Genomic DNA, 57,671 nt, shown 5'->3' with positions numbered 1-57,671 from the left:
CGCCCTCCAACGTGCGTGGGTGGGATTGTAGTTGACTTCTTAGTAAATCTGCGGCTGCTTTGTATTTGGATAGACCAGTTTCTGCATAGAGCAAAAATAGCAGCTTACCATTATTAATATGGTCGATATTATATTCTTCCAAATGATAACCCCGAATCGTACCATCCTCTTGTACAAAATAATCGATGTTATCCTTAATATATTGTAGGTATTCCGAACGTCCTGTTTTGTTCCATAACCAACGGAATCCGTTCAGAACAACACCATAATCATATGACCACTTACCATGATAAACTTTATCCTCATATAGACGTGGCGTGCGTTCCATGATAGTTTTAGCTAGTTTTTCTGACCATGCCTCAGTCATTGCCTTAGTCATTGCGGAGGTCAACTCCTTTTCATAATTATTTAGATTAACCGCCTTCTTCTTACAGATAAAAGATAGTCAAAAGGTAGAGATAGAGTATGGGAATTCATTTAGTCCAATCTCTTCTAACTCTACCTAATGTTCTATCTACTATTTCTACTCTTGTTGGACCTCGCTTAAACTTTTTTGCTATCGTTTCATCTCTTCAGCATTATTTATGAATCGCTCTATAGGCTTCCTCATATTCTTGAATAATTTGCGCACCACCTGACTTTTTCCACTTTTCTACACTTTCTTTAAATGCTGCTACATCTGCTTTACCAAGAATATATTTATAGGTCGCATCTGTAATTTCTTTTTGTAGCTCAGAGCCTTGTGTGTTATAAGTCTCAGACTCTAGCGAATAAGCTGGGTTTAACACTGCATACTTCGCATTGTCTTGAATTAACTTATCTGATTGTTGCTTTAATGGGTCAGCTGAATGAATGCCATAGCCATATTCCTTGGGTCTTGAAGACGAGAATGGCTGTACCTCTTGCTGCCACAACGTATTGTCAATAATCGTCACTGCCTTATCTGCATCAATACTATAATGCACGCCTTCAATTCCGTTGGTCATCAGACGATACGCATCTTCATCCATAAGATCATTTACAAATTTAAGCACTTGTTTTAGCTCTGCTTCATCCTTCACTTCTGATCTTGGAAATGCAAGCAAGCCACCAATCCCATTGTTTGCAGCCCAAATTGCTCTATCTTTTTCATTACCAGTAGAAGTAATGTCATTCACTAGAACAAGCTCCATATTGTCTTGAATTCCTTTTGCCATATTCAATAGGTTTTTAGCATCCACTAATGCACCTACATAAATTCCCGCTTTGCCCTGTGCAAAGTTTTGCTGTTGATCTGTTTTAGCTGTTACTGCAAAATCCTTATTAATGTAACCGTTATCATAAGCTTGCTTCATAAAGTCCATCGTTTTAATATAAGCTTCTGTATCAAACTCTGGGGTCATTTTCCCATTTTCATCGACATGCCAATTGTTAGGTGTTCCAAAATAAGAGCTTAACGTTTTAAATGCGCCATAAATTAGGTCACTACGATCCATAAAACCAGTTGTATCATTAGCATTGTTTCCATCTGGGTCTTGCTCTGTAAACGCCTTAGCGACGGCCATCAGCTCATCTGTCGTTTTGGGTACTGGCAAATTGAGCTTATCTAACCAGTCCTTACGAATAATCACACCATTACGTGCTAAATCCTTTTGAAAAGGTATGCCATATAGCTTGCCACCAATGTAAGCAGATTTGCGTGTATCTTCTGAAATATTGGCGAGATTCGGGAACTCATTTAAATATGATTCCACTTCCCAAAACATCCCAGATTTCAATGCATTACGAACGGAAGAGTTGCTTAGTGCCGTTAGAGTTACAATATCTGCTAAGCTGTTTGAAGCAAGCGAAGTATTAATCCTTTCTTCCTTAGAGGCATCAGGTATCCAAGAAAATTGGATTTTTGTATTTGTTTTCTCCTCTAGCTTTTTTAGGATTGTATCTGTTGGAGGTGATGCAGTATGAAGCACATTTAGCCAAGTGATTGTTGGCCGCTCATTGGTTTCTGCTCCCGCCTTTTGGCCTGCTTCCTTTTTGCCTCCACCACAAGCAGTTAACAATAATGTGCTACATAATACAAATATACTTAGCTTTTTCCCCATACTTTTCATACTAATTGACTCCCTTTCATTTCAATTTTTAGTTTTAATAAATTTAATAAACGCCATCTTCACCAAACTTTTTAGCAAGTTTATTTGAACCTATTACTAGAATTAGACCAACTAAACCTTTAAACAAACCAACTGTAGTACTAAAGCTAAGTTGTCCATTTTTTAAGCCAGCCGTATAAATATACGTATCAAAAATTTCAGCAACCTCACGGTTTAAGGAATTTAATAAAAGATACATATGTTCAAAGCCTAAATCGAGTGTACTTCCAATTTTCAAAATTAATAATGTAATAATAACGGGGCGAATGGCTGGTAAAGTCACATGCCACGTTTTTCTGAGTCGTCCTGCTCCATCCATTTCAGCCGCTTCATACAATTGAGGATCTACAACCGTAATCGCTGCCAAATAAATAATGGTGGACCAGCCTAGCTCCTTCCAAATGATTTGCATAATATAGACGGTTCTAAGCCATTCTGGTGAAGTCAAAAAGCTGATTTTAGGTAAGCCAATACTCGAAAGCATCTCATTAAATACACCACCATCTACCGTTAGGAATACATAGGAAATCGAAACGATAATGACCCATGACATGAAATGAGGTATGTAGATGATGGTTTGAATTGCATTTTTAAAGAAGCGATGTCTGACCTCGTTGAGCATAAGCGATAAAATAATGGGTAACGGGAAAAAAATTAAAATATTCATTGCAAATAGGATTAATGTATTGCGAAGCAGCAGCACAAACGTTGGCTCTGAAAACAAACGAATAAAATGCTTAAAGCCTACAAACTCACTGCCAGCAATCCCTAAAAAGGGCTGATAATCCTGAAACGAAATGACAAGTCCACCCATTGGTAAATATTTAAAAATAACAAAATAAATAAAACCCGGCAAAACCATTAAATACAACAATTTATTTCTTTTTATTCCTTGCCACTTTTGGAGCTTTTCTGTTCTTTTTTTTGCCTTTAAGTCGACTTTAGCAACTAATTCTGTAACTGTTGAACCCTCCAAATTCTTAAGCCTCCTTCATCCATTCCTGATTACATTATCAGCGTACGAGAAGGGACGCATTACGTATATAATCATTATATGATAGCGGTTACAAAGCCTTATGTTACAAGGGTTTATAACAAATTCAACACGCTTAATGATCATATCAAAGATAATGATTATTCCCTCTTATCCCACAATTATCCAGCCTTGAAAATCATATAAGGATTTGATTATATACGGAACATAGTCCTGCTGATACATTAAAAATGTAAACGATTTCAAGGAGGTAGCTTATTCATGGCTCATGCACTAAGAAAAAAAGAACCACTTAGCAGTCGAATTTTTACAATCGTGAATCATACTTTACTTGTACTCATTGCGTTGGTTTGTTTATTACCTTTTGTAAATATCATCGCAAGCTCCTTTGCTTCAACCCAAGAGGTTGTTGCTAAAAAGTTCATTTTGTTCCCAACTACATTTTCACTTGATGCTTACCGCTATATTTTGTCAACACCTACTATATTTCGAGGACTTTCCGTTTCGATTGGAGTAACTATAATTGGGACGATCGTAAGTATGGCATTAACTGCACTTATGGCTTATGGATTATCTCGTAAGTACTTATTAGGAAGAAACTCTATTAATTTTATCGTTGTGTTCTCTATGCTATTTAGTGGTGGTATGATTCCTACGTTTCTTGTTGTAAAAAGCACAGGGTTAATCGATTCCTATTGGTCTCTCATATTACCCGTCGCGATTAATGCATTTAATATGATTATTATGCGTAACTTCTTCCAAGCGTTGCCTGAAAGCCTTGAGGAATCTGCGAAAATAGATGGATGTACAGATTTTGGTGTTTTCTTTAAAATTATGCTCCCGCTTGCGTTACCATCAATCGCTACCATTTCGCTGTTTTATGCCGTCTCCTATTGGAACACATATATGCACGCGATTTTATACATTACCGATTCACTTAAGTGGCCAATTCAAGTATTGTTAAGACAAATTGTTATCGTATCCAGCGGAATGCAAGCGGAAGCCACCTCTGTTGATGTGATCCCACCTGCACAAACCGTAAAGATGGCAGTTATCGTAATTGCCACGATCCCGATGCTGATTGCGTATCCGTTTGTTCAAAAACACTTTACAAAGGGTGCATTGCTTGGTGCTGTGAAGGGCTAAATAAATATAAGATTTTGTATTGTAAAAGCAATCTCAGTTCACTATTGAGATTGCTTTTGTTTTCTATACATACCAGGTGTAATTTGCTCCTTTTTACGAAAAGAACGAATAAAATTTTGCGAGTTCTGATATTGAAGTCGCTCTGCAATTTCTTTAATCGTCATATCCCCTTGAACAAGCCACTTCTTAGCAATTTCCAGCCGATAGCTCACTAAATAATCACTAAAGGTTGTCCCATATTCCTTTTTAAAAATACTGCTTAAATAATTTGGATTATAATGTAATCGCTCCCCAATCATTTCTAATGACAATTCCTGATCGTATTCAGAGCGAATGATCGTTGCTATTTTTTCAGACAAGCATTTGAACTGCTCATTCGTCTTTTCCTTCATACTTTGCACCATTGGAATAATGACTTGCTCTGTTAACATACGCTCGATTTCCTCAGGGTTACGTATGCCTAACAAGCGATGATACAAAGCATCATTATCATGGCGCATTAACACTTCCATTCCTAGTAACTGCTCTAGCTGAATCAAATTGTTGACAAACCGAACAAGCATAACCTCAAAATTCATCGAGCTTTTATTTTTATCTCTCATTTTTTCTAACAGTGTTGGTATTAGCTCACAGGCTTGCTGTTCATCCCCTAGACGTATTGCATCAAAAATACGCGACTCTATTTCTTTTGGATAATATAAAACAACAGGACCCGTCACAATCGCACTAATGTCCTCATAGAAAATAATTGATTCCTTACCTAGATTAAGCCGATAACGTAAAGCCTGCTTGCCCATTTCACAAGCTTCCTTACAAGCGCGTAAATTTGTATAAAAGGAACTAATCCCGATGCTAATCGATAAATTTAAATATTCCTTGGCGCTTTCAATTAATAGCTGGGCATCCTCCAAAATTTGCTTACGACTTTCTTCTTCTTCACCGTCAAAAAATAAAATAGTAGCTTGCGTATAATCATTTAAAATAATAGGTAGCATTCTTCGGTCACCCTGAATCTTTTCCTCAACAAGCTTATTAACAGCAAGTAGCAATACATCGCGATCTGAGCTTGCCCACTCGCCATACGAATCTAGCTGAATGAGCATCACTGCATATTTTTTTTGATCCCAATGCTCATATCCAAAACGCGGCATTTTATAGGCAATTTCCTTAGATGACATCCGATTCCTAAATAAGTTTAAAATAAATTGGGTTTCCAATTGTGGCATCTCCGCTTCAATCATATGCTCAAGGCTTTCCTTTTCCGTCACAATATGATCAATCGAAGAAAGAATCCATTCTATTTCATTTTTAGTTGAAGTTGCAGCTACAAGATTATGAGGTAAACTCGACTTTATTTTTTGAATTGGTTTTGTAAAATGAATCGCCGTAAAATAAGCAATGATAACGACCAGTAACGTAACGAGCAAGCCCATAATTACGAGCCCATATCTTGTCACTTGTAAAGCTTCTGTAATTTCATGTGGGTTCAATAACGTAATATAAATCCAATGATTATAAGCTGACTTTGCGTATAAAATTTGTGCGGATTGCTCTTTATATTTCAAGGTTATTATTCCTGAATGATTTTCGGTTAAATCCTGCTCCAATAGAGAGGGAATCATTGCCCCAATATTTAGGGTGTCAGCAGGCGTAGTCTCATAAAGGAGTTGTCCTTGTTGATCTAAAATAAAAACATCTGAATTTTCATCACTTCGAATCATTTGGTCTAACGTTTGTTTGGAAATATCCGATAAAGCAATCGCTTGTTTTTTGAACGAAAAAGCAGGTAACACATTAACAAATCGAATCCCTGTCTTACTTTTTGTCCAAAACAGTCCTCGATCTTTTTGTTTGATATAATTGTGATATAAAGCCTCTTTGTCATTCTCTGTTAAGTGAGTTAGTTTCCCATCAGATATTTTCCAATTTTTTTCTAAGCTAATTAAAGTATATTGTGTTTGTTCTAGCCCCATCGTAGCAATATAATTTAATTGCGTATTTACGTTGCGATAAGCGCTAAAATCCTGCTCTGTTATTGGGTTGTTGACAACCTCTTGAAACGAGCTTGTTGTACTATAAGTATTAAAGGCGTATTCTATCGTTCTAATTTTTTGCTCGAGGTTATTTTTAATTTGTGTAATATAGCTTTGCTTCGTGCTAGCCACCTTTTCAATCACTGAATTAGAGGTACTAATGTAAATGTAGCTTCCTAGTGTCGCCACTAGCCCTATTCCCAATATTGTGATTGGAATAAAGATTTTATAAAACATCATTCCTTTTCTCATCCTCATCCCCCTTTAAAATATGTAATCATTCCCAATTATAGCGCTTTCAATTTTAAGTTTGCAATGATTTTTTTAACGTGTGCATTTTAAAATTTACTTGATTTAACTGTGTTTTAGCATTACAATGAAATCGTTAACATTTAGATTGCTAAAGGAGATTAATTATGGTTACCATCAAAGACATTGCTCGGGTAGCCGGTGTGTCGCATACGACAGTCTCAAGAGCATTAAACGGGAATCCGCTAATTAAGAAGGACACGCGTGATCGTATCGCCAAAATCGCTGAGGAATTAAATTATGTGCCAAACTACAGTGCTAAAAGCTTAGTCACCAAAAAGTCCTATACGATTGGTCTTTTCTTTTCCAGTATCGAGCAAGGAACAACCGCAAGCTTTCTCGTGGATGTCATTAAGGGCATCAACCATGTGCTAGATGAAAACTACAATTTATCCGTTAACGGAATCGATAGTATTCATAACCTGGATACCATCGTCCCCCAACGCTTTGATGGCATTCTTGTGATGAGTCAAAGTGATGCCGATAACGATTTCATTTACCATGTAAAACGCTGCGGAATTCCGATGGTTGTAGTTAATCGTCAGCTTGAGGATTATAACATTATGAATGTGACCGCAAATGATCGGGATGGAGTTAAGGAAGCAATGAGTTATGCCATTTCGCAAGGTCATACGCGATGTGCAATCATTGAAGGCAAAGTTGGCTTTAAATCTTCGATTGAACGGAAGCAAGGGTTTATGGATGGACTAATGTACCATCAAATTCCGTTAAATCCAGCCTACTTTGTGTCAGGAGATTATAGCATGGAAAGCGGAAAGGTCGCGATGCAGCAGCTATTATCCCTTCACTCCCCGCCTACACTTGTATTTTGCAGTAATGATGATATGGCAATTGGGGCAATGAAGGCTTGTTATGGTAACGGCATCTCAGTTCCTCAGCAAATCTCCATTATTGGGTTTGATGACATTATGTTTGCACCCTATTGCAATCCAGCCTTAACTACGATTCGCAAGCCAATCATCGACATCAGCGAGCTTGGCACTAAAAAACTCATTGAATTAATGAGCGATTCACGTACAATTCCTACTCAGCTATTTGTTAAAACTTCACTTCGGATTCGGGAGACGGTTGCACAGCTATAGCGTTTACGTTTGGCTTAGTCAACCGTTTATATTTAATCAAAAATGTTAACGTGTGCATTAACTTGATTTTTATAATTATGAACTAAGTTATGACTATAAAAAATGGCTCAACTAAAGAATCGGTACTTGACAATAAGCCAACGAAGCGAAGGAGCAGGGAGATGGTGGAGAAGCGAACGCGTCCGCCTTTAAGGTCACAATTTCATCATTTCAACACATGCTATAAAGAAATTGGGACCTTAACAGCGGTTGAAGCCACTCCCTGCTACGTAGCCTCTTACTTCATAGATTGTCTAGTACTGATTATTGCTTTGAGCCATAAAAGGAGACAAAGTTGATGGCTAAATCATTATCTAGAAGCACTTTTCCTCATCTTCCTCAATTTCCAGAGCGTGTGATCCAATTTGGTGAAGGTAATTTTATGCGTGCATTTGTGGATTGGCAGCTTCATCAAATGAATAAGCAAAATTTATTCAATGGCAGTGCTGTATTAGTTCAGCCGATTGAACGTGGATTAGCCGATATGCTGGCGGAGCAAGACCAGCTTTATACGATTTTGCTTAAAGGTATTGAAAATGGTGATACCGTTGACAGTCATGAAATTATAACAAGTGTAAGCCGCTGTTTAAATCCATATACAGATTATGACGCATTTTTAGCTTTAGCTGAGCAAGATGAGCTAGAGTTTATTACATCGAACACAACGGAAGCAGGAATTACCTATGATCCAACAGACCAGCTTAATGATACTCCACCACGTAGTTTTCCAGCGAAGCTCACAGCTTTGCTTCATACACGTTATAAGCTAGGTAAAGCCGGATTTACGATTATACCTTGTGAGCTTATTGACCGCAACGGTGAAAAGCTAAAAGAAATTGTATTAAAATACGCGGAGGTTTGGCAGCTTGGAGAAGGTTTTGTGACTTGGCTGGAGCAAGAAAACACATTTTGCTGTAGCTTGGTAGATCGTATCGTCCCTGGCTATCCAAGAGATACTGCCACTGAGGTGGAAGCACAGCTAGGGTATCATGACAAGCTGATGGTGATGGCAGAGCCCTTCTTATTTTGGGTGATTGAAGGTCCTTCCTCCCTTAAAGCGCAATTGCCACTAGCAGAAGCAGGTTTAAATGTTGTTGTTACAGACGACATGACACCTTATCGTGAGCGTAAGGTTCATTTGCTTAATGGTCCACATACCGCCATGGTTCCCCTAGCTCTACTAGCAGGGCTTCAAACGGTGGAGGATGTAATGAAGGATGATACGTTTTCTTTATTTGTACAAAGGCTGATCGAAGAAGAGCTTATTCCTATGCTGGATTTACCACAAGAGCAATTACAAGCTTACGCCAAAGCTGTACAGGAACGTTTTTGCAATCCTTTTGTTCGTCATGAGCTAACTTCAATCTCTTTAAATAGTATTTCTAAATTCAAAGCTCGTTTACTACCCATCCTTTTGCGATATGAAGCTACAAAAAAACAACTACCATCCCTGCTTACACTCGCATTTGCAGCACTTTTGCTCAGCTATCGTGGAGACGTAATCTCAAGGCAAGATGGAGATGATGTGATCGCTATTTTTGATGAGGCTTGGGGTAATCCATCCCCGATACAGGCATTACTTTCTAATTCGACACTGTGGGGAATGGATCTTACTACTTTACCGAACCTAGTCACAAGTATTGAAGCTCACATCACGAATCTGGTGCAATTAGGCAGTCGAAAGGTATTACAACAACAACTTCAAGTGGAGGTGTAAACATGCGGCAATTCATAAAAATGAACGAAAGAGATAATGTAGCTGTTGCCCTCTCCCCTATTTCAGCAGGCACAAGGGTTGTGGTAGATGAGGTTACAATTACAGCGCTCCAAGATATTCCTCAAGGTCACAAATTTGCATTAGAGCCCATTAAGGCTGAGGCATCAGTGATAAAATACGGATATCCTATTGGACATGCAACGGAACTAATTGCACAAGGTGAATGGGTGCATACGCACAACGTAAAAACAAACCTTGCAGGTGAAGAGCAATATGAATATGTGCCAGAGCTCCACCCTGTAAAGTATCCAAAAAGAGACTTGTTCTTTCAAGGCTATCGTCGAGCAAATGGCAAGGTAGGTATTCGTAATGATTTATACATTGTACCTACGGTTGGCTGTGTAAACGGTGTTGCCGAGCTAATGCTTCAACAATTCAAGCAAAAGTATACCGATTTAGGTAGCTTTGACAATATTACGATCCTCAAGCACCCTTACGGTTGCTCACAGCTTGGTGATGACCACCAAATGACGCGCAGCATTTTGCTTGACGCTGTTCATCATCCTAATGCAGGGGGCGTACTCGTATTTGGATTAGGCTGTGAAAATAATATCGTCGCAGAGTTTAAAGAAGTGCTTGGTGAATTTGACGAGAGCAGGGTGAAATTTTTAGTTGCTCAAGAGGTTGGGAACGAGGTCGAGGCAGGGCTTGAGCTATTAGATGAAATTTATGAGGCAGCAATCAATGATAAGCGTGAGCCTGTTCCATTATGTGAGCTTAATGTTGGTTTAAAGTGTGGTGGATCAGACGGCTTTTCAGGCATAACTGCAAATCCATTATTAGGTGCATTTTCAGATTTCCTCATCTCTCAAGGCGGAACAACCGTATTAACGGAAGTCCCAGAAATGTTTGGCGCAGAAAAAATGCTTATGGCACGTGCAGAAAATAAAGAGGTATTTGAGCAAATCGTCGCACTCATTAACAATTTTAAACAATACTTTTTATCTTACGGCGAACCTGTATATGAAAACCCCTCCCCTGGTAACAAGGCTGGCGGAATCAGCACGTTAGAAGATAAATCATTAGGTTGTACACAAAAAGCAGGAACTGCACCTGTTGTTGACGTATTGCAATATGGAGAGAAATTGCGCAAAAAAGGATTAAGCCTATTGCAGGCACCAGGCAATGATCTCGTAGCTTCCTCAGCTTTAGCGGCAAGCGATTGCCATCTTGTATTGTTTACGACAGGTCGCGGCACTCCATTTGGTAGCTTTGTTCCGACAATAAAAGTAGCGACGAACAATCAAATTTACAATAACAAGCAGCATTGGATGGATTTTAATGCCGGAACCTTACTAGAAACGCCGATGGAGGAGGTGCTTGAACAGTTTATCGAATATATTATCGAGGTAGCTAGCGGAAAACCAACCCGCAATGAACAAAATGACGTGCGTGAGCTTGCGATTTTTAAAACAGGTGTGACGCTGTAGGTTATTTTTAAAAAGGAAACTGCAATTTTATTTCATAGGGAGACGATATTCATGTTTTTGAACGATGACTTTTTGTTAACCACAGATACAGCTAAAGTGTTATTCCACGATTATGCTAAAAAAATGCCAATTATCGATTACCATTGTCACCTTGATCCAAAAGAGATTTATGAGGACAAAAATTTTGCTAACATTACCGAGGCTTGGCTAGCTGGCGATCATTATAAATGGCGTCTTATGCGGGCAAATGGTGTGCCTGAGTCTCATATTACAGGGGATGCTCCAGATTACGACAAGTTTGTTGCATGGGCGGGAACAATTCCCTATACGCTGGGCAATCCATTATATAGCTGGACACATCTGGAGCTTCGCCGCTTCTTTGGCGTTGACACCCTATTAAATGAAAACACCGCACCTCAAATCTGGGAGCAGGTAAATCAAAAGTTAGCAACAAAGGAGTTTACGCGTCGTAGTCTTATTCGTGCATCTGGCGTTAAAATCATTTGTACAACCGATGACCCTATCGATGATTTACGTTATCATCAGCTTTTGCAGCAGGAGGAGGATGCCTTTACGGTATTACCCACCTTCCGTCCTGATAAAGCCTTGAATATTGATGCACCTGCCTTCACTTCCTGGATTCAATCCTTAGAGCAAGCGTCTAAGCAAACGATTACATCCTATTCGAGGTTATTATCTGCGCTTGAGCAACGTGTTGATTTCTTTCATAGTATGGGTTGCCGTCTGTCCGACCATGCCTTAGATGTATTGCAATATCAAGCAGGATCAGCCGATGAAGTTGAGCAAATTTTCAGCAAAAAATTAGCGGGTCAAGACCTCACACCTCAAGAAATTGCAACTTACCGCACAGAATTATTGACAGCACTCATTGGTTTTTATGAACAAAAAGGCTGGACAATGCAGCTACATATCCATGCGCTTCGTAACAACAATACACCGATGCTCCAGACATTAGGACCAGATACAGGTTTTGACGGTATCAATGATTTACCGCTTGCGATCTCGTTATCTAAGCTTTTAGACCGTGCTGAAAGCGAGCAAGGCTTGCCGCAAACTATTCTGTATTCGTTAAATTCAAAAGACTATCCGACACTACTCACATTAATGGGTTGTCATCAACGGGATAGCAAAGCCAAAATCCAGCTTGGTTCTGGTTGGTGGTTTAACGATACTCGCAAAGGAATGCGCGAGCAATTAACAATGTTTGCGGAGCAGAGTACATTACACCATTTTGTTGGTATGTTAACTGACTCCCGTAGCTTTTTATCTTACACCAGACATGAATATTTCCGCCGCGTATTATGTGAGTTAATTGGTGAATGGACTGAACGGGGAGAAGTTCCGAATGATACAGCGATGTTAGGTTCGATGGTCGAACATATTGCTTATAAAAACGCAGCAAGCTATTTCGGATTTCCGCAAAAATAAAATAGGATGAGTAAGATGGGAGATGGGGAAGTTCTGCTTCATTTTTCTCATTTCCCCTCTCCATTATTTAAAATTTATTTGGATAGAGAGGCTCAATTTTGAAAACAGTGCTTGACCGCTAGCTCAAACTAGCGAAGAGACAGAGAGATTTGAAGGTTGTCTCTTAAAATCAAATTCCCTTCGTAAATAGACTTCAATAAAAAGGTCTCAACTTAGGATTAGTGGCTGACAGGAAGCCATCATAATGGTCATAACACATATAATGGAGAAAGGAAGGTTTAGTAGAATGCAACCTACATTGTTTATCGCTGGAGACTCTACCGCGGCAATTAAGGGGGGAGCTGAAAAACCAATGGCTGGATGGGGAGAGTTTTTGCAGCCTTATTTTGGTTGTCAGCTTCGTGTTGAAAATCACGCGATTAACGGAAGAAGTACAAAATCCTTTTTAGCAGAAAATCGACTGGATTATATTGAAAAATGTATGAAACCGGGTGACTATCTCTTTATTCAGTTTGGTCATAACGATCAAAAAAAGGAGGACCCGACACGTTATACCCACCCTTATACTCAATATAGTCAAAATTTACTTCATTTTATAGAGGCTGCACACCGCCATCACGCCATCCCTGTCCTTCTAACTTCTGTAAGTCGACGCAAATATAATGAGGCTGGAGAGCTTGATCCAGAGGCAGTAGGTGAATATCCAAAGGTGGCTAGGGAAGTTGCGGTTGCTACGAATACAGCCTTATTAGATATTTTTACTGCTTCGCAACAGCTTTATTGCCAATTAGGTAAAGTCGCTAATAAGCAATTGTTTATGCATTTAGGTCCTCTTCAACATCCCAATTATCCTGGTGGGATTACAGATAATACACATTTTTCATTGGATGGTGCAAGACAAATTGCTAAGCTTGTAATCACTGCGATTATGCAAAATGACCAACTTGTGGATTTACAACAGTATATACAACAGGAGCTGATTAACGTATGAGCGAAATCAAATCCTTTTCCCCTCCATCTAACCCGTCTAGGCTTCAGCTTGGAGTAAGAGCACATGATTTGAAATGCAATAATATAAGTGAATTAATTCACAAATTAAGTGATTTTTCACTACAACATATTCAGTTCGCTGCTGCTAAGTCGTTTCCACAAGAAGTGCCCTCTCCCCTAGCGTTAAATACTGAACTAGCACAACGATATGGTGAGGCTTTTAAGCAAGCAGGTTTGGAAATCGAGGTTTTAGGTTGTTATGTTAACATTGTCCATCCAGACAAGAACAAGCAAAAAGAAGCAATAGATGCATTCAAATTGAATATTCAGCTCTGTTCTACATTGGGTGCAACAATGGTCGGCACCGAAACAGGAAGTATTGGAAAAGGCTACTGTGAAGAGAACTTTACAGCGGAAGCCTTTACTGCTGTGATTAAGGCTGTTAAGCAAATGGTTAAAGAAGCAGAAAAGCATAATGTGATGGTAGGCATTGAGCCTGGCGTCAATCATCCTTTATATACCGCAGAGCTGGCACATGAGCTGGTGCATAAACTGAATTCAGAACACCTTAAAATCATTTTAGACTGCGCAAATTTAATAACACCTAGCAATTATGTAGAGCAAGCGTCATTGTTTGAAAAAGCTATAGCGTTATTAGATCCAGCAATAGCTATCATTCATTTAAAAGACTTTATTGTTAAAGATGGCAAAGTTATTTTTGTTCCTGTTGGAGAAGGGTTGCTAAACTTTGACCCAGTACTCAAATACATGAAATATAAAAAGCCCAACCTAGTTGGACTCATTGAAAGTACACCTGAAGCTTCATTAGCAGACAGTATCAATTTTCTTCAAGAGAGATATGAAGCATTGTGAATTTTAGTCAATGTGGTTGGTAGTGATAGGCAGTCTAAAGTAAAAATGATACGCTCTCAAAAAGCAAAAGTATTAACATGTGTTGGACTGTTGAACAAGCCTTTGGGCTGCCTTACGCTATCAACCACATTTTTAATAACGTTTATAACTACTTCAAACAAACTTTTTGTTTTCCAGACTGATCAATAAAGATATAATGCTCATTTACATTAGGCTTAATAAACACTTCGAGCATCTCGCCAAACCCTCGCGCAAGCTTCATTGTAGGTAATTCTTCCTTATGTACCCAAAATACCTCCCCTTCTTCCCCACCTTCTATCAATTGGCCTTCAAAGCTAGTAGCCGTAAATAAAAATACAATATATCTATAACGTTCCTCCACCTGCGGAGAATCACTATACCAATTTTTCACGCCTACCATTGTTAGATCAGAAATTTTGAGTCCTGTTTCCTCGTAGATTTCCCGAATCGTAGAATCAACGATAGATTCTCCTTCCTCTAAATGACCTCCTGGGAAAGCAATACCTGTCCAGCTGCCTTTAATACGATTTTGTACAAGCACTTTACCTGTAACGGGATCTTCAATCATACACATATTTGTTAGCTCTGTCCGTTCCATTCCATGCAACTTCTTTCTAAATTTGATCTTTTTACATTAAGGGATTATAGCATAATTTTTTGTTGTATAGTAAAGTCGCATAGTAAAATGGATACAAATAAATAAAGAAAAATGACTATGTTAGAATAGCCATTTTCTTTAAGTTTAAACTACTTCTTTATTCAAATAAGCTTCTTCCGTTTGTCTCGATAACCTCTTTATACCAATCAAAGCTATCCTTCTTTATTCTTTCTAAGGTTCCATTTCCATCATTATCTCGATCCACATAAATAAATCCATAACGCTTGCGCATTTCACCCGTACCCGCACTAACGATATCAATTGGTCCCCAATAAGCATAACCTAAAATTTCACAGCCATCTAAAATAGCTTCCTGAATCTCGATTAAGTGCTTCTTCACATAATCTACTCGATATGGATCATGTATCTTTCCATCTTCACTAATTTCATCTATACCACCATACCCATTTTCAACAATAAATAGTGGCTTTTCATACCGATCATACAACTCATTACATACATAACGTAAACCCTTAGGATCAATGGTCCAGCCATAATTAGTTTTCTCTAGATAAGGATTGTCAATTCCCCTGCTTCCCCCAGTGGAACTTAAGATTGGCATGCCTGCTTTATGAGTAGAACTTAAATAGTAGCTAAATGCAAGGAAAGCACAAGTATGATCACGAATTAATTCAAGCTCACCCGGACGTATATTAAGCTTAATGTTATTTTCATCCCAGATTCGATAAGCATAAGCTGGGTAATGCCCTCGAAGCATCACGTCAGAATAAAATAACGATCTTCTTCGAAACTCATAGGCCTCAAATACGTCATCAGGGTGACATGTATTCGGATAAAAGGCACTTAACGATAGCATACATCCAACTTGATTCTGAGGCATAATTTCTTTGCCTAATCTTACAGCATGAGCGTTAGCCACTAATAAGTTGTGACTAGCTTGATATAGACGTTGTAAACGATCAGGTCCTTCCTCAATACGACAAGCCCCCGTTGCAAATGGTATTTTATGCATATTATTAACCTCGTTAAAGGTCATCCAATATTTAACTTTCTCTTTGTAACGGTTAAAGATCACTTCACAGTAACGATTAAAGAAGGTAATTAATTTTTCATTTTCCCAGCCACCATATTCATTTGCTAAATGTAGTGGTGTTTCATAATGTGAAATGGTGATCATCGGTTGAATACCATGGTGCAATAATTCATCAAATAAATCATCGTAAAACTGCAAGCCTGCTTCGTTTGGTGCATCCTCATCTCCCTTAGGGAAAATACGTGACCAAGCAATAGAAGTACGGAATAACGTAAAGCCCATCTCAGCAAATAAAGCAACATCCTCTTTATAACGATGATAAAAATCAATTGCCTCATGACTAGCATAAAATTTAGTAGGGTCAACAGCCATATCAGAAACACCTGAAATAATACCACCCCTTGAAACATCTGCGATGGATGGTCCTTTGCCATCAACATTCCATGCCCCTTCAGCTTGATTAGCTGCAATTGCTCCTCCCCACAAAAAGTTTTCAGGAAATACTTTATCGAGCTTGCTCATATGATTACCTCCCACATTTTATCATCATGCTATTACTATTTTTTCTATCCTACAATTGTGAAAATAGGCTCGCCTTTTACAACATCATCCTCTTTAGTAACGACTACATCTAAAAAGTCAGAGGTGTTAGAAACAATAACTGGTGTCGTAATTTCATATCCTTCTGCGATAATTTTCTCAAGATCAAATTCTGCTATTAAATCCCCTGCCTTAACGATATCGCCTTCTTTAACTTTTGGATTAAAGTATTTGCCCTTAAGCTTAACCGTATCTACACCGACATGAATCAGCAGCTCCGCACCATTTTCAGCAACAATACTATAAGCATGACCAGTACGAATTACCATCGCAATCTTTCCAGCAACAGGGGAATATACCTTTCCTTCATTCGGAATAATCGCTACTCCTTTCCCCATTGCCAAAGAGGAAAATGCCTCATCCTTCATTTCTTTTAGCGAAATCACATCCCCATTTAATGGACTTACTACTATTTCTTTACGGTAGGGAGATCGATTTGTAGTTACTTCCGCACTTGTATTTTCTGTAGTCGATTTTGTAGTCGCTGTTACTTCCTTACTTGTATTTTCTGGAGATACTTTTGTAGTCGCTTCTTCATCAACAGGATCATTAAATCCAACAATGTAAGTTAAGACTACGCTTAGTATAAATGCTACAATAAAGCCAATAACATAACCCATAAAGCCAGGTCCAACAAATGCTGGGAATGTCAAAATACTTTTAGGAACAAGTGCGACAGCAGAAGCGTGGTAGGCACCTGCAATTGCACCACCTACACCACCACTCAAGCACGCTATAATAAACGGTTTCTTTAATTTCAAATTCACACCATAAATCGCTGGTTCTGTAACGCCAAATAGACCTGTAATAAAAGCAGACATAGAGACAGTTTTTAATTTCTTGTTTTTTGTTTTAAGGAAAACACCTAAAGCCGAACCTGCTTGGGCAACAATAGCTGGACCATATAAAGGACTAATCGTGTCACGACCATATTTCGTAATGTTATTAAGCATGATAGGAATAAGTCCCCAATGAATACCAAAAATAACGAGAACCTGAAAAATAGATCCCACTACAAAACCTGCTACGATTGGGCTTAAATTATAAGTCCAACTAATCCCATTTGCTAAACCAGTACCTACATAGGTTCCAATAGGACCCAGAACCAAATAAGTTACAGGAACCATCACAACCAAACATAAAATTGAAGTGAACAAGTTACGAATGCTGTCATGTAAATGCTTTTTCAGGAATGACTCTAAGTAGGACAATATCCAGACAGCTAAAATAATTGGAATGACAGTTGTGGAATATTTCATCAAGACAACAGGTATGCCAAAGAAATCAATCTGGGTTCCTGCTGCTTGGAATGCTACGATATCTGGATACACTAATGCACCCGCAATTGCCATAGCAATAAAAGGACTAGTTTTAAATTTACGTGCAGTTGTATAAGCTAAGAAAAATGGTAGAAAATAGAAGAAGCTATCTGCCGCCGCGTACAACATTTTGTAAGTACCACCCGCTGGATCTAACCAGTTGAAGGTAGTTGTAACAGATAACAACCCTTTCAATAAACCTGCGCCTGCAAGTATTCCCAATAGCGGACTAAAAATACTAGAGATTAAATCAATTGCCTTGCCAATAAGAGAGCCATTACTTGTAGACGAACCATCATTACTACCATTTGACGAATTTTGAAAATTAGTCTGTCCTATAATTTCAGCATAAACATCAGCTACATTATTCCCTATGACTACCTGATATTGTCCACCACTTTGTACAACACTGATTACCCCATCAAGCTTTTGTAGGTTGTCCTTGTTTGCCTTACTATCATTCTTTAATGTAAATCTAAGTCTTGTTGCACAATGTATAAGATGACTAATGTTCTCTTCGCCACCTACATATTCAATGATTTGTGTTGCTAACTGCTTATACTTCATAGTTTCCTCTCCTCTTGAAAATATTTAAGATCCGTTGTTTGCAGCTTGTAACAAATTTTGTATAAAATACTTTATATAAAAAATGACCTGAATCTATGGATTTTGCTTAAAATCCATAGATTCAGGTCACGCCTGCCGAACAGTAACTTTCCTGATTAATAAATTCAGTTGTCTCTACTAATAATACGTTGAGTATGCATCATCAGATATAGCTTTTCATCGACAGACATGAAATGATTATATTTATCTTCCAACATTAGGTTTATTTTTTTCACACATTCATAAGAATCCGGATAATTTTTTTTCACTACTTCATACAGCACCTTATCATTATCGCCTAAAGCAGTATGATTAAATATTCGCTGTGCGAAAAACTTAAGATGTGTAACAAACCTAAAATAATTCATGGAATTTTCATCTAAAGTAATGTTGAAATGATATTCTACAATACGTAATATTTCCTTTAACAGCTTAGTTATATTCACCACATTATGCATTTCTTCATTTAATTGAGCATTAACGAAATGCATTGCTATAAACCCAGCTTCATCCTCAGGAAGTTCTATGTCAAACTCCTTCTTAAGCAACTCCAAACCGTATATCCCAATTTTGAATTCCTCAGGGTACATTCGTTTGATTTCCCATATTAGTCCGTTACTCACCAGATGTCCCTTATGATAACGCTCAATTGCCATACTAATATGATCTGGAAGAGATAAGTAAATATTTTCACTCAAGCTTCTCTTGAGTTGACGTCTTGCATAACTTATGACATCATCACATAATTTCATCGTTTCAGGAGAAATCTCATTTAATAGCTTTTTAAACTTATCATACAATCCTTTATTTTCAAGAAAGAATCGCTTCTCAATTTTTCTCTCGTCAATCTCATCCCCCGTTCGTTTTTGAAAACCAAGCCCTTTACCCATTAAGATCAATTCATTACCATGATCATCTTCTGCTGTAATTGTGTTATGGTTAATAACTTTTTTAATTTGCACCATAAACACCTCCTGAAAAAATACAATAAAAAAGACCTTAACAAAGATTCCCCTTGTTAAGGTCTTGCCTGCATAATCAGTAACAATCCTTAAAGATACATTCAGTTTAAGAAAACGGATTCATTAACTTCAAAGTCATTATAGCTTTAATACTTTATTAATGTCAACGCTTATTTTAAAGTTAATTTATTCCAATGTAACCATGACAGGATAATGATCACTTGGATATTGACCACCCTTATGTATCAATATTCGTTCACTTCTTCGGCTTGTTAAGACGCCACGATATAAAATCCAATCGATCATTTCACCATCACTACCCCCAGCATAATCATGAAAGGTTCCATACTCACCATGCACAACTATCTCTGCATCTTGAATTCCATCATTAAGCTGTGCTTCGTCTGTCAAAATTTGATAGGCGGCACTTGTCCCTATTTCACAGTTAAAATCTCCTGTCACAATCACATCGGATTCTTTGCCCCATTTGTTAATTTGATTGGCTAGAAGTTTGACCCCAAGCACTCTTGCTTCTTCAATTTCATGATCAAGATGAGTGTTGAGGAAATAAAAGACCTGTCCATTATTTTTATTTTCAAATTTCACCCAAGTTGCCATGCGTGGATAATGATTGCCCCATGTTTTTGAGCCAGCCACTTGAGGCGTATCCGATAACCAAAAATGTCCCGAGTCTAGAACTTTGAATATATCATGACGATAAAAAACAGCCATCATCTCGCCGTTCCCATCACTTTCTCTACCTACCCCAACCCAGCTATACGCAAGCAAAGCATGATCTAAATCTTGAATTTGCTGCAATATTCCTTCTTGTGTTCCGATAACACCGGGTTCATATTGCTCAATAAGCGCAGTGGCTACAGGTAATCTTTTATTCCAAGGATGTGCATCAACGACGGTAGCTGTTCGTAGATTAAAGCTCATCACCTTAAGCATGTTTTCTTAGCATCTCCCTATTATATGAATGAAGTGATTAGAAGAATTCCGTCCCTATTATAGCACTATTTTTCCCACTGATAAAAAGATAAAGGGTAGTCCAAGAGCAGTTCCGAATCCATTTTTTGATCCAGAGACTGCTCCTTGATGTTCATAAGTTAATTATTAATGACTGCAAATGCTTATTTCTAAGCTATGAGATAAATTCCAAAAGTTTATGTACTAAAAACAACCTGTGGCTGGAGCGTAATTTCAAAGGCTCGTCCCCATGTAAATGCTGGATTTGATTCTTCAAGTGTAACATCGCCATAAGGCGCATAATGCCACGTATGCCCATCAATTTTCCATACTTGCTTTGCTTCATGAAATTGCGCTGATGAAAATGCTGGCTGTAAAGCTAATTGTGCAGTAGCTTGTTGCATTTCGTCACGTAACATCGCTGTAAATAAGGTATATTCAGTCGGCGTATGGAACAAAACTAGGTTTTGATGTCCAGTAACATTAGTATATTTGGCACGTTGATTAGACGCATTACGGATAACTGCAATTACCAGCTTTTTATAATAGTAATCCTTTAAAAAACGCTTAAACAATAATGAGCCATGTGCCGCTAGGCTCGAATTCAATAGAGGAATAGCCTCTTCATTTTTCAGAAAAATATATCTTGCTTGTCCCATTCCTAATGCGATACCAAGCTTATTTCCCGCTGTATTCCAGCCGCTATAACCAAACAATTGACCAGTCGCAGGGCTGTCTAGCAAAGCTGTGGTTACAGTTTCATTCGCTGCGCCTCCACCTGTAAAATCAACAACAATCGTTGGAATCTGGTTAATGGCGTTCGCCTCCATCACTTCTACAGCCACTGGACTTTCTTCAGGATCGGTAATTGCGATGATATGGACATCATATTGATTTGACTCTGATTCTGAATCTGACTCCAATGTTCCGCCAATAATATCAACATGATGTACAATGTTCTGATGCACGCTCATATATTCATATGGATTAATTATCGTTGAGCCATGTGGCCCAAAGTATGTTACGTTATACTTCAATTTTGAATCAACACCATATAAAAAAGTCGCCATTCTTGCAAGCAAAGCATGTCCTAATCCATCCGCATCCGGTAAAATAATAGCTTTATCTGGATTTTGCCCTTGATTACCTTCAAACCATTCATTAATCTTACCTTCGATCCAGTGAATTTCATTTGCTTGCACCCCCGAAACATATGCATCATCAACACCAATAGCTAAAAAGTCAATGACACCTTGCTTCGCTAGCTGCTCTAAAACATAACGATTAGTTTTAAATTTATGACGACGTGCATTGTAATATTGCTCTTTATTAAAATGGATACTTTCTTCAAAGTAATCTCCATCATCCTTCTTATCATAATCTTGCAAAATTGACTCAAAATCTTGTTCATCAGGACGTGGCTGTTGCATTATGCTTCTAGATTCGGTATAGGCATCCATCGTCAAACCTTCTACTTGAACGGTAGTCGCAAGTCGCATAATTGTATCCATTACATATAACGGCTTTTGTGGATATTGCTCTTTAATTTGAGTTAATACCTCTAACAAATACGTTGCGGAAGGATCATAATTTGGATAAGCCCCTCCTCCATTTGAACGAAGACGACGACTACCAATTAAACCACCATATACAAGCATATCTATTGAAATAATAAAACCATCCACTTTATGAGCATTTTGCTCAATAAATACACGTAATTGTTGCGGATCACCAAAACTTGGTTGATATGTACTTGTTACTCGTGTACCCTCAGCAGTCATTGCTGTATCTAACCTATTTTTAATATCCTTGGCGTGTGGCGTAATTACCGAAATCCCTGCACTTTTCCCTTGCATAATAACATCGTCCAAGTTTACAGGTCTGTCATCCAAAGGAACATACAATACTTTTTTCATTATTAACACTCCTTAAACATATAAGATAGGGATTATTTTGTGCCCTCATATATATAGGAGTTTTATTGCCTTACATTACAACCTTATTGTAAAATATGGTATAATAAGAACAAATGTTCTATTTTTGGTTGTTAAAATATATTTATCCTTACCCTATAGGTATACATAATTAATTCAGTAATTAAAAAAAGAAGCTAAAAAAAAGAATAGGAGGAATTAAACTGTGACGAGATTAAAAGAGAAGAAAAGTGTATTTCAAGCCTATCAGACAGAAATATATCGTATTGGCTGGAGAGTACAATACAGAGCTAAAAAAATTCGCAATCATGAATTACCTTATCAGGATACAAACACAATCAGCTCCAAAACTGGTTTGCGATCCTATTTACCATTAGGTTTACAGTCAAATTTACAGTGTGATTTTACTACGCAAGTAGACAACAAAATTTTAGTTAATGACCTTATCAGCAGCTTACCTCCTAAGGGAAGATTAATTTTACATAAGCTGTATATCCAAGATCAAACTGAGGCAGAAGTATCTAAGGAACTTAATTTGAGTCAACAGGCGGTGAATAAATGGAAAAGAAAAATGCTTCAACAATTATCCCAGACAGTCAATTCATAGCATTACTGGAGGCAACAAAAAATGATGATCAAGAGGCAACAATGCAATTAATTGAACTCTTTAAAGATGACATTCTAAACTCAAGCAAATACATACATCTGCCCCAAGAAGAAGCGATTGCTTCTATCATTGTAGAGTTTTTGGCTTACGTTAAAGAAAATTGGTGATCTGCTATAAAAGTAGCTGTATTGGGTTTACATTGTACATGCATTCCATTACAGCTACTTAATGTCTATATCAAGGTCTAGGTGTAGCTTTGTACTCCTGAGTATTTTTTACTTTTAAGATTCTAGGCTTCTACCATGCTGTAATTCCCACTGTTTCCAAGCAACAACGCCTAATTTAGGCTGAGGTTCATCGGGTAAAATGGATATGAATTCCAATGAATGTCCATCAGGGTCCGAGAAGTATATAGAAACAGCAGGCATCCATCCAAACACGAATGGTTCTTCCGTGCCATCATTTAAAAAGTTACGTACTTGAATACCACGTTCCTTTAACCAGGGAACAATACCTTTCATTTTCTCATTAGAGGTTTCAAATGCATAATGTTGAGAAATAATTTGATCCGCTTCCTTCTCCCATAAACCTAACATCGCTTTTCGAGGGCCACCAAGCCAATAAAAACGACAACGTCTACTATCCTCATAGGCTAAAGTTAATCCTAGCTTATTTTCATAAAAATCTGCTGATCTTTCCAAATTAGCAACATGAATATGTGTTTCAAACAAGCCTGTAATCATAATTTAACCTCTTTTCTATCAGTTGATTTTATATTTATATATATATTTTAACAAAACCAAACACCAAAAATGTATTTTAACATAAATTTTACCAATTATTCATATTATATTTACTAAAAAATCATAATCAGATTTGCTAAGAGAATTATTTTTCAAAATTTAAACACAAAAAAAGAACGATATCTATTATCGTTCTCTGCTATGGATTGTCAGGGACTCGAACCCTGGACCGCCTGATTAAGAGTCAGATGCTCTACCAACTGAGCTAACAATCCACAATATGAGTGTAAAGTACATATAAAATAATCAGTTTTAATGTGACTTTACTTAAAGGAATTAATTTACTTTCGTCAAAAGCGACTCCTATAATATATAATATTCCAAGGGGCGTGTCAACATTTTTTTATAACATTTGTCGTTAAACAAAAAACCGCAAGCTTGCACCAAAATTACAGGAGAAGCATGCGGTTTCATCTATTGTTACATAAATTTGCTCAAATCTGGATAACCTGTGACAGCCCAAGCCCCGTCTACAATTAGGCTTGCCCCATTGACATAGGAGGCCTCGTCACTTACCAAAAACAGGGCTGGCCCCGCCATTTCTTTAGGATCAGCTGCGCGACGCATAGGAATACGTTCCATATAAGCTGCATTGATAGCTTCAACATTCGTTAATCCACTTGTCAGCGGTGTAGCAACCAACCCAGGCAAAAGGGCATTCACACGAATTTGATGCTGCGCCAGTTCCAACGCAGCATTCTTAGTCAGCATCTCTACACCAGCTTTCGCTGAGGAATAGGCTGCGCCATAGAACATTGGAACATGGGAGTTCAGCGATGCCACGTTAACAATGGCTCCACCGCCGTTTTCCTTCATATACTTGGCTTCATGCTTAACGGACAGGAAAACACCCTTTAGGCACAAGTCAACTGTGAAGTCCCAATCCTGCTCACTTTGGTCAACAATCGCTCCCGGCTTTGAGGCACCAGCAACATTAAACGCAAAGTCAAGCCCACCAAATTTCTCAACCGTTTTTGCCACCAGCTCTTCAATATCTGCTTCCTTCGTCACATTCACCATACAGCCAATGACTCTGTCTGCGTGGACTTTCTCAATTTCGGCAAGCTTGTCCTTATTCAGATCAGCAATGGCCACCCGTGCACCTTCATTTAGCAATGCTTCAACAATTGCATAACCTATCCCCGAAGCCCCACCTGTAACAATGGCAACTTTATCAGTAAATTTTCCCATTATTTATCCCTGCTTTCCTCGTTTATAGTATCCATTTGTGTAACGTTTGTTCATTGTTTAAGCCAATATAGAAACATACTATTATACTATTATACTATTATTTTACTTTTTTACATTTTTTATAAGTTTCTTGAAGCCCTCTTAAATGATTGGCTCCAGAAAAATTTGCTTTTTAGAGGCGCCTGTCCCATTATGAAGCGCTTCCAAAGAAGATCGTCCAAACAAAAGTGAAGACCTCAACCAAATATGCCTGCCCTCACATCCTTACTATACTGATTATATCTAGTATAACAATTCGTTTTATTTAACTAAAGTTATTATATTTAAAGTGTTGTTAACTGAATGTGAGCCAATCCGCCCTTAGTCAGGCTATTACCCGGTTAGAGGGCGAATTGTAGCTCAAGCTCTTTGCTATTCCTTCCCTTGCTCCCACTCCGCTATCTCCTTGCGTACTAAAGGAGCTACCTCTGTGCCAAATAAAGTGATCGCTTCCATCACGTCAGCATGTGGCATCGTGCCATGAGGAACATGTAATAAAAATCTCGTTACGCCAACATGCTTACGAAGATAAATGATTTTGTCAGCGACAGTACGTGGATCACCTACATACAAGGCGCCATCAAACTGACATGCGGCATCAAAGTCCTCACGATGATAAGGAGGTAACCCTTTTTCAACCGCTCTAACATTCGTACGAGCATGTGTCGAAGGGAAAAATTTCTCCATCGCCTCCTGAGAGGTTTTCGCTACAAAACCATGAGAGTGTGTTGCAATCGGGAGCGCTGAGACATCATGCCCTGCCAGAGCTGCTGCCTCTTTATATAATCTAACATGCTCTACGTAAGCAGACGGATGAACGTTGCCAATTATCGCCAAAGCGAAAGGTAAACCAAGCTGTCCAGCATGTATAGCAGATTCCTTTCTACCTGCACTTGCAATCCATATCGGGAGTGGTGCCTGCACAGGACGAGGATAAATACCTAAGTTATGTATAGCAGGTCGATATTTTCCTTCCCAAGTTATTTTTTCCGACTTCTGAATTTGTAATAACAGGTCTAATTTTTCTTCAAATAGCTCTTCGTATTGCTCTAAGTCACACCCAAATAACGGAAATGATTCGGTAAAGGAGCCTCTTCCAATCATCAGCTCTGCCCGTCCATTCGATACACCATCTAATGTTGCAAAATCTTGAAATACACGTACAGGATCAGAAGATGATAAAATCATCACTGCACTTGTTAATCTTATATGTTTTGTACGAGATGCCGCCGCTGCCATCACTACAGCAGGAGATGAAGCTGCAAAATCCGGACGATGGTGCTCACCAACCCCGTATACATCAAGCCCTACCTCATCGGCAAGTATAATTTCCTCCACTACTTCACGCAATCGCTCCGCGTGACTCATCGTTTTTCCTGTTACAACATCGGGTGTTGTCTCTGCAAAGGTGCTAATCCCTAGTTCCAACGCCTTGCCCTCCTTAGCTAAATCTTTAATTTTAAAAATTTAAATAAATTCAACTTTAAAATTATATCATTTCAAGTCAAGGACAAGACACCTCAAAAAAATATACAATTTACAGTTCTAACGTTACACCAAAATAAAACGACTAAAATAGGTAGCCTTAACTGAACTAGCATTTAAAAAATCTAACTTTTTTACACTTATTCGAACGTTGCCCCATTTACACCTATTAAGTGAAAAAGCTAAGCTTAATTCGTAGTATTTAAGCTCGATTATCCAAAATGCACTCCCTAATCACATCAGAATAAAAAAGGAGACTTAACGATAATGTTAAAAAGTAATTCCTTAATGACACTTCCACTGGGAACGCTACAAGACTTCCCGATGAATCAAGTAAAGATGACAGACGATTATGTTTCAAATGCCTTTGAGAAGGAATACAATTATTTAAAAAGCTACGAGCTAGATCGCCTTTTATCCTCCTTTCGTCATAACAGGGGGTTAGCTCCAAAAGCAGAAAACTACCTTGGCTGGGAAAATACTGAGATTCGAGGCCATACACTTGGTCACTATATGACAGCGATCGCACAAGCCTATCAAAATAGTAACGACACAGAGTTTCTAGACAGAATAAATTACATCGTGAGTGAATTAGCGTTATGTCAATTTGAAAGCGGATACTTATCTGCGTTTCCCGAACAGCTCTTTGATAATGTAGAAAATAAGCAGCCTGCATGGGTGCCATGGTATACGATGCACAAAATTATCGCAGGACTTGTTGCCATCTACAAAGCAACTGAGCATACCACCGCTTACAAGCTTGTTAATCAGCTTGGAGATTGGGTGTACAACCGTGCCTCTGCTTGGTCTCCAGAAGTACATCAGCAGGTGTTATCCGTTGAGTATGGTGGCATGAATGATTGCTTATATGAGCTGTATAAAATCACAAAAAGTGAGAAGCATTTATTTGCAGCGCATCAGTTTGATGAATTGACCTTGTTTCAGCCGATTTCAGAAGGCAAAGACATTCTTAAAGGCAAACATGCCAATACGACGATCCCTAAGTTTCTTGGTGCATTAAATCGGTATCTTGTACTTGGGGAAAGCGAAGCATTTTACTTACAAGCCGTGATGCAATTTTGGGATATGGTCGTTCATCATCATAGTTATATTACAGGTGGGAACAGTGAGTGGGAGCATTTTGGTGACCCAGACATTTTAGATGCAGAACGCTCTAACTTTACGGCAGAAACGTGCAACACCTACAACATGCTTAAACTAACAAAGGAGCTTTTTAAGTTAACAGGGCATATAAAATATGCAGATTTTTACGAAAATACATTTATGAATGCGATTCTTTCCTCACAACATCCTTATACGGGGATGACAATGTACTTCCAGCCGATGGCAACTGGCTATTTTAAGGTATATAGCTCCGCCTTTGATCATTTTTGGTGCTGTACTGGAACAGGTATGGAGAGCTTTACGAAGCTAAATGACAGCATTTATTTTTATGATGATAAAAATATTTATGTGAACCAATATATTAGCTCAAGCGTTGAATCACAGGTACATGGCGTAAAGCTGGAGCAGGTATCAGCACTTCCCTTAAAGGATACAACAACCTTCTGCATCACTTTATTACCTGACAGTTCTCCTTTTGCACTACGTCTACGTTTACCTGATTGGCTTGCTGGTCAAGCACACGTTACGGTAAATAACCAAAACTATGCTTATGAAATAGAAAATAACTATGCCATTATTCAGTATCCTTGGCAAAATGGAGATGAAATCAGGCTTCAACTGCCTATGAAGGCGACTTATCATTCATTACCCGATGCCCCTCATGTGTTTGGCTTCAAATATGGGCCCGTCGTCCTTAGTGCTGCACTAGGTACAGCAGATATGAGCCAATCTGCAACTGGGGTAAATGTGAGCGTACCTACTAAAAACATGCTTATCAAAGATTTTATTACGCCCACAAAGACAAGTGTTGAGGAATGGCTAAGGAATTTTGATCAAAACTTTGTACGTGTTGGTGAGGATTTAGTATTTGAATTACGTGGTACAGATGAGGACGCTAAACTTCAATTTACACCACATTATAAGCAGCATGAGCAACGTTATGGCATCTATTGGAATTTTGTAGGTAAGGATTCGGCAGAGCTGCAGGCTCATATTTTACAAAGCAAACAAAACCAGACTATTGCAGAAGCTACGATCGACAGCTTGCCAGTTGGAAATGATCAATATGAGCTTGAGCACCATGTGCAAGGTGAAAATACAACAGTCACCGTATGGGACGGCTTCACCGGAAGACAAGCTGAAAATGGGGGCTGGTATAGCTATCGTATGAAGGTGCTTGCAAATCAACCAAACTATTTAGCTGTCACTTATTTCTCTGGAAATAATGGGAAGGAAATTGAAATTTATGTTGATGATACCCTTATCGCTTCAGAAGCTTTGATGACCGAGCAGGCGCGAGCTTTTTATATTAAACGTTATTTAATTCCTACTTCATTGACCCAGGATATTAAAGAAATTGTCGTTCGGTTTGTCATGCCAGGGAAGCGAAATGGAATCTATGATATTTTGCGAATCATGGATAGCTATAGTGATCAAGCACAGCTTAAGCATTTATCCTTTAATACAGGAGTGTGGTCTACAGCATTTGACCCTACTAGGTATGAATATACATTAACGATCCCATCTGAACGTACAGAGGTAACTATGTTGGCAACGCCTACACATAAAAATGCGCTAGTATATGTGAATAACATTTTGATCGATGATACCCAAGCAAGAGCGATTACACTAACCGAGTGCATGACTAAGCTTGATATTATAGTAAAAGCGGAGGATGCAAGCTATACTGAGGATTATAAAATCAATATAGTTAAAGAGAAATAATAGTCTCCGGTGGTATACAGTTCACTTACAAAATACTTCATATGAGGTTAGTATGGATCTCTATTTTTAGTTGGGAATGTAGTTATGAATTTAGTTATAATGAAGAAATAATGAAGAAATAGAAATGCTACGCCATTATAATGGCTCTATTTAGAAGTTAGTACTGATGGAGCCACTATAGTTAAAAATATTATAGTATGGAAAAGGAGGAAAGTAACATGACTGCATATCGTCTCATGGTAAATACGCCTGTTAAGATGGAGATTACAGGGAAGTTTGTTGCGCCATCTGAAGATTGGAAGCATATGAATCGAATTCTTTTTGATTATGAGCTAGTCGTAGTCACAAAGGGAACATTATATATGTCCAATGGAGAACAGCAATTTGCAATTAGCCACGGACAATATTTGCTGTTACCTCCCCTTTCCCCCCAATATGGATACAAATCTTCGGATTGTAGCTTTTATTGGCTTCACTTTTCTACTGACCATGCAGTACAAATACTAAGCTTAGCTACTAGTCAGCCTGATGCTGAATCTGATACTTATACTCATACTGATTCTGTTACAAATATCGATTTTAATACAGATAGCCATACTGAAACCGATATTGATACTGGTATTGGGGATAGTACTGGTGAATTTATGGGTAGTGTTAGGCGTTCTGGGAAAGGCGAAATTGTTATTCCTCAATTTGGTAAGCTAGTCAGTGTAGAAAAGATGATTGTCCTCATGAAGCAGCTTCAGGATTGCGTTCGGGAATACAATGAACCAACCTTAAACAATTATATGACCACTACCATTTTATGTGAGTTAAGCAATCAAGTTTTGGCACAATCTAAGGAGCGTAATTACCGTAATCTCCGTAAACAGGATCAGCTTTACAATGACATCGTTGACTATATTAAATGGAGTCGCAGCGAACCACTTAAGGTTTCACAAGTTGCGAATCATTTCAATTATAACGAAAAATATTTATCCCATCTTTTCCGTCAAAAGTCAGGAATCACTTTAAAGCAATATATGCTAGAGCAAAAAATGGAGCTCGCTAAGTTTTTGTTAACAGATACAAATCAAAATATTAATGAAATTGCAGCACAGCTTGGCTACAAAGACAGCCATAATTTTATGAAATCGTTCAAAAAAATAGTGGGCTTAACACCTACTGAGTTTCGTAATGCTTATGCAAAAAGGTTACTATTTTACGAGTGAAATCAATAATATTTAACAAGGTTAGGAATCAAGTTGTTTTTTTAGCATATCCCCATAACGACATCGTACCATCCTGTGCTTGCTCTAACGTATAGGGTGTCCTTTGATCGCAATCTACTCTTAGAAATTGATGGTTGCCAATCGGAATGATAGGTATTTGCAGTTCACTATTAAAACGATTTAAAGACCATTTACCATTAGAGTACCTTAATTCAAGCTTTCCCTCGATATATACCCCTTCATATTTAGCAATTTCTTCTTCTGTTAGAGAGACTTCCTTATGTTCTGATGGTGTTTCTGTTGAACCCGTAAATATTAAATCACAAAGTGCATTTGCCATATTATATTGATTTCCGAAGCTAGCATTAGACAAGATAATGATACTCAAATCATCAAAACCATGCAGAATATACGTCATTACCCCAATGTAATCACCGCCATGGGTATAACATAAATGCTGATGGATATGCTGTTTCTCCAGTCAATAACAGTATTCATTTAAATTTTCACTTAAATATAATTCATACCCTTGCTGAGAGAGTAGCTTTTGTTGCAACAAGCATTGATTCCATTTATACAGGTCTAAACAATTTGAAACGATACCTGCTGCGCCGATAGTAAATCTTTCATTACTATATTGCGCTTTTACTACACCACTCCACTCGTATTCATATGGGAACGCCTTATTTTTTATGACATTGGTTCCTGTATCAACAAAAGTATTCACCATTCCAAGCGGTTTAAATATATTCTCATCCACATATTGATCAAAGCTCTGCCCACTCACATACTCTACGATCCAAGCTAACACGTTGTAACCAGCATTATTATATTCATATTTAGACCCAGGTTTAAAGGCTAACGGTCTATCAATAAATTTATCAAAATATTGCTGCTTCACATAAGTATTTCGGTTGTAACCCCCAAAAAAGTCCTCTTCAAAATTATAAAATTGAGGTAGTCCTGAAGTATGACATAACAGGTGATGGATCGTTATCCTACTATCTATGGATAAGTTAGGGGGTAGATATGTGTTAGCAGAACAATGAAGATCTAATTTCCCATGATCCCATAACTGCATAATCGCAAATGCCGTAAATTGCTTCGTGATTGATGCTAAACTAAAATTTGTATGTATCATGTTTGGGATCTCCAATTCATAACATGCCATGCCTGATGCTGTCTGTAATAAAACCTCGCCTTCTTTGACAACATAAATTACACCTGAGAAATTCCACCTTGCGATATACTCCTTTACATATTGTGCAAGCAAATGCTTAGTGCTTTCCATTTCAAACCCTCCTTTCATGAATGAGAAACGCCCATTCATCTCATGAACAGGCGTTACAATAACAAAATATTAACTATACCAGTGAATTTGGTTCGTCTAGTCCTTCTACTCTATAACTTATACGATAATTCTGTTTTATAAGCCATATCCCAAAATAAATATTCAAACTGAACACTCGCAATAAATATATCTTCGATTTTTTGACGGTGTTCCTCTGACTTGTCTGCTACTAAGGCATCTAAAGTATCAAACATCCATAAAAAGGTTGCGTCAAACTCTTCATTAGCGTAGTTATCGATCCATGATTTATAGTAATTTTCTTTAAGGCGATCAGAATACGTTAGTTTTAAACGTTGCGCGAAGTCGGCATATGTCCATGCACAAGGCAGAATCGTAGCGATAATTTCATCTACTCCCCCACTTTGTCCCACAGCTAACATATTTGCAGTATACGTCTGATTATACAATGATGGCTTGGTATCAGTAATATGTTCTGGGGATAAACCAAAATCAGCCATATATTTGCGATGCAATGCCATCTCTTCATTTAGTATACTATATTGAATTGTGCTAAATTTAGTTAGCAATGCCTCATCGTTTGATTTTAGCGCCCCTAAAGCAAATACCTTGGCATACTGGAGCAAATAATGATAATCTTGAATCAAATAAAATTCAAATTTACTTTTATCAAGAATCCCTTGCCCTAGTTCCTGTACAAAGGGATGATAGTAGCAGTCCTCCCATATTCCTAATGCTTTTTCTTTTAAACCTTTTGAAAATGAATTCATCGTTTTCCTCCATAATCAAGTTTAATCAGAGATAATTACAAAAATCTAGCCCTCTGTTCTAATATTTCGGCATCCATTTTACTCACTGCATCATGTAATCCCATATGAAAGCTACCATTTCCTAAATGTCCCGCAGCTTCATAGGCAATTTCGCCTGCAATGCCCATCGTCAACAATGCAGCAACGGTGGCATCAAAAGGCTGCTTAGGGTTGCCACCACAGAAGGAAGCGATAAGTGAAGAGCACATACAGCCTGTTCCCGTTAGATTAGATAACATTGAATGCCCATTTTTAATGCAAACCACTTGTTCCCCATCTGAAACAATATCAATTGCGCCTGTAATCGCGACCACACACTTTAGCTTCAAAGCCACTTTTTTTGCAACAGCAATCGCATCCTCCAAATTGTGAGTATCCTCTTGCGCCGCATCTACCCCCTTGGTCCCTGAGTGTAAATGTGCAAAATACTTAATTTCAGAAATATTTCCGCGTAACACATCAATGTTAAGCTCATCAACAAGCTGTAATGCCGTGTCATTTCTTAAGCGTGAAGCACCTACGCCAACAGGATCAAGCACAATAGGGATGCCCACACTATTCGCCTTCTTGCCCGCCTTTTTCATCGAATAAATCGTTCTAAAATGAAGTGTCCCCATATTCAGTAGTAATGCTGAAGATATACCTACAATATCCTCCACCTCATCCGATGAATCTGCCATGACAGGAGAAGCACCGATAGCTAATGTAATATTCGCACAATCATTAACAGTAACATAATTAGTGATGTGGTGAATCAACGGCTTTTTGTCTCTAACTTTATTAATTAAGAGATAGGTTCCATTGTTCAACGCAAAAACCTCCTAGTATTTTTTGTAATCAAAATAGGCCAAAACTAAAAAAACTAAAAAAAAGCGCCCACCCATGGTAAGCCCCTTTTTTAGAAAAAAGGATTGCTTACGCTAAGACAAGCGCTCTGAACAAAACACAATAAAAACAGATGCTTCCCTACGCCGGTCTTAACCAACAGGTTCAAAGGGTCAGGTTTTACCTTCTCAACGCCACAGCGTCCCCCCGCAAAAATTGGTATGGAATTGAAATCCTAGTTAACACAATATCCTAATTCTATATAAATATCAATATTTTACCTCATATTTTTTGGTATATTAGATAGAGATGTATAATTTTCCATTTAATATGATTTAGTAATAATGATAGGAGGATACAAGAATGGGTTATCGAGATTTGAGAGAATTTTTACAGTTGCTTGAATCGGAAAATCAATTAATTCGCATCCATGACCAAGTTATGCCTGAACCAGATTTAAGTGCGATTGGACGAGCTGCACCAAACATGGAAAATGGGCCTGCTGTGTTTGTTGAAAACATAAAGGGCTACAAAACCCCCCTTGTTCTTAATGTACATGGATCTTGGCAAAATCATGCCTTAATGCTTAATTTACCAAAGGATACCTCTGTAAAAGATCAATTTTTTGAACTGAAACGTTTGTGGGACAACTATCCAATCAAGCCAATGTGGGTGGACAAAAAAAATGCGCCTGTAAAGGAGATTATTATTGAAGAAAATATTAATTTATTTGAAATTCTACCTTTATTCCGAATAAATGAATTTGATGCTGGTTTTTATCTCTCGAAAGCACTCATCGTAAGTAAAAATCCTAACAATTCTAATAGCTATGAGGAGCAAAATGTAGGAACTTATCGTATTCAGGTTAAAGGAAAAGATAAAGTTGCTATTCAACCTCTCCCCTTTCACGATATTGCTATCCACCTAAGAAATGCAGAGGAAAACAATAAACCCCTGCCGATTGCGATTTGTTTAGGTAATGATCCTGTATTAAGCTTTATGTCCAGCACCCCGATCGCTTATGTTCAATCTGAGTATGACTTTGCGGGTGCACTAAAAGGTGAGCCAATTGAGTTAACCAAAAGTGAGACTGGGGATCTTGATATCCCTGCTCGTAGTGAAATTGTTTTAGAGGGTTACATTGAGCCCCGCATACGCGAAATCGAAGGTCCATTTGGTGAATTCCCTGGAAGCTACTCTGGCTCTCGTCTACAACCTGTCATTAAAATTACGAAAATAACACATCGTCAAAATCCAATTTTTGAAAACTTGTATTTAGGAATGCCTTGGACTGAACTTGACTATCTAATTGCACTAAATACAAGTATCCCATTATATGATCAATTAAAACGCGATTTCCCCGAGGTGGAAGCCGTTAATGCCATGTATACACATGGAATTGGCGTCATTGTATCTACTAAATCCCGTTTTGGAGGTTATGGAAAAGCAGTTGCAATGCGCTTATTATCCACACCTCATGGTATGCCTTATAGTAAAATCGTAATCGTTGTTGATGAATTCGTAGATCCATATAATTTAGAACAAGTGATGTGGGCGTTAACGACCCGTGTGCGTCCAGATAAGGATGTGTTTAAAATCCCTTATGCTCCAGGCATGCCACTAGATCCCTCATCTGAGCCAGCAGGAATGCATACTAAATTAGTAATTGATGCCACGACACCTGTCGCGCCTGATTATGGAAGGGAAACAGAGCTATTAGCTGTACCTGCAAAAACTGAAGAGTGGTCTGTAATTTTGCGTAGCTTAATTAAAGAAGGGAGTAATCATTGATGATTTGTCCTAGATGTGACTCTAAAACGATCGAATTATTAACAAAAGCACCTCTTGAAGATGCTTGGGAGGTGTATATTTGTGGCACTTGTTATTTTTCATGGCGAAGTACGGAAGGGGAAAACATTACAAACCCTGAAAAGTATGATAGACGCTTCAAATTAAACCCTGCGAACTTTGAGAAGCTAGATAAAATACCACCTATTCCTGATTTGAAAAAATAGATATATTTTTAATGATGATTGAACATATTCTCTGCTTATTTCAGGAGGAATCATTAACATGCGTATAATAATTCCTCCTTTAATATTAGAAGTCATAGAAAATTTGGTTATAAGAAAAGTTGATAAAATACTTTAAAAATAAATATACTAATATCTTCTACTCACGATTAATACACTAATACTTTACAAAATAGTAATATTTTGTTTAAATAGATATGTGTAAATATTTTCTATAAATGTTATCTTTACTTATAAAGAGAGTTAATTTTATTTTTGATATTAAGCATTTGATTTATGATTATTATTAAAGGAGATACTGTCTAGAAAATTAATTCTTCTATACTATTATGACAACAAACTAATAATCCATTTTTAAAAAATATAATTTAAGAAAGGTAGTTAAATATTATGAAAAAAATTAATTATAAGAAGTCAATTTCTTTAATGCTTGCTATCTCGATGCTACTGACAACAGGTTTAACAGTTTCAGCTGAGTCCCCGCAAACATCAGTTAATATAAAAAGTCAAACTAAAAATATTAATAGATTAGTAGTGACAGATAGTGGTGTCACTATTAATGGAATCTATTATAGTAAAATTGAATTTAATCAACTGCTTAATAAAGCAGTTAAAGTTTCTACTAGCAATAAAATCCAACCTACTGCTGCAGCTGCAGCTGCAGTTTACTTTATTCCAGGAATAGGACAGATTGCTATTGCAGCTACAGGCGCTATAATTATTGGAGGAGTGGCTATTGCTGCAGGAACATGGCTCTATGATACCATTACAAGTTGGTTAGGTGACTCAACAGCTCGAGAAATCGCCTCGGTAAGGGCTAAAATCCCTTCTAGATTAAGAGATGATAATGGAGATGTGGATCTTGGTAAATTTGATCAAAAAGTAAATGGGAAAACAGCTTATAAAGAAAAGGGTGGCTGGTCTATTGATAAGGATAATGCCGGTCATGGGGGTAGAAAATGGAAGTTAAAAGATAAGTCTGGTGATAGAGTTGCTTCATTAGGTGAAAAAGGAGAGGTTTTAGGAAAATAGGAGTTGATTATAAACTTATGTATGAAGTGATTGATAAATTACAAGAAAGTAATGACTATTACTATATAGACTACATCCCGTTTTTAATAAAAGATCCGAAATACCTAGATCTTGAAGAGTTTTTTATAAAAACCTATCTTGATTCTTATTCAAAAAAAATATCTAGGATCATGTTAAAACTTATCTACTACTATAATTGTAAAATTTATTTAACGGAACCCTCAAAAGAATTTAATGAAAACCTTGAAATTCAATTTAACACCGATATTAGAGCAACTAGTCCGGAAAAATTAGACGATATTATTCGCAAGGTTATACTAACTGATTTTTCATCAGTTCAGATTCTTTTTTCTGATCCTTTATTTCTTATAAGTATTGGTGGAGAATTCTCTGTTACCATATTCAAACCTACTGATGAAGTAGTGGAAAATCTCAATCAGTTAGTTAATCAAGAAGGACTATTTCTAAAAAAACACTAAGTAAGTTGTATATATTTTGATTTTAAAAATATCACATATTTGTTTAATTTAGAATAATAATGAAAGCCACTAGAGATCATTAAAGATCTCTAGTGGGACAATAAAAAATAGCACCTTCTGTAATCATTTTTATTATCAATTTACAATAACTTGTTGCATATGATGAATCACAACTAACTATTCCTTAGGGTATGGCAATGTTCCAGTGCTATTGCTTAGCTGTTACCAGATAACGTTCAAGCTCCAGCACAAAATGAAATACCGTGTAGCTGAGCATACCATAGATCAAAATGAGGACGACAACAACAAATTGTTGTGTAACAAAACCAAGTGTAATATTGGCAACAAGATAACCTAGACCTACCAAAGAGGCAACTGATCTACTCCACCAGAGCGAACTCCGATTATTATTTTTCTGCTTACGCCAAGGCGAGTCAGTCTGCCCTTTGGCTTTTTTGCGGTGTCGTTTTAAATAGTCATAAAGTGCGATTCCGTATACAAGCAGAGTCCCAATTGCAAAAAGTGGAGTATCCAGATTCAGCATGGAATAGGCAAATAGTTGAATGACAATAAGTAAGCTAAGACTGCAAACTACCCCAAATACACCTCTAAACAAAACGTAGCTCTTCCGCAAAGATACTGGAAACAAAATTAGCTGCAATGCCCATATGTTCATGACAAGCAACGGGGGGAAAAGAAGATATTTATACAGCTTTTCAGCAGGCGCCGCCAATATAGGAATCAGCACAAATACATTAAGAAAAAAAAGAACCAGCGTTGCAGCATGAAAGCGAATTTGACTGGGAGATTGCAACAGCCTTGATGCAGATTTCATAAATGCAGCTACTCCTTTCTTTTCTTTCTAAGATATAGGATGAAAAAGAAAAAAACAAACCTCTGAACATATACCTTCAGTTTCGCTCCAATTATATCTGCAAAATGATCTAACTCTAATCATTAAAACGCATAAATAAGAACTGAATTGGAAAACTACTACCAAAGTAGGAAATAAGATTTGGGGATGAATTTATGGCAGAGGATATGCTTGAAAATCTGAAGGAGCAATTAAAGGAATGCAGTGATGTTGTGTATCAAGTTTTACAAGTTCATGAACATACCTGTCAGCTCATTTACATTCCTTCTATTGTTGATATGACTTGCTTGCAGGAGAGTATTGGAACCCCACTACATAACGAAAGTAGTACTGAACGAAATTGGTCAGAATTTATAGAACGACTAGACCAAGGATCTGCGTTTCCTATTCCTTATCTTAAAGTTTATAACATTAAAAAAGCAATTGATCTTGTTGTTGAAGGTAAAGTCATATTATTCATTAATGAACTCCCTTATCAATATTATTTTGAAATTACAAAATATCAAAAAGCGCTCCATTTCTGAGTCGCAAAATGAGCTTGTTGTCGTTGGTCCACAGGAGGCTTTTATTGAAGATATTCAAAGTAATCTTTCTTTATTAAGGCATAAAATTAAACACCCTGATTTAAAAACAAAACATTTTCAAATTGGGCAATATACGAAGACGGATATTTATGTCGTTTACATTGAAGGCTTATATAAAAAAGAGAATTTAGACGAAATTGAAAAAGGACTGAAAAATGTTGAAGTTGATAGCATTTTTGGTGCAAGCTCTTTATCAGAACAATTAAAGCAGGATAATTTAGGTCTTTTTCCAATATTTAAATATACAGAACGACCAGACTCCGTAGCAGCTGCCCTGTTAGAAGGACGCATTGGCATACTTCAGGATGGTTCTCCCTCTGCCATGGTAACACCCGTTACTTTTTTCTCCTTATTGCATTCTTCAGAGGATTATTACCAAGACTTTTATGTTTCGAGTTGGATACGAATGGTTCGCTTCTTATTTTCATTTATTTCATTACTGCTTCCTTCACTTTATGTAGCAATTACAACTTTTCATTCTGAGATAATTCCTTCTAATCTACTCATAACTATCGCAGCCGCTAGAGAAAACATTCCCTTCTCTGCACTAACAGAGGCGCTGATCATGGAATTGACCTTTGATGCACTTCGAGAAGCTGGAACCCGCATCCCTAAGCCTGTGGGTCAGACTGTTTCTGTTATTGGAGGAATTGTAATCGGACAAGCCGCGGTCCAAGCAGGAATTTTCTCTGCGCCTATGATTATTGTAGTATCAATTACTGGTATTGCCTCTTTCATTATTCCTCATCTGGAATTAGGTTTGGCATTTAGATTACTCCGTTTTCCATTACTTTTAGTAGGTGGAACAATGGGGTTAATTGGAATATTCGCTGCGACATTTATCCTTTATGGGCATTTAGCCAACTTGAAGTCATTTGGCATACCTTACCTCCAACCACTGGCACCCATTGTAATTCAGGATTGGAAAGACACACTTCTTCGTGCACCTTTACCAATAATGAAAAAACAAAGCTCATCCAAGAAGGATCTGAACTCAAGGAGGTAACGTATGACATGAAGTGGATAAAGTTAGGGACTACTTTATGCCTTCTGCTGAGCCTTACTGGTTGTTGGTCTAAAGTAGAACTCGATGAGGTAACATTTATATTTGGTTTATTTGTTGATGTAGGGAATCAGCCTAATAGCGTAGAAGTTACTGTCGTGTCTCCGCTACCTATTCGGTTTCAGGAAAATTCTGGTGGCGGGAAAAAGTATGAATCTGTTTCAAAAACTGCACGCACTATACCTGAGGCAGTTATCGGTATTCAAAAGGAATTGACACGTCGCCTTAGTTTTTCTCATATTAAAGCAGTTGTTATTGGTGAAGAATATGCTCGTCAAGGAATTAGTGAATTATTAGAATGGGTTGAGCGAGTTCCTGAATTTCCAATTGGAACCTATGTTATGGCTACTCCTAATAAGGCAAAAGAACTAACGAAGTTATCCCCTGTTTTTGAGCAATCACCTACAGAAGTATTACTAGGGCTAGCCTCGGAGGATTTTTATTTTAAAACAACGATTAAAGATTGTTTATTCGCTGAGACAGCCTCTTTGGGGTATATTATGAACTATTTGTCCGTAAAGGAGCAAAAGCCAACTACCACAAAGGAAGAAGACGATAAATGGGTTGGTATCCAAGGCGGAATGCTTTTTCATAAAGGGAAAATGACAGGCATTATAAAGGAAGGTCTAGCAGAAATGATTGCTTGGTCTCTTAATAAACCACAATCGCTTGTTTATTCAATAGCTTGGAACAACAATCAGAGTGCCGCTTCTACTTTTTTTGTTAAAACTAAAAGCTCGCGTTCTGTCAAAATGACAAGTAATGGTCCTACCTTTAGCATTAAGCTTAAAAGCCCAATTAATATAGATTTCTTAACAAAAGGTCAAAATAAAGCAAAAGCAAAGGTATCCCCAATTATACTACGTAAACTTGATGAAAAAATATCTAGCATGTTGCTAGAAGCAATTAAAATGACACAAAAAATGAAAACGGATGTTTTTCAGTTAGGGATGCTATTGGAATGGAATTATCCAGAATATTGGAATCAAGTTCGGCATAAATGGGATGATTATTACAGTAATGAACTAAAAATTAACGTTGGTACTCAATTTTACATTGATAATTTTGGTTCTGAAGAATAAGGATGTGGAGGTGCTTTTTATGCGTACAACGAATTGGCAAATATTTCGTTTTGCTGTTGTTTTATTAATTCCAACAGCGACCATATTTTTAGTTCCACTCATAATAAAGACTTCCTCTTACCAAGGTTGGATTGCCTTAATTGGAGGCTGTTTATTAAGCTTTATTATGCTTTATTTTACTATTCATCTCGGTAAGCTCAATTCAAAAAAAGCCTGGGTTTATTTTGGTGAGGAGATCGCTGGTAAATGGGTACATCGTCTAATTTTATTCATTTTAATGTGCTGGTGTCTTTATTTTGTAGCCTATAATATTCAAGGTTTACTTTATTTTTTGGCTCTTATTATTTAAGAGGTACCCCGCCACTGTTCATTCAAATTATTCTTGGATTAGTCATTATTTATACAGCTAGCTTAAATTTCATGACTCTTATATATATGGCTGACGGTATTTTTCTTGTTTTTATCGTCTTTTTTGCATTGTCAATGTACTTGTTTGTACCTAATGCAGACTTTTCTGTACTGCCTGCATTACTTCATTATCATGATTTTAAACTTGCAATTAAGGACTCTATATTTGTAAGCTCCTGGTTTGGTTTATGGGTACTTCTATTATTTGTTGCGCCAGAAATTCAAATAAACTCAAAAATGAACAAAAAACTAATCTTTGCAGGCTTATTTACATTGCTGTTCATTCTAATTAGCTGGTTATTAACTATTGTTGTGCTAGGTGTCCATTTAGGGCATGAGCTAAGATACCCCTATCTTCAAATGATGCGTTTATCATCACAAAATAACTTACTCGGCAACGCAGACCCACTGCTCATTGGACTTTGGTCCTCTTCCTTATTCATTCAAAGTGCATTTCTAATTTATATAGCTTACAAATGTGCCACCTATTTAACAAAAAATAAAGGAACCAAGTATATGGTTCCGATTTTAACGACAATATCTATCGTAATTGCATTTTTTTATTCTCGTCATCTTGGCATCTACAATTTACACTTTAATTCCTATTATACGAGCATAGTGTGGCTTGGTATCGAATGTATACCGATCTATTATTCCATTATTGCTTTATTTACCTATAGAAAACGAAAAACATAGTATTCAGTAATCTCATAAACAGTATACTATCTCCTTCAGATCACCTTCTAACTGCTATTCATAAGCTTGTGACAACATCGCTTCAATTTAATTCAAGTTTTATTTTTCCTTCCGCAAAATCTTCTCCATTGCTTTCCCTTTTGCCAACTCGTCAATCAGCTTATCTAAATAACGAATTTCTCGCATCGTTGGTTCTTCAATCTCCTGCACTTTCACACCACAAACCACACCTGTAATTAAAGATCGTAGCGGATTTAAGTTTGCTTCCGCAAAAAAAGTTTCAAAATCCGTTTTCTTTTCTAGGTGTGACTCTAACTCTTCCTGACTATAACCTGTCAACCAACTTATGATTTCATCAACTTCTAATTTCGTACGCCCTTTTCGCTCTGCCTTCGCAACATAATGAGGGTATACACTGGCTACACTTGTTGTATAAATTCTATGTTTGGTCATACTTATTCCCCATTCTTATCAATATAGTTTTTGTAATTAATTTAGGCTCTATTTAGAAATTAGTACTTGCCAACGACTGGAGGCTGATAGCTACGATCCAGAGAGTTCTTGCGATTGTTGTTAAAATCAACTTCCTTTTATTGAAGGTTATTTATTGATGGAAGATGATTTTAAGAGACAACCTTAAGAATCTCTCTGTCTCTTCGCTAGTATGGCTTAGCCGTCAAGCACTAATTTCAAGATTAAGCCTTAATTTATATATTTTTATTCGTATTATTATTGGTTTCTATCTTTCACAGTATACAATACAGCACACTAAAGGGCACTCCGTTATCATTTGAAAAATGATGTTACTAAGGAAAAAGCGATGAAGGGTTGAAAAATATTCCTAATTTGATATAATGAAAAACGTTGAGATTGAGAATCAATATCATTTATTGGTTTTATCAAAAATACATAGCTTGTCAGGCAAGCTCAAAAACAGGGGGATATACAATGAGAAAGAACAATTTTTCAAAATTATTGATGATCTGGGTGGCGGTCTTTGCTTTGGCGCTGACAGCATGCTCAAATTCAAGTAAAACTGCTAATTCTAATGCAAAGTCAGATACGACAAGTACTAATGCGGCTACCACTACTACACCATCAACCATTGAAATTACAGATGCTCATGGGAAAGTGACTGTTCCTGTGAATCCAAAAAAGGTAGTTGCTCTTGATAGCAGAACTTTTGAAACTTTAGCAGCTTGGGACGTTAAATTAGTAGCTGTACCAAAAGATGTTATGCCTGCGGATTCACCTTATGTTAAGGATGAAACAGTACAAAATATTGGAAATCATCGTGAACCTAATCTTGAATTATTAGCATCTGTAGATCCAGACCTTGTCATTGTTGGACAAAGATTTGCTAGCTTTTACGAGGATATTAAGAAGTTAGTACCCAATGCGGCAGTGATCGATCTTGATTTCGATGTATCTGGCAAAGAAGGCAATCCTGGTGAAAACTTAGTTAAAGGACTTAAGGATGCAACCACGAATTTAGGTAACATTTTTGATAAGCAAGAAGATACAACTAAGTTAAATGCCGAGTTAGATACTGCGATTGAAGCAGCAAAGACCGCATACAATGGAACAGATAAGATCATGAGTGTTGTCGTATCTGGTGGCAATATCGGATTTTCTGCTCCGCATTCTGGACGGGTCTGGGGACCACTTTATGATATTTTTGGTTGGGCTCCTTCACTAGAAGTTGATAAATCTTCTTCCGATCATCAAGGTGATGAAATTTCGGTTGAAGCAATTGCACAAAGCAATCCAGATTGGATTTTTGTATTAGATCGTGATGCTGCTATCTCTTCTTCAAAAGATTCCGTTCCTGCTCAAGACGTGATTAATAAAGCGCCTGCTTTGAAAAATACAACCGCAATTACTAAAGGGCAAATTGTGTATGCTCCAAACGACACTTATACCAATGAATCTATCGAAACTTTTATCGAATTAATTAATAATGTAGCAACAGCTTTAGGTAAGAAATAAAAGGAGTATAATGTAGTGCTAAAAAATTTAATACCTAAGCACGCCGGGGTTGAGAATGCTCAACCCCAGCGTCATAATCATAGAAAACTATGGACGATCCCTTTTATCATTGCAATTATCATTACAATTATTTTAAGTGTAATATCACTACTTACTGGCGTGTATGACATTAAAGGACAAGCCGATGGGATGGAAATGTTCTTCATCACGCGTGTCCCAAGAACATTCGCGTTAATGCTGACTGGCGCTGCAATGGCAATGTCTGGATTAGTCATGCAACTCATTACACAAAATCGGTTAGTAGAGCCTACCACAACAGGAACGATGGAATGGTCTGGACTGGGACTTATGTTTATCTATTTATTTTTTCCCGCGCCATCCTTAGTGCTAAGAATGACAGGTGCAATCATTTTTTCTTTTATAGGAACGATGATTTTTTTTGTGTTTCTAAAAAAGGTTAAACTTCGTTCGTCATTAGTTGTCCCTATTATCGGGATGATGCTAGGTGCAATCGTTTCTGCATTTTCCACTTTTGTTGGCCTAGTGTTCCAAATGACTCAAAATATCGAAAACTGGTATGCAGGCTCGTTCTCATCTGTTCAAATTGGCCGGTATGAATACTTATGGATCATTATATTAATTACGATCCTTATTTTTATTTTTGCTGATCGCTTAACTTTAGCAGGATTAGGGGAAGACGTGGCTACTAGTCTAGGCGTGAACTATGATCGAATTGTTTTATTAGGCACAGCATTTATTTCTTTAGCCGTTGGTATTGTTGCGGCTGTCATTGGCACACTTCCGTTTTTAGGCTTAATTGTACCTAACATCGTTTCTATGTTCCGAGGTGACGATCTTAGAAGTAACTTACCTTGGGTCTGCCTATCAGGGATGGCTGCCATTATGATTTGTGACATTTTATCGCGTATCATTATTATGCCCTTTGAAATCCCTGTCTCCATGATACTGGGAACAGTTGGTGCCGTCGTATTTATACTTATTCTTTTAAGGCAAAGGAGGTCAAGAAGGATACTAAGATGAGTGAACTAGCTAATAGTAATCCACTAAATATTAAAATTAATTCTAATCATAATTCTAAAAAAAGATCAGCTAGTGCCTTTCGTACAAAAAAGGAAGAAAAGTTTTATTGGATCTTGCTGATAGTATTAATAATGGTTGGTGTGTTTGCTTCCATTGGGCTACTCGTTTACAACAATCCAGTTCCTGTAACCTCTCCTTCCTTTGTACCTGTCGTTAAAAGAAGAGTGGTTGCCCTTGTTGCCATGCTTATCGCTGCCATTTGTCAAAGCTTATCTACTGTCGCTTTTCAATCCATTACAAACAATAGAATTATAACTCCATCACTTTTAGGCTTTGAGGCTATTTATTCAACCATTCATACAAGCACGATCTTTTTTCTAGGTGCTACGGTGTTTGTAAGCTTTAGCGGGGTTGATTCATTTTTATATCAAGTGATTGCAATGGTTTTGGTGTGTTTAATTCTTTATGGATGGTTACTTTCTGGGAAATATGGTAACTTACAGCTGCTTCTTTTAGTTGGTATCATTATGGGGGCTGGACTTCGTTCTGTATCCTCTTTTATGAGAAGATTGCTTGCACCGTCTGAGTTTGACATTTTACAAGCAAAATTGTTTGCATCCGTTAATAATGCCGATGCTGCTTATTTTCCGATTGCTATTCCAATTGTGATCGTTGTCGCCTTCCTTTTACTTGCGAATGCGAAGAGATTAAATGTGCTGTCACTTGGTAAGGATGTCTCTACCTCACTTGGGACGAAACATCAAAGTGGAGTCATTTATACGCTAGTTCTAATTTCTATTTTAATGGCAATTTCAACTGCTTTAGTTGGCCCCTTGACGTTTTTCGGATTTTTAGTTGCCACTTTAAGCTATCAAGCAGCACAAACGCATGATCATAGATACATATTTCCCATGTCTCTTGCAATCGGTTTTGTCATTTTAACCGGCTCATATTTTATTATGTATCATGTTTTTAATGCGCAAGGTGTTGTTTCGATTATTATAGAATTAGTTGGCGGACTTACATTTTTGATTATGATTTTAAGGAAGGGTTCTTTATGATACAAATCGATAATGTTAAAAAAAGTTATACGGATGAGGTAGAAATCGGACCTTTAAATATTACAATACCAAAGGCTGGACTAACTTCTCTTATCGGACCCAACGGGGCGGGCAAATCTACAACACTTTTAATGATTGGAAGACTTTTAAATTTAGACCAAGGTCAAATTAGCGTAGCAGGAATGGATGTCACTAAATCCAAATCAAGCGATCTTGCTAAAATCGTAACGGTTTTAAGACAAGAAAATCATTTCGTAACGAGACTTACCGTGAGGCAGTTGGCTGGCTTCGGACGTTTCCCTTATTCTAAAGGGAGATTAACGAAAGAGGATGAAATCATCATTTCTAAATATATTGATTTTCTTAACTTGACTGAGCTTGAAAATAGATATTTAGATGAGCTTTCTGGGGGACAACGGCAAAGAGCTTATGTAGCCATGGTATTATGTCAGGAAACGGAATACGTTCTTTTGGATGAGCCGCTTAACAATCTTGACGTCGCACGTTCTGTGCAAATGATGGAGCATTTGAAATATGCAGCGCATGAATTTGGAAGAACCATCTTGACCGTAATGCATGACATAAATTTTGCCGCAAAATACTCTGATAGAATTTGTGCTATGAAGGAGGGGCAAATTGCCGCCTTTGGAACTGTGGAAGAGGTGATGAAACCTGACATCTTAACGGATATTTTTGAAACTAAAATTGAAATTATTGCGGGACCCTACGGGCCTATCGCGATTTATTAGAGTATATTTTGAAATTCAAGAAAAAGGCTGGTGAACTGATGAACAACAACATTACTTTGAAGGAAGCAATCCGCTCACTCTCGATGGAATCGTATGTTCAAGGTGGCACGCTAGCGAAATGTCTACCTGCCTACCTCTGGCGGTCAATGGGAAAGGTAGACTTAGAGGAAGATGAGTTGTGGCAAAATGACAAGCTCAAGGTGCTGACCTACAACTATGATGGTTACGCCGTGAATATCACCTTACACCAAGACAGCGGGTATCTGCACGACAGCGTTGATATATGGGATATCACGGACACCGTCGTCGCTACCGTCGGCAGGCTATTGACCACACATGCAATAGAGCATTGGTCAGCAACCTGTGGCATAAAGCTACAACGATTCGAGATGGCTGATGAACGGGTCTACCTGTGGCCCAATGCTGTCACCGTCCATTATCACCTAAAGCATGATCAGTGGCTGCTGACCAAGGTTGCTGGCGCCTACCGTAGCTACGAAGATACCTTTGCTACCCTGCAAGCGATATCGCGAAGCTTGTAGTTGTTAATATCAACTAATTACTAATAATGTCAACAAAAAAACGCCATCACGTGAAATGATGACGTTTTTTAAATTTATATTATTTCATTTCCTCCACAGCCGTTTTACCCGCAATTCGACCAAAAGTAAAGATGTCTGTTAATGCATTACCACCCAGACGGTTACCTGCATGAATACCTCCAGCTACTTCCCCGGCAGCGTATAGATGTGCGATCGGCTGACCGTTTTCATCCAATACACGCGTTGCAGTGTCGATTTTAATGCCACCCATCGTATGGTGAACCGCTGGTTTCCGAGGCGTAGCGTAAAATGGTGCCTTTTCCACCTTCAAGCTAAACGTATCCTTATGGAACTCTGGATCAAAACCCGCATCGACATAGGAGTTATACTTGTCAATTGTAGCTCTAAGCACCTGAGGGTCCATATTAACCTTCACTGCCAGCTCTTCTATCGTATCCGCTCTAAAGAGCGTACCCGCTTCAACTTGTCGATCTATCTTTTCTTGGCTTGTGTTCGCCGCAGTTTTCTTAATCTCATCATCTGCGATTAGGTAAAATAAGCTTCCCTGCTCGATCGCTGCTTTCGTTAACACATCCCGACCAGAAAATTCATTTACGAATCGTTCTCCCTTTTGGTTAACAATAACAAAGTTCTCAGGTGGAACTTGCAGTCCACTAAAGAGCTCGCCCGTTTCAGGATCTGCTACAGGCATCATTTGAGTAAAGCCCATACCTGTCAGTGCCGCGCCTGCACTCTTACCAAGTGTTATTCCATCCCCTGTCATCGCATAGGAATTCGTTGTTTTGATATCATCATCGATATGACTCCAATACGTATTATATTCCTTCAGCATTTGAGTATTTGCACCAAAACCACCACTAGCAAGTACTACTGCTTTCGCATGTACGGTGATTTTCTGTCCATTAACACCAGTTGCGATAACACCAGCTATTTTTCCATCTTCAATGATCAGTTGTTTGACTGGACTATCCGTAATAATTTGACCGCCATTCTCTTCAACATATTTGCTTAGTGCAAGGATAAATGCCGAGCCATAGCTTTTAACAGGCTTATGACCACGACGCCAAAGCGCACCCACTGGCGCAAATACGATACTCTTATCGTATTCAACCCCGATATCTTCAAGCCACTGTACACTTTCCAAGGCATGGTCAGTAAGCACCTTGACCAGATCATATTGTCCGTAGATCATGTTGCCATTTAGGTCTGTACGCTTTCCACCGAAATACGTTTGCATTCTGTGTAGAAGTGGCGAGTCAAATAAATAAGCTTGCTCCGTGCTAAACTTTTCCTGATAAGCTGCAAATTCTTGTTTTAGGGCACGGAAATCCTCCAAATATTCAGGATGAATTAAACTTTCTTCTGTATTTAATAAATTTTCAATCGTTTGTCTTTCCCCTGGGTTCTCATGGAATTGTTGCTGCCAGACAGGATCCGCAGCATTGACAGGACCACCTGAACGAATCGTGTTCCCCCCTACAGCAGGATACTTTTCAAGCACAATCGCACTTGCGCCATGCTGTAAAGCTGTTGCAGCAGCACTTAAACCAGCACCGCCTCCCCCTACGACAACGACATCACATGTATATTCTTCATCATCCTTCATCTGACTGCTAGCAGGTTTTGGACGTCTTCTTAGGATGTCTGGGTTAACGCCAGCCAGCTTAACCGCTTTGGCAACACCATTAATAACAGCGTTACTTGTTTCAGAAGCACCTGAGAGTGCATCCACATTTAGCGTTTGTCCCTCGATAATTTTATTCGGTATTCTTACAAAAACAACATCAGCGATCCCTTCGGTTTCCCCCTTAGCGTCGATATCGATGCTTTCAATTCTATCTTCACTAAAGGATACCTTCATTGGAAGATTCCCACTGTGGCCGATCGCATTTACCTCATACACACCAGGTTTATAGGTGAACTCCTCTTCCACGTTAAGCTGATTTGAAATTTTAGCAAAACGAAGGAAGCGTAGAAAACATATTTCTAGGAAATCAATCGTTCCTTCATTGTTTAAGTTACCTGATTCATCAAAAGCTTTATGTGCAGTCCCAAGCAAAAATTCATACCCTGGCATCACATTAGCTTCCACACCTGGTGCATCTAAAATTTGACGAAGATGTAGCTGCGCCCGCGACGAGCCTTGTGTTCCCTGCGACGCACCAATGATCATCACGGGTTTACCAGCAAGCGGATGGATCTCAAAGCTCAGCCATTCAAGCAAGCTTTTAAGGGATGAAGGGATGGAATGGTTATATTCAGGAGTCGCAATAATGGCCCCATCACTAGCAATAATTTTTTCATTAAACGTTTGTATAATTACACTGTTCGTTTGGTTATCAGATTGATTAAACATCGGTACATCTGTAATATCAAGAATTTCAATTTCTGCTTTTGACTTAAAATGTTTTTGCATGAACTGAAGCAGCTTGCGATTATATGATTTTTTAGCATTTGTGCCAACGATCGCTATGATTTTCATTGTGATTAGCCCCCTACTCTTGCCAAGTAAATTTTTTCGTTTTTTTCTTAAACGTTCTTTTTGACAGTAGTTCAGAAGTGATCTCAGTAAATAAAACAAACTCCCTAAAAATTTCTTCAAGCTCAGCTACTTTGTCAGCATCAATGAGATTACCACTGCTATCAAAGGCACTCTGAGATTTTCCTAAAAGAAACTCACTGCTCGGCATCAATCTTGCACCAAGCTCAGGTGAATCTAAGATTTGTCTAAGATGTGCTTGTGCTCTGGAAGAGCCAAGTGAACCGTGTGAAGCACCAACGATAAGCACTGGCTTATCAATCAAGGGTTGCGTCGTGTAGCTGATCCATTCCAAAGCGCTTTTCAAAACGGCTGGGATGGCATGATCATACTCAGGCGTAGCGATAATAACACCTTCAGCTTTGGAGATTTGATCCAATAAGTCTTGTACCTTCTCAGGAATATCAACTTCTGCGTCCTCTATATCATCTTTTTCAATAAAGGCTGGCAGATCTTTAATTTCATATAAATCAATCTTGACCTCGCTAGCAAAATGCTTTTGCATAAACTCCAGCAATATACGGTTCGTTGACACATCTGAATTGGTGCCGACGATAGCTAAATAATTCATAGTAATCCCCTTTCTATACATTGTAATTTAATTCACTAACTTAGTTTCAAAGAAATATGTTCTATTGGCATAACTCTATCATATCAAGGGTTAATGATCTAATAGTTATTCATTGAAGTTTGATAACCAATTTGTTATAATCAGCTCAAGCCCTATGTTTGTTACTTTTTTCACAAGAGGTGAGAGATATGTCTAAACTACAATCGCAAGATATTTTGTATTATATTGATACTCTCTTAAAATATAGCAATTATAGCAAGGCTGCCAAAGCACTGTATATTTCTCAGCCTTATTTGACGAAGGTGATAAAAAAAGTAGAACATGAACTTAACTGTGAGCTTATTACTCGCAACAAACTCCCCTATCGCTTAACTGAGCAGGGAAAAATATATTATCAGTATTTGACTTCAATGGAAAACAACTATGCAAAGCTGATTAGAGAGATCACCTATGTATCAGATATGGACAATCAAGTGTTACGAATCGGCATCCTTCCGAGTCTTGGCTCCTATCTGACTCCTCTTTTTTTGCCAGAATTTCTAGCACTTCATCCTACGTATAAAATAAATCTTTTAGAAGATTTACCTGAAAAAAACGAGAAACTTCTGCAAAACAACGAGTTGGATTTCTGGATTGGGCAAAACTCAGGTAGTATATCTCCCAATTTAAATGCTGTTAGCTGGGGCAAGCATAGCTATAGAGCAATTATCCCATGTTGCTGTGAACTGTACCAGCAGAATGTAGCGATTATTCCAGAAGGCTCAATTGATATCAGGGAAATTTTGAGTCAAAAGTTGATTTTGACCTCCAAAGGCTCAGCAATCAGGAAACAGATAGACCAACTACTAAGTGTCTATAAGATTCAACCTAATATTTTGTTGGAAAGTAACGACATTTATACTGTTCTTAAGCTTGCAAAGCGAAATTTGGGTCTAACCATTATACCAGAGAGTATTCATATCAAGGAGTGCCCACCTGAATATAATATATATCCAATTCCAATGGATAAGATGAGTTTGGATTATTTTATAGCCTATCAAAGTGAAAAAACGCTAACAAGCGTGGATCATGACCTTATAAATGCATTTTTAAATCATGGACAACCATGTGCAAAATAGGAGGCCGCCATCATGAGTAGTTATACAAAAATAATACATCTCATGGGAACAAAAATTACCCTGTTCATCGAGGGATTAAATGCTGAGAAGCTTGCTGAGGAAGCTGAGCAGATGCTGATTGATTACGAAGAGGCTTTTAGTGCCAATAGTGATCATTCACAGCTTGCCTTGCTAAAAAAAGAAGCTGGATTGCACCCTTTAAAAATAGATAAGGAGTTGTATGACCTCATAAAAATAGGAAAGGAGCACAGTTTAAATCAAGATTCCTACTTAAATATTGCAATAGGTCCTTTGATCAAGCTGTGGAGAATTGGTTTCAGTGAGGCGCATGTACCAGAAGATGACGCTATTAAGATGGTGTTGGATTTATTGAATCCTGAGAATATCCAGCTAAATGATGAGCATAGCTCTGTTCTATTATCCAAAAAAGACATGGAGATTGACCTTGGCGCGATCGCTAAAGGTTATTTTGCTGATCAAGTTATGGCATTTTTCAAAAAAAATGGAGCTACCTCAGCAATGGTAGATATGGGGGGAAATGTGCTTGTTTATGGAGACTCACCTCAAGGAGAGAATTACTGGAGAACAGGAATACAAAATCCATTTTTACCTAGGGGAAATGCCGCTGCAATCGTCAAAATAAGAAACCAATCCGTCGTAACATCAGGCATATACGAAAGAGTTTTGAACCAAGAAGGCGTTCATTACCATCATATATTTAACAGTAGAACGGGTTATCCTATCGAGAATAATATCGCTTCGTTAACAATTATTGCCGATAAATCATTGGACTGTGATATCTATACTACAAAATTATTTGGATTAGATGCGGCTTCAGTTATTCAAAAAGTTAGTAGAATAAAGGATATGGGAGCAATCGTCATAACGATAGATGGACAAATGGCGTTTACAGACAATCTTAAAGGGAAAATAGATTTTCAATGATGGAAAGTGAAATGATAGAAAATCTTCTTTTGTATTTATCCTTTCAAAAATTTCAAGCATTTCATCCTCTTGATAGTAATCTCTTACTTCAAAATTAATCAATATGTATTCTTAATATACGGATTTAAAAAATCCTTCTGGTCTTAACTGTGCTAACGCTTGTATCAAGATCTCAAAAAGATCCTTTCTAAATTGAATAAATTCATCACTGTAATTAAAGATTTGATCAGAAATAACATTTTCATTTTCAATCATATATTCCAAAATAATTTTGTTACGTTCTGGAAAATCATTTTCTGAAATAGAATGGCTATTGTTAATTTCTCCTTATATAAAATAAAAAATCAGGCAAAATAGATACGATTAAGCATCGATTCCAACCTGACAAGCAATGGAGCTAGGCGGAATCGAACCGCCGACTGATCGCTGCCAGCGACCTGTTTTCCCCCTAAACTATAGCCCCTTATTTATATGTGCATTATTAGTGCATCTAATTTGTAATTATACCCCACTTCACTACGCAACTGCAACTATATATTTCCTTTTTCAAGTGTACTTAGACACCTAACTTGTTACTATATTTTATCTGAAGTATGTAAAGTTTTCTTTTAAACAAATTTTACATGGCAATCTGAAAAATATGGAAATATAATAAAGAAGGATTGTGTTATTTAGTACTGTCGCTAGGTTCACAAAATTATATACTCATCATTGATAACGCTTTCAATGCGGTCTACACCTACGATTGCTGTACTAGAGGCCCTATTCCAAAAAAGGTGGCTAATATTATGCTGTACACTTCAGGAGAAATTGAATGTTTACCTCAGGAGGTCGGTTACGATGCATCAAGAATTGAAGTTTTACATAGCTATTTCCAGAAACTGATTGATGAAAAAATGATCCAAGGGGCTTCGTATTCTGTAGCCAGATATGGAAAAACTTTCATGCAAGGTGCACTTGGCCCCATTTCTTATCGCGATCCCACTACTCCATTGCTCCCAACTACCGTACACCGGATTGCATCCATCACAAAAGTGTTCACAACGATTGCGATTGCCAAGCTAGTCGAAAATGGGATGATTCGCTTTGATGATCCTGTAGGCAGTATTTTAAAACAGTTTGACGTCCCTCCATTTAATAAAATTGATATTTTTAGCTTGCTGACCCATACTTCTGGTCTATTTCTTGATTACACAGCACATCTCTCCTATCATCGTAATTATTGGGATTTAGTTGAACAGTATTTTGATAGCTACAAAGCCGAAGAGGGTGAGCTTGATTGGATTTCAGCCGCATTAAGCGGTGGAATGAGCAGGAACGTCGGCGAAGAATGGCAATACAGTACCTTTGGCTTCATTTTCCTTGGAGAAATCATTAAAAAGGTTACTGGGATGAGTGCTGAACAATATATTGAAGAGCAAATTGCGAAGCCACTCGGTATGAAGGATACCATGTTTAACCCAACACAAGACCTAGCTAAACGCTGTATTATTCGACATGAACGGCAGGAAAAATTCATTAATGGACTCCTTGCAGATCAAAAGCCTGAGCAATCCCCTTCAGAGATGCTTTGGAGCCATGTGCCAGATACAGGTGGAGGGTTATTTTCTACACTACCCGATCTTATAAAGCTAGGGAATATGTTGCTTGGGATGGGAAAGCTTGGAGATACACGTATTTTAGGACGCAAAACAGTAGAAAAAATTACAGCAAGAGCTTTATTTGATACGCCCGATTATTGCTGGGGAGGATTTAATCCTGACCGAATTTACGCATTAGGTTTTGATATGCGAACAGGCTGTACGTTCATCTACTCCCCCACAACTTATGGTCATGAAGGTGCAGGCTCTAGCTGTATACTAGTTGATCCTGTTGAACAAGTAACAGCAGTGTGGTTTGTTCCTTTCGTAGATGGTGGTTGGCACGCTGAAGCTTTATATAACGTCACAAATATCATTTGGTCAGGATTAAGTTAACGATACAATGTTAGAAACAAAAATAACCGCAATAAATAAATTATGCTTCTAAGAAAGGTGGTAATTTTATGTTATACGCTTCTGGGCAAGTAGATTGTACCCCGCAAGAGGTGGGGTATGATGCTTCAAGAATTGAAGTTTTACACAGTCATTTTCAAAGGTTGATAGAACAGAAAAAAATTCAGGGTGCCTCCTATTGTGTGTCTCGATATGGAAAAACATTTATGCATGGTGCGGTGGGTCCCCTATCCTATAAGGATGAACATACACCGTTACTTCCTACTACTGTTCATCGTATTGCATCTATTACTAAAGCGATTGTAACGATCGCGATTGCCAAGCTCGTTGAAGATGGGTTGATCCGTTTTGATGATCCTGTAGGCAGTATTTTGACGCAATTTGATGTGACACCGTTTAACAAAATAGATATTTATAGCTTACTTACACATACCTCTGGAATGTTCCCAGATTGGAAAGGCGACATGCCTTATTTTCGAGATTATTGGGATCTAATCGGTCAGTATTTTGAAAATTATAAACCAGAAGATGGGGAGTTAGACTGGATAAAGGCTGCTTTAAGCTGTGGTGTGGATAGACCCGTTGGGCAGGAATGGCAATATTGCTCATTTGGCTTTTGTTTATTAGGAGAAATTATAAAGAAGGTAACTGGTGTAAGTGCAGAGCAGTATATTGAAGAGCAAATTGCACAGCCTCTCGGCATGCAGGATACGATGTTTGATCCTACGCCAGAGCTGGCGAAGCGTTTTATCATTCGCGATGGAGAATATGAGAAACGTATAAATAATATCATCGCAGGGATTGAGCCTGAGCTCTCCCCTTCAGAGAAGTTGTGGAGTAACGTATCAAGAACAGGTGGCGGGTTATGCTCAACCCCAAGTGATTTAATTCGGTTTGCTAATATGCTTCTAGGGATGGGGAAGCTGGATAACACTCGAATTTTAGGACGTAAAACGGTAGAGAAAATTACGACAAGAACATTGTATGACAAACCAGATTATTGCTGGGGAGGGAACAATCCTGACCGTAGCTATGGGATCGGTCTAGACATGCGTAGAGGTTCTGCCTTCCTTTATTCCGATACAACCTATTGTCATGAAGGTGCTGGAGCTTGCTCCATGATCATTGATCCTACAGAGCAGCTCGCAGCCGTTTGGTTTGTACCGTTTATGGATGATGAATGGCATGCAGATGCCTTATTTAATGTCACAAACATTATTTGGTCAGGGCTAAGCTAATGAATAGCATTCGACATCAGTTACGTGTAATGAGATCAGTAGCAGGTGTCACCTATAAGGAGTGGGCTGCCTATCGCACCCACTCCATGGTATCTATTGTTGTAGGTCCAGTTTTTTTTATTGTGCAATATTTTATATGGACCGCGGTGTATGGTGATCATTCCACTTTAGGTGGACTTGAGCTAAACCAGATGATCAGGTACTTTGGTGTAACAACACTGATTAGCTATCTCACCATGGATTTTGCAGATTGGAACCTATCTATGCTGATACGAACTGGGAAATTCTTAACGTTCCATTTACGCCCCGTCCATCATCGTTCATTTGCTCTATTTCAAAAGCTTGGCCATCGCTCATTAGGATTTCTATTTGAATTTATTCCTTGTTTACTGATCTTTATTTTTATTTTTCGTATAGATATGACACCTGCAAGTTATTTATGGGCTTTTTTATCGATCACTCTTGCTTTTTTAATGAATTTTTATGTTAATTATACCATTGGCTTATTGTCATTTTGGTTAGTTCAATCTGATGGAATACGTGGCGCATTTATGCTTCTATCCAGCGTTTTTTCTGGTGCACTTCTTCCACTTAGCTTATTCCCAGTATGGCTACAAAGCATTCAATTTTTTCTACCGTTTCAATACATTGCTTATATTCCTGCAATGGTATTTACGGGACAATATTCACTGGGTGGCATCCATTTAACGATGGGGCAGGCGGTTGGACTTCAAGCGATTGCTGTTGTTATTACATTTATCGCAAATGAGCTAGTAAGGCGTATTGCTATGAAACAATTTACTGCTGTTGGTGCATAAATAGGTTAAGAAGGGATTTCATTTATGAAGCGGTTTTTTAATATATATAAGCAATGCCTACTTTCTGCATTACGTGTATCTGCAGCCTATCGCATGAATTTTATCGTTAGCTGTATTATTACACTTGTAGGGAATGTGTTCTTTCCACTTCTCACCTTGTTAATCTATAGTAATGGAGCTAGTTTTCCAGGCTGGAGCTTCTACGAGGTGTTATTAATCCAGTCTATCTTTACGATGTCCAGCGGACTTTCCAACCTCATTTTTGGTGGTGTACTTTGGACAACAATGTCACATATACGTGAAGGTAGTTTTGAGGTTATACTCATGAAGCCACTAAATCCATTGTTTTTTATCATTGCTACCACGTTTTCACCTGATAGTATTGGTGTATTTGTGGGTGGGGTGGCACTGTTCATTATTTCCCTCACTGGAGTAGGTACTATTTTATTTGTTTCTTGGGTGCAGTTTGTACTATTTTTTGTAGCTGGTATTGCAGTAATGGCAGGGATGTCCTTAATGATGGCAGCGATGTCCTTTAAATGGGTAGGGAATTCAAGAATTCCAGAGCTTGCAGATAGTGTATTGAATTTTGGGAAGTATCCGTTACCAATTTTTCCAAAAGCGTTACAAGCGCTCATTACCTTCATTGTTCCTGTTGGTGTCATTGGCTTTTTACCCGCCTCCGCCCTACTTGGTGAAATAAAACTGGTAGATTTTATAGCAGTGGTCCCTTGTGTATTATTTATGATAGCAGGTGCCTTTATATATCGACATATGATTTCTTTATACGAGGGGGTTGGCGGATGAATCCGATCATCGACGTGAAGCAATTAAATAAAACATATAAAACATACAAAAGAGGCTCTAGCCTAAGCGAAACCCTCAAAAGTTTTTTCTACCGAGAGGAGGTTATTATTAACGCTGTAAATGATATTAGCTTTACGATAGAGCAAGGGGAAATTTGTGGGATGCTTGGACCCAATGGAGCAGGAAAATCAACAACCATTAAAATGCTTTGCGGAGCATTATATCCCTCTTCTGGGGAGCTAAAAGTGTTAGGTTATTCACCTGCACAGGATCGAAAACGTTATGTTAGTCATGTAGGCGCAGTTTTTGGACAAAAATCTCAATTAATATGGGATATTCCACCGATTGATAGCTTCCGCATGAATCAAGCGATTTATGGGGTCTCTGACCATGATTTCAAACAACGCCTAGAAGAGTTGGCAGTGTTACTAGATATTACGGAAGTCATCGAAAAGCCTACCCGTGTCCTCTCTTTGGGAGAACGAATGAAGTGTGAATTTGTTATGGCTATGCTCCATCA

The 57,671-nt window shown here is 37.9% G+C and carries 54 protein-coding genes, 2 tRNA genes and 1 riboswitch (2 of these 57 only partly in view); of the genes, 32 read left to right on the top strand and 24 right to left on the bottom strand.

Translation table 11 applies throughout. From position 1 onward, the window contains the following. The 3 genes from ABE099_RS04105 to ABE099_RS04095 all read right to left on the bottom strand — a co-directional run. On the bottom strand, positions 1-379 hold the 5' portion of the coding sequence (locus tag ABE099_RS04105; protein ID WP_430027631.1) for a glycoside hydrolase family 88/105 protein. 809 nt of this gene lie to the left of the window's left edge; the window shows 379 of its 1,188 coding nt (coding positions 1-379); the start codon lies at positions 377-379; its stop codon lies beyond the left edge, outside the window. A gap of 199 nt (positions 380-578) precedes the next feature. Next, a complete protein-coding gene (locus ABE099_RS04100) occupies positions 579-2,090 on the bottom strand; it encodes an extracellular solute-binding protein (RefSeq protein WP_430027629.1) in 1,512 nt (503 codons plus the stop codon). Between the two features lie 43 nt (positions 2,091-2,133). After that, positions 2,134-3,105, bottom strand: coding sequence for an ABC transporter permease (locus tag ABE099_RS04095; RefSeq protein WP_430027627.1), 972 nt, complete (start codon positions 3,103-3,105; stop codon positions 2,134-2,136). 279 nt (positions 3,106-3,384) lie between these two features. Here ABE099_RS04095 and ABE099_RS04090 point away from each other — a divergent pair, with 279 nt between their 5' ends. Beyond that, positions 3,385-4,269, top strand: coding sequence for a carbohydrate ABC transporter permease (locus ABE099_RS04090; protein WP_430027625.1), 885 nt, complete (start codon positions 3,385-3,387; stop codon positions 4,267-4,269). 41 nt (positions 4,270-4,310) lie between these two features. Here ABE099_RS04090 and ABE099_RS04085 read toward each other — a convergent pair whose 3' ends face one another. Next, positions 4,311-6,554: a helix-turn-helix domain-containing protein gene (locus ABE099_RS04085; RefSeq protein WP_430027623.1), complete on the bottom strand. Its 2,244-nt coding sequence runs from the start codon at positions 6,552-6,554 to the stop codon at positions 4,311-4,313. Positions 6,555-6,718: 164 nt separating this feature from the next. On the opposite strand from ABE099_RS04085, the gene ABE099_RS04080 reads away from it, so the two are divergent. From ABE099_RS04080 to ABE099_RS04055, 6 genes are all read left to right on the top strand, one after another. Beyond that, complete coding sequence (locus tag ABE099_RS04080) at positions 6,719-7,714, top strand: LacI family DNA-binding transcriptional regulator (RefSeq protein ID WP_430027621.1); 996 nt, start codon at positions 6,719-6,721, stop codon at positions 7,712-7,714. A 337-nt stretch (positions 7,715-8,051) separates the two neighbouring features. Continuing rightward, on the top strand, positions 8,052-9,470 hold the full coding sequence (locus tag ABE099_RS04075; RefSeq protein ID WP_430027619.1) for a tagaturonate reductase: 1,419 nt from the start codon (positions 8,052-8,054) through the stop codon (positions 9,468-9,470). A 2-nt stretch (positions 9,471-9,472) separates the two neighbouring features. Beyond that, positions 9,473-10,960, top strand: coding sequence for a UxaA family hydrolase (locus ABE099_RS04070; protein WP_430027617.1), 1,488 nt, complete (start codon positions 9,473-9,475; stop codon positions 10,958-10,960). Positions 10,961-11,011: 51 nt separating this feature from the next. Next, the gene (gene uxaC / locus ABE099_RS04065; RefSeq protein WP_430027615.1) at positions 11,012-12,409 is read left to right on the top strand and encodes a glucuronate isomerase; all 1,398 of its coding nucleotides are present in this window, start codon (positions 11,012-11,014) and stop codon (positions 12,407-12,409) included. A gap of 286 nt (positions 12,410-12,695) precedes the next feature. Continuing rightward, positions 12,696-13,400, top strand: a complete 705-nt coding sequence (locus ABE099_RS04060) for a rhamnogalacturonan acetylesterase (RefSeq protein WP_430027613.1) — start codon at positions 12,696-12,698, stop codon at positions 13,398-13,400. Next, positions 13,397-14,272: a sugar phosphate isomerase/epimerase family protein gene (locus ABE099_RS04055; protein WP_430027611.1), complete on the top strand. Its 876-nt coding sequence runs from the start codon at positions 13,397-13,399 to the stop codon at positions 14,270-14,272. Before ABE099_RS04060 ends, ABE099_RS04055 begins: the two co-directional genes overlap by 4 nt. Positions 14,273-14,420: 148 nt before the next feature. On the opposite strand, the gene ABE099_RS04050 is transcribed toward ABE099_RS04055, so the two are convergent. The 6 genes from ABE099_RS04050 to ABE099_RS04025 form a co-directional block, all read right to left on the bottom strand. Next, the gene (locus ABE099_RS04050) at positions 14,421-14,891 is read right to left on the bottom strand and encodes an 8-oxo-dGTP diphosphatase (protein ID WP_430027609.1); all 471 of its coding nucleotides are present in this window, start codon (positions 14,889-14,891) and stop codon (positions 14,421-14,423) included. A gap of 157 nt (positions 14,892-15,048) precedes the next feature. Further along, a complete protein-coding gene (locus ABE099_RS04045) occupies positions 15,049-16,467 on the bottom strand; it encodes a glycoside hydrolase family 1 protein (RefSeq protein ID WP_430027607.1) in 1,419 nt (472 codons plus the stop codon). 44 nt (positions 16,468-16,511) lie between these two features. After that, positions 16,512-18,431 carry a beta-glucoside-specific PTS transporter subunit IIABC gene (locus tag ABE099_RS04040; RefSeq protein ID WP_430027605.1) on the bottom strand — a complete coding sequence of 640 codons (1,920 nt, stop codon included), beginning with the start codon at positions 18,429-18,431 and terminating at the stop codon, positions 16,512-16,514. Between the two features lie 164 nt (positions 18,432-18,595). Further along, positions 18,596-19,432 (bottom strand): BglG family transcription antiterminator LicT, encoded by an 837-nt coding sequence (gene licT / locus ABE099_RS04035; protein WP_430027603.1) that lies wholly within the window; start codon positions 19,430-19,432, stop codon positions 18,596-18,598. Between the two features lie 186 nt (positions 19,433-19,618). Further along, positions 19,619-20,386 (bottom strand): endonuclease/exonuclease/phosphatase family protein, encoded by a 768-nt coding sequence (locus ABE099_RS04030; protein WP_430027601.1) that lies wholly within the window; start codon positions 20,384-20,386, stop codon positions 19,619-19,621. Between the two features lie 215 nt (positions 20,387-20,601). Continuing rightward, entirely contained in the window at positions 20,602-22,320 is a 1,719-nt protein-coding gene (locus tag ABE099_RS04025; RefSeq protein WP_430027599.1) for a DUF4127 family protein, read from the bottom strand. Positions 22,321-22,543: 223 nt separating this feature from the next. Here ABE099_RS04025 and ABE099_RS04020 point away from each other — a divergent pair, with 223 nt between their 5' ends. Next, a complete protein-coding gene (locus ABE099_RS04020; RefSeq protein WP_430027597.1) occupies positions 22,544-22,945 on the top strand; it encodes a sigma factor-like helix-turn-helix DNA-binding protein in 402 nt (133 codons plus the stop codon). Next, on the top strand, positions 22,897-23,112 hold the full coding sequence (locus tag ABE099_RS04015) for a hypothetical protein (RefSeq protein WP_430027595.1): 216 nt from the start codon (positions 22,897-22,899) through the stop codon (positions 23,110-23,112). Before ABE099_RS04020 ends, ABE099_RS04015 begins: the two co-directional genes overlap by 49 nt. A gap of 114 nt (positions 23,113-23,226) precedes the next feature. Here the strand turns inward: ABE099_RS04015 and ABE099_RS04010 are convergent, their stop codons facing one another. The 4 genes from ABE099_RS04010 to ABE099_RS03995 form a co-directional block, all read right to left on the bottom strand. Beyond that, positions 23,227-23,688, bottom strand: a complete 462-nt coding sequence (locus tag ABE099_RS04010; protein ID WP_430027593.1) for a VOC family protein — start codon at positions 23,686-23,688, stop codon at positions 23,227-23,229. Between the two features lie 202 nt (positions 23,689-23,890). Further along, positions 23,891-23,963, bottom strand: a tRNA-Lys gene (locus tag ABE099_RS04005). A 205-nt stretch (positions 23,964-24,168) separates the two neighbouring features. Further along, positions 24,169-24,939, bottom strand: coding sequence for an SDR family NAD(P)-dependent oxidoreductase (locus ABE099_RS04000; protein ID WP_430027591.1), 771 nt, complete (start codon positions 24,937-24,939; stop codon positions 24,169-24,171). A gap of 411 nt (positions 24,940-25,350) precedes the next feature. After that, complete coding sequence (locus ABE099_RS03995) at positions 25,351-26,406, bottom strand: LLM class flavin-dependent oxidoreductase (RefSeq protein ID WP_430027589.1); 1,056 nt, start codon at positions 26,404-26,406, stop codon at positions 25,351-25,353. Between the two features lie 324 nt (positions 26,407-26,730). Between ABE099_RS03995 and ABE099_RS03990 the strand changes: the two genes are divergently transcribed. Together ABE099_RS03990 and ABE099_RS03985 are read left to right on the top strand one after the other, a co-directional pair. Then, entirely contained in the window at positions 26,731-29,313 is a 2,583-nt protein-coding gene (locus ABE099_RS03990) for a beta-L-arabinofuranosidase domain-containing protein (RefSeq protein WP_430027587.1), read from the top strand. Between the two features lie 218 nt (positions 29,314-29,531). Beyond that, entirely contained in the window at positions 29,532-30,524 is a 993-nt protein-coding gene (locus ABE099_RS03985; protein WP_430027585.1) for an AraC family transcriptional regulator, read from the top strand. Positions 30,525-30,552: 28 nt separating this feature from the next. Here the strand turns inward: ABE099_RS03985 and ABE099_RS03980 are convergent, their stop codons facing one another. The 4 genes from ABE099_RS03980 to thiM form a co-directional block, all read right to left on the bottom strand. Beyond that, on the bottom strand, positions 30,553-30,942 hold the full coding sequence (locus tag ABE099_RS03980; protein WP_430027583.1) for a hypothetical protein: 390 nt from the start codon (positions 30,940-30,942) through the stop codon (positions 30,553-30,555). Between the two features lie 63 nt (positions 30,943-31,005). Beyond that, positions 31,006-31,815 (bottom strand): serine hydrolase domain-containing protein, encoded by an 810-nt coding sequence (locus ABE099_RS03975; protein WP_430027581.1) that lies wholly within the window; start codon positions 31,813-31,815, stop codon positions 31,006-31,008. Between the two features lie 110 nt (positions 31,816-31,925). Continuing rightward, positions 31,926-32,603 carry a thiaminase II gene (tenA, locus tag ABE099_RS03970; protein WP_430027579.1) on the bottom strand — a complete coding sequence of 226 codons (678 nt, stop codon included), beginning with the start codon at positions 32,601-32,603 and terminating at the stop codon, positions 31,926-31,928. A 35-nt stretch (positions 32,604-32,638) separates the two neighbouring features. Then, positions 32,639-33,451 carry a hydroxyethylthiazole kinase gene (gene thiM, locus ABE099_RS03965; RefSeq protein WP_430027577.1) on the bottom strand — a complete coding sequence of 271 codons (813 nt, stop codon included), beginning with the start codon at positions 33,449-33,451 and terminating at the stop codon, positions 32,639-32,641. Between the two features lie 136 nt (positions 33,452-33,587). After that, positions 33,588-33,686, bottom strand: a riboswitch (TPP riboswitch). Positions 33,687-33,830: 144 nt separating this feature from the next. Here thiM and ABE099_RS03960 point away from each other — a divergent pair. From ABE099_RS03960 to ABE099_RS03945, 4 genes are all read left to right on the top strand, one after another. Continuing rightward, positions 33,831-35,258 carry a non-oxidative hydroxyarylic acid decarboxylases subunit C gene (locus ABE099_RS03960; RefSeq protein ID WP_430027575.1) on the top strand — a complete coding sequence of 476 codons (1,428 nt, stop codon included), beginning with the start codon at positions 33,831-33,833 and terminating at the stop codon, positions 35,256-35,258. Next, on the top strand, positions 35,258-35,482 hold the full coding sequence (locus ABE099_RS03955) for a non-oxidative hydroxyarylic acid decarboxylases subunit D (protein WP_430027573.1): 225 nt from the start codon (positions 35,258-35,260) through the stop codon (positions 35,480-35,482). The genes ABE099_RS03960 and ABE099_RS03955 overlap by 1 nt, the downstream gene beginning before the upstream one ends. 408 nt (positions 35,483-35,890) lie before the next feature. After that, complete coding sequence (locus tag ABE099_RS03950) at positions 35,891-36,532, top strand: hypothetical protein (protein ID WP_430027571.1); 642 nt, start codon at positions 35,891-35,893, stop codon at positions 36,530-36,532. 17 nt (positions 36,533-36,549) lie between these two features. Beyond that, a complete protein-coding gene (locus tag ABE099_RS03945; protein ID WP_430027569.1) occupies positions 36,550-37,011 on the top strand; it encodes a hypothetical protein in 462 nt (153 codons plus the stop codon). A gap of 208 nt (positions 37,012-37,219) precedes the next feature. On the opposite strand, the gene ABE099_RS03940 is transcribed toward ABE099_RS03945, so the two are convergent. Then, complete coding sequence (locus ABE099_RS03940) at positions 37,220-37,846, bottom strand: hypothetical protein (protein WP_430027567.1); 627 nt, start codon at positions 37,844-37,846, stop codon at positions 37,220-37,222. A gap of 194 nt (positions 37,847-38,040) precedes the next feature. Here ABE099_RS03940 and ABE099_RS03935 point away from each other — a divergent pair, with 194 nt between their 5' ends. Genes ABE099_RS03935 through ABE099_RS03915 form a run of 5 tightly spaced genes read left to right on the top strand, consistent with a single transcriptional unit; the run spans position 38,041 to position 41,718 of the window. Next, positions 38,041-38,409, top strand: a complete 369-nt coding sequence (locus ABE099_RS03935; protein WP_430027565.1) for a spore germination protein — start codon at positions 38,041-38,043, stop codon at positions 38,407-38,409. Continuing rightward, on the top strand, positions 38,348-39,475 hold the full coding sequence (locus tag ABE099_RS03930) for a spore germination protein (RefSeq protein ID WP_430027563.1): 1,128 nt from the start codon (positions 38,348-38,350) through the stop codon (positions 39,473-39,475). The genes ABE099_RS03935 and ABE099_RS03930 overlap by 62 nt, the downstream gene beginning before the upstream one ends. A gap of 8 nt (positions 39,476-39,483) precedes the next feature. Then, positions 39,484-40,614, top strand: coding sequence for a Ger(x)C family spore germination protein (locus ABE099_RS03925; RefSeq protein WP_430027561.1), 1,131 nt, complete (start codon positions 39,484-39,486; stop codon positions 40,612-40,614). A gap of 19 nt (positions 40,615-40,633) precedes the next feature. Continuing rightward, positions 40,634-40,963 (top strand): GerAB/ArcD/ProY family transporter, encoded by a 330-nt coding sequence (locus ABE099_RS03920; protein WP_430027559.1) that lies wholly within the window; start codon positions 40,634-40,636, stop codon positions 40,961-40,963. A gap of 14 nt (positions 40,964-40,977) precedes the next feature. Next, positions 40,978-41,718, top strand: coding sequence for a GerAB/ArcD/ProY family transporter (locus ABE099_RS03915; protein ID WP_430030444.1), 741 nt, complete (start codon positions 40,978-40,980; stop codon positions 41,716-41,718). A 99-nt stretch (positions 41,719-41,817) separates the two neighbouring features. Here the strand turns inward: ABE099_RS03915 and ABE099_RS03910 are convergent, their stop codons facing one another. Beyond that, the gene (locus tag ABE099_RS03910) at positions 41,818-42,171 is read right to left on the bottom strand and encodes a DUF2200 domain-containing protein (RefSeq protein ID WP_430027557.1); all 354 of its coding nucleotides are present in this window, start codon (positions 42,169-42,171) and stop codon (positions 41,818-41,820) included. A 495-nt stretch (positions 42,172-42,666) separates the two neighbouring features. On the opposite strand from ABE099_RS03910, the gene ABE099_RS03905 reads away from it, so the two are divergent. The 5 genes from ABE099_RS03905 to ABE099_RS03885 all read left to right on the top strand — a co-directional run bounded on the left by ABE099_RS03905 (position 42,667) and on the right by ABE099_RS03885 (position 47,100). Then, positions 42,667-43,707 carry a siderophore ABC transporter substrate-binding protein gene (locus tag ABE099_RS03905; protein WP_430027555.1) on the top strand — a complete coding sequence of 347 codons (1,041 nt, stop codon included), beginning with the start codon at positions 42,667-42,669 and terminating at the stop codon, positions 43,705-43,707. 30 nt (positions 43,708-43,737) lie between these two features. Continuing rightward, positions 43,738-44,748, top strand: a complete 1,011-nt coding sequence (locus ABE099_RS03900; protein ID WP_430030442.1) for an ABC transporter permease — start codon at positions 43,738-43,740, stop codon at positions 44,746-44,748. A gap of 131 nt (positions 44,749-44,879) precedes the next feature. After that, complete coding sequence (locus ABE099_RS03895; protein ID WP_430030440.1) at positions 44,880-45,809, top strand: iron chelate uptake ABC transporter family permease subunit; 930 nt, start codon at positions 44,880-44,882, stop codon at positions 45,807-45,809. Beyond that, positions 45,806-46,558 (top strand): ABC transporter ATP-binding protein, encoded by a 753-nt coding sequence (locus ABE099_RS03890; RefSeq protein WP_430027553.1) that lies wholly within the window; start codon positions 45,806-45,808, stop codon positions 46,556-46,558. Before ABE099_RS03895 ends, ABE099_RS03890 begins: the two co-directional genes overlap by 4 nt. An 8-nt stretch (positions 46,559-46,566) precedes the next feature. Continuing rightward, positions 46,567-47,100, top strand: a complete 534-nt coding sequence (locus tag ABE099_RS03885) for a hypothetical protein (protein WP_430027551.1) — start codon at positions 46,567-46,569, stop codon at positions 47,098-47,100. Between the two features lie 79 nt (positions 47,101-47,179). Here ABE099_RS03885 and ABE099_RS03880 read toward each other — a convergent pair whose 3' ends face one another. Together ABE099_RS03880 and ABE099_RS03875 are read right to left on the bottom strand one after the other, a co-directional pair. After that, positions 47,180-49,603 (bottom strand): flavocytochrome c, encoded by a 2,424-nt coding sequence (locus ABE099_RS03880; RefSeq protein ID WP_430027549.1) that lies wholly within the window; start codon positions 49,601-49,603, stop codon positions 47,180-47,182. A 13-nt stretch (positions 49,604-49,616) separates the two neighbouring features. Then, positions 49,617-50,231 (bottom strand): NADPH-dependent FMN reductase, encoded by a 615-nt coding sequence (locus ABE099_RS03875; protein WP_430027547.1) that lies wholly within the window; start codon positions 50,229-50,231, stop codon positions 49,617-49,619. Between the two features lie 188 nt (positions 50,232-50,419). Between ABE099_RS03875 and ABE099_RS03870 the strand changes: the two genes are divergently transcribed. Next, the gene (locus tag ABE099_RS03870; protein WP_430027545.1) at positions 50,420-51,349 is read left to right on the top strand and encodes a LysR substrate-binding domain-containing protein; all 930 of its coding nucleotides are present in this window, start codon (positions 50,420-50,422) and stop codon (positions 51,347-51,349) included. Positions 51,350-51,361: 12 nt separating this feature from the next. Then, positions 51,362-52,294, top strand: coding sequence for an FAD:protein FMN transferase (locus ABE099_RS03865; RefSeq protein ID WP_430027543.1), 933 nt, complete (start codon positions 51,362-51,364; stop codon positions 52,292-52,294). Between the two features lie 111 nt (positions 52,295-52,405). Here the strand turns inward: ABE099_RS03865 and ABE099_RS03860 are convergent, their stop codons facing one another. Both ABE099_RS03860 and ABE099_RS03855 read right to left on the bottom strand, forming a co-directional pair. Beyond that, complete coding sequence (locus tag ABE099_RS03860; protein ID WP_430030438.1) at positions 52,406-52,597, bottom strand: DUF4303 domain-containing protein; 192 nt, start codon at positions 52,595-52,597, stop codon at positions 52,406-52,408. A gap of 89 nt (positions 52,598-52,686) precedes the next feature. Then, positions 52,687-52,757: transfer RNA gene (locus tag ABE099_RS03855), tRNA-Ala, on the bottom strand. Between the two features lie 325 nt (positions 52,758-53,082). Here ABE099_RS03855 and ABE099_RS03850 point away from each other — a divergent pair. The 5 genes from ABE099_RS03850 to ABE099_RS03830 form a co-directional block, all read left to right on the top strand. Then, on the top strand, positions 53,083-54,270 hold the full coding sequence (locus tag ABE099_RS03850; RefSeq protein WP_430027541.1) for a serine hydrolase domain-containing protein: 1,188 nt from the start codon (positions 53,083-53,085) through the stop codon (positions 54,268-54,270). A 68-nt stretch (positions 54,271-54,338) separates the two neighbouring features. Beyond that, positions 54,339-55,526, top strand: coding sequence for a serine hydrolase domain-containing protein (locus ABE099_RS03845; RefSeq protein WP_430027539.1), 1,188 nt, complete (start codon positions 54,339-54,341; stop codon positions 55,524-55,526). Then, the gene (locus tag ABE099_RS03840) at positions 55,526-56,344 is read left to right on the top strand and encodes an ABC transporter permease (protein ID WP_430027537.1); all 819 of its coding nucleotides are present in this window, start codon (positions 55,526-55,528) and stop codon (positions 56,342-56,344) included. The genes ABE099_RS03845 and ABE099_RS03840 overlap by 1 nt, the downstream gene beginning before the upstream one ends. A 24-nt stretch (positions 56,345-56,368) precedes the next feature. Next, positions 56,369-57,151 (top strand): ABC transporter permease, encoded by a 783-nt coding sequence (locus ABE099_RS03835; protein ID WP_430027535.1) that lies wholly within the window; start codon positions 56,369-56,371, stop codon positions 57,149-57,151. Further along, positions 57,148-57,671, top strand: the 5' portion of a protein-coding gene (locus ABE099_RS03830; RefSeq protein WP_430027533.1) for an ABC transporter ATP-binding protein. Its footprint extends 478 nt past the window's final position; the window shows 524 of its 1,002 coding nt (coding positions 1-524); it begins with the start codon at positions 57,148-57,150; its stop codon lies beyond the right edge, outside the window. The genes ABE099_RS03835 and ABE099_RS03830 overlap by 4 nt, the downstream gene beginning before the upstream one ends.

The organism is Paenibacillus turicensis, assembly GCF_050461185.1.
Taxonomy (GTDB): Bacteria; Bacillota; Bacilli; order Paenibacillales; family Paenibacillaceae; genus Fontibacillus; species Fontibacillus turicensis_A.
This window is presented reverse-complemented; position numbering and strand designations above follow the sequence as displayed.

Bases quoted from the DNA above. Each gene is read 5' to 3' on its own strand.
- ABE099_RS04100 (WP_430027629.1), bottom strand. From the start codon at position 2,090: ATGAAAAGTATGGGGAAAAAGCTAAGTATATTTGTATTATGTAGCACA.
- ABE099_RS04090 (WP_430027625.1), top strand. From the start codon at position 3,385: ATGGCTCATGCACTAAGAAAAAAAGAACCACTTAGCAGTCGAATTTTT.
- ABE099_RS04085 (WP_430027623.1), bottom strand. From the start codon at position 6,554: ATGAGAAAAGGAATGATGTTTTATAAAATCTTTATTCCAATCACAATA.
- ABE099_RS04080 (WP_430027621.1), top strand. From the start codon at position 6,719: ATGGTTACCATCAAAGACATTGCTCGGGTAGCCGGTGTGTCGCATACG.
- ABE099_RS04075 (WP_430027619.1), top strand. From the start codon at position 8,052: ATGGCTAAATCATTATCTAGAAGCACTTTTCCTCATCTTCCTCAATTT.
- ABE099_RS04070 (WP_430027617.1), top strand. From the start codon at position 9,473: ATGCGGCAATTCATAAAAATGAACGAAAGAGATAATGTAGCTGTTGCC.
- uxaC (WP_430027615.1), top strand. From the start codon at position 11,012: ATGTTTTTGAACGATGACTTTTTGTTAACCACAGATACAGCTAAAGTG.
- ABE099_RS04060 (WP_430027613.1), top strand. From the start codon at position 12,696: ATGCAACCTACATTGTTTATCGCTGGAGACTCTACCGCGGCAATTAAG.
- ABE099_RS04055 (WP_430027611.1), top strand. From the start codon at position 13,397: ATGAGCGAAATCAAATCCTTTTCCCCTCCATCTAACCCGTCTAGGCTT.
- ABE099_RS04050 (WP_430027609.1), bottom strand. From the start codon at position 14,891: ATGGAACGGACAGAGCTAACAAATATGTGTATGATTGAAGATCCCGTT.
- ABE099_RS04045 (WP_430027607.1), bottom strand. From the start codon at position 16,467: ATGAGCAAGCTCGATAAAGTATTTCCTGAAAACTTTTTGTGGGGAGGA.
- ABE099_RS04040 (WP_430027605.1), bottom strand. From the start codon at position 18,431: ATGAAGTATAAGCAGTTAGCAACACAAATCATTGAATATGTAGGTGGC.
- ABE099_RS04030 (WP_430027601.1), bottom strand. From the start codon at position 20,386: ATGCTTAAGGTGATGAGCTTTAATCTACGAACAGCTACCGTCGTTGAT.
- ABE099_RS04025 (WP_430027599.1), bottom strand. From the start codon at position 22,320: ATGAAAAAAGTATTGTATGTTCCTTTGGATGACAGACCTGTAAACTTG.
- ABE099_RS04015 (WP_430027595.1), top strand. From the start codon at position 22,897: ATGGAAAAGAAAAATGCTTCAACAATTATCCCAGACAGTCAATTCATA.
- ABE099_RS04010 (WP_430027593.1), bottom strand. From the start codon at position 23,688: ATGATTACAGGCTTGTTTGAAACACATATTCATGTTGCTAATTTGGAA.
- ABE099_RS04000 (WP_430027591.1), bottom strand. From the start codon at position 24,939: ATGGGAAAATTTACTGATAAAGTTGCCATTGTTACAGGTGGGGCTTCG.
- ABE099_RS03990 (WP_430027587.1), top strand. From the start codon at position 26,731: ATGTTAAAAAGTAATTCCTTAATGACACTTCCACTGGGAACGCTACAA.
- ABE099_RS03985 (WP_430027585.1), top strand. From the start codon at position 29,532: ATGACTGCATATCGTCTCATGGTAAATACGCCTGTTAAGATGGAGATT.
- ABE099_RS03980 (WP_430027583.1), bottom strand. From the start codon at position 30,942: ATGACGTATATTCTGCATGGTTTTGATGATTTGAGTATCATTATCTTG.
- ABE099_RS03975 (WP_430027581.1), bottom strand. From the start codon at position 31,815: ATGGAAAGCACTAAGCATTTGCTTGCACAATATGTAAAGGAGTATATC.
- tenA (WP_430027579.1), bottom strand. From the start codon at position 32,603: ATGAATTCATTTTCAAAAGGTTTAAAAGAAAAAGCATTAGGAATATGG.
- ABE099_RS03960 (WP_430027575.1), top strand. From the start codon at position 33,831: ATGGGTTATCGAGATTTGAGAGAATTTTTACAGTTGCTTGAATCGGAA.
- ABE099_RS03955 (WP_430027573.1), top strand. From the start codon at position 35,258: ATGATTTGTCCTAGATGTGACTCTAAAACGATCGAATTATTAACAAAA.
- ABE099_RS03950 (WP_430027571.1), top strand. From the start codon at position 35,891: ATGAAAAAAATTAATTATAAGAAGTCAATTTCTTTAATGCTTGCTATC.
- ABE099_RS03945 (WP_430027569.1), top strand. From the start codon at position 36,550: ATGTATGAAGTGATTGATAAATTACAAGAAAGTAATGACTATTACTAT.
- ABE099_RS03940 (WP_430027567.1), bottom strand. From the start codon at position 37,846: ATGAAATCTGCATCAAGGCTGTTGCAATCTCCCAGTCAAATTCGCTTT.
- ABE099_RS03935 (WP_430027565.1), top strand. From the start codon at position 38,041: ATGGCAGAGGATATGCTTGAAAATCTGAAGGAGCAATTAAAGGAATGC.
- ABE099_RS03930 (WP_430027563.1), top strand. From the start codon at position 38,348: ATGAACTCCCTTATCAATATTATTTTGAAATTACAAAATATCAAAAAG.
- ABE099_RS03925 (WP_430027561.1), top strand. From the start codon at position 39,484: ATGAAGTGGATAAAGTTAGGGACTACTTTATGCCTTCTGCTGAGCCTT.
- ABE099_RS03920 (WP_430027559.1), top strand. From the start codon at position 40,634: ATGCGTACAACGAATTGGCAAATATTTCGTTTTGCTGTTGTTTTATTA.
- ABE099_RS03910 (WP_430027557.1), bottom strand. From the start codon at position 42,171: ATGACCAAACATAGAATTTATACAACAAGTGTAGCCAGTGTATACCCT.
- ABE099_RS03905 (WP_430027555.1), top strand. From the start codon at position 42,667: ATGAGAAAGAACAATTTTTCAAAATTATTGATGATCTGGGTGGCGGTC.
- ABE099_RS03895 (WP_430030440.1), top strand. From the start codon at position 44,880: ATGGTTGGTGTGTTTGCTTCCATTGGGCTACTCGTTTACAACAATCCA.
- ABE099_RS03890 (WP_430027553.1), top strand. From the start codon at position 45,806: ATGATACAAATCGATAATGTTAAAAAAAGTTATACGGATGAGGTAGAA.
- ABE099_RS03880 (WP_430027549.1), bottom strand. From the start codon at position 49,603: ATGAAAATCATAGCGATCGTTGGCACAAATGCTAAAAAATCATATAAT.
- ABE099_RS03875 (WP_430027547.1), bottom strand. From the start codon at position 50,231: ATGAATTATTTAGCTATCGTCGGCACCAATTCAGATGTGTCAACGAAC.
- ABE099_RS03870 (WP_430027545.1), top strand. From the start codon at position 50,420: ATGTCTAAACTACAATCGCAAGATATTTTGTATTATATTGATACTCTC.
- ABE099_RS03865 (WP_430027543.1), top strand. From the start codon at position 51,362: ATGAGTAGTTATACAAAAATAATACATCTCATGGGAACAAAAATTACC.
- ABE099_RS03850 (WP_430027541.1), top strand. From the start codon at position 53,083: ATGCTGTACACTTCAGGAGAAATTGAATGTTTACCTCAGGAGGTCGGT.
- ABE099_RS03845 (WP_430027539.1), top strand. From the start codon at position 54,339: ATGTTATACGCTTCTGGGCAAGTAGATTGTACCCCGCAAGAGGTGGGG.
- ABE099_RS03840 (WP_430027537.1), top strand. From the start codon at position 55,526: ATGAATAGCATTCGACATCAGTTACGTGTAATGAGATCAGTAGCAGGT.
- ABE099_RS03835 (WP_430027535.1), top strand. From the start codon at position 56,369: ATGAAGCGGTTTTTTAATATATATAAGCAATGCCTACTTTCTGCATTA.